This is a genomic window from Enterococcus sp. DIV0546 (genome assembly GCF_051712785.1).
In the GTDB taxonomy this organism is placed as follows: domain Bacteria; phylum Bacillota; class Bacilli; order Lactobacillales; family Enterococcaceae; genus Enterococcus; species Enterococcus faecalis.
The window spans coordinates 1-49,200 of the sequence record NZ_JBIOPO010000002.1; the positions used below are offsets into that span (position 1 = coordinate 1).

General features: G+C 31.2%; 60 protein-coding genes and 8 pseudogenes. 63 read left to right on the plus strand and 5 right to left on the minus strand.

What is annotated here, in order from left to right; translation table 11 throughout:
* Positions 1–26 precede the first annotated feature (26 nt).
* From IGJ24_RS13340 to IGJ24_RS13480, 29 genes and pseudogenes are all read left to right on the plus strand, one after another.
* On the plus strand, positions 27–845 hold the full coding sequence (locus tag IGJ24_RS13340; RefSeq protein ID WP_016622437.1) for a ParA family protein: 819 nt from the start codon (positions 27–29) through the stop codon (positions 843–845).
* Positions 842–1,315, plus strand: a complete 474-nt coding sequence (locus IGJ24_RS13345) for a hypothetical protein (protein ID WP_252650908.1) — start codon at positions 842–844, stop codon at positions 1,313–1,315. The genes IGJ24_RS13340 and IGJ24_RS13345 overlap by 4 nt, the downstream gene beginning before the upstream one ends.
* Positions 1,316–1,676: 361 nt before the next feature.
* Positions 1,677–2,678, plus strand: a complete 1,002-nt coding sequence (locus IGJ24_RS13350; RefSeq protein WP_289865887.1) for a replication initiator protein A — start codon at positions 1,677–1,679, stop codon at positions 2,676–2,678.
* A 646-nt stretch (positions 2,679–3,324) separates the two neighbouring features.
* Positions 3,325–3,669 (plus strand): type IV conjugative transfer system protein TraE, encoded by a 345-nt coding sequence (traE, locus tag IGJ24_RS13355; RefSeq protein ID WP_289865888.1) that lies wholly within the window; start codon positions 3,325–3,327, stop codon positions 3,667–3,669.
* Between the two features lie 955 nt (positions 3,670–4,624).
* Entirely contained in the window at positions 4,625–4,849 is a 225-nt protein-coding gene (locus IGJ24_RS13360) for a hypothetical protein (protein WP_289865889.1), read from the plus strand.
* A gap of 52 nt (positions 4,850–4,901) precedes the next feature.
* Entirely contained in the window at positions 4,902–5,141 is a 240-nt protein-coding gene (locus IGJ24_RS13365) for a hypothetical protein (RefSeq protein ID WP_242385130.1), read from the plus strand.
* Positions 5,142–5,369, plus strand: a pseudogene (locus tag IGJ24_RS13370) (hypothetical protein); the annotation flags it as partial.
* Between the two features lie 200 nt (positions 5,370–5,569).
* Positions 5,570–5,842 carry a hypothetical protein gene (locus tag IGJ24_RS13375; RefSeq protein WP_289865891.1) on the plus strand — a complete coding sequence of 91 codons (273 nt, stop codon included), beginning with the start codon at positions 5,570–5,572 and terminating at the stop codon, positions 5,840–5,842.
* A gap of 24 nt (positions 5,843–5,866) precedes the next feature.
* Complete coding sequence (locus IGJ24_RS13380) at positions 5,867–6,055, plus strand: hypothetical protein (protein WP_289865892.1); 189 nt, start codon at positions 5,867–5,869, stop codon at positions 6,053–6,055.
* A gap of 43 nt (positions 6,056–6,098) precedes the next feature.
* Positions 6,099–6,695 carry a GTP-binding protein gene (locus IGJ24_RS13385; protein WP_289865893.1) on the plus strand — a complete coding sequence of 199 codons (597 nt, stop codon included), beginning with the start codon at positions 6,099–6,101 and terminating at the stop codon, positions 6,693–6,695.
* A 157-nt stretch (positions 6,696–6,852) separates the two neighbouring features.
* Entirely contained in the window at positions 6,853–7,257 is a 405-nt protein-coding gene (gene tnpA / locus IGJ24_RS13390) for an IS200/IS605 family transposase (RefSeq protein WP_289865894.1), read from the plus strand.
* Positions 7,258–7,273: 16 nt separating this feature from the next.
* A pseudogene (locus IGJ24_RS13395) lies at positions 7,274–8,053 on the plus strand (RNA-guided endonuclease TnpB family protein); the annotation flags it as partial.
* A 40-nt stretch (positions 8,054–8,093) separates the two neighbouring features.
* Entirely contained in the window at positions 8,094–8,264 is a 171-nt protein-coding gene (locus IGJ24_RS13400) for a hypothetical protein (protein WP_289865895.1), read from the plus strand.
* On the plus strand, positions 8,218–8,658 hold the full coding sequence (locus IGJ24_RS13405) for a hypothetical protein (protein WP_289865896.1): 441 nt from the start codon (positions 8,218–8,220) through the stop codon (positions 8,656–8,658). The genes IGJ24_RS13400 and IGJ24_RS13405 overlap by 47 nt, the downstream gene beginning before the upstream one ends.
* Before the next feature lie 63 nt (positions 8,659–8,721).
* A complete protein-coding gene (locus IGJ24_RS13410; protein ID WP_289865897.1) occupies positions 8,722–10,872 on the plus strand; it encodes a type IA DNA topoisomerase in 2,151 nt (716 codons plus the stop codon).
* A gap of 24 nt (positions 10,873–10,896) precedes the next feature.
* The gene (locus IGJ24_RS13415; RefSeq protein ID WP_202569344.1) at positions 10,897–11,046 is read left to right on the plus strand and encodes a hypothetical protein; all 150 of its coding nucleotides are present in this window, start codon (positions 10,897–10,899) and stop codon (positions 11,044–11,046) included.
* A 68-nt stretch (positions 11,047–11,114) separates the two neighbouring features.
* On the plus strand, positions 11,115–11,708 hold the full coding sequence (locus tag IGJ24_RS13420) for a type IV toxin-antitoxin system AbiEi family antitoxin domain-containing protein (RefSeq protein WP_289865899.1): 594 nt from the start codon (positions 11,115–11,117) through the stop codon (positions 11,706–11,708).
* Positions 11,709–11,793: 85 nt separating this feature from the next.
* The gene (locus tag IGJ24_RS13425) at positions 11,794–12,690 is read left to right on the plus strand and encodes a nucleotidyl transferase AbiEii/AbiGii toxin family protein (protein ID WP_289865901.1); all 897 of its coding nucleotides are present in this window, start codon (positions 11,794–11,796) and stop codon (positions 12,688–12,690) included.
* Between the two features lie 81 nt (positions 12,691–12,771).
* Positions 12,772–13,227: a single-stranded DNA-binding protein gene (gene ssb, locus IGJ24_RS13430; RefSeq protein ID WP_289865902.1), complete on the plus strand. Its 456-nt coding sequence runs from the start codon at positions 12,772–12,774 to the stop codon at positions 13,225–13,227.
* A gap of 271 nt (positions 13,228–13,498) precedes the next feature.
* Entirely contained in the window at positions 13,499–14,266 is a 768-nt protein-coding gene (locus IGJ24_RS13435) for a Fic family protein (RefSeq protein ID WP_289865903.1), read from the plus strand.
* Between the two features lie 1,014 nt (positions 14,267–15,280).
* Positions 15,281–15,822, plus strand: a pseudogene (locus tag IGJ24_RS13440) (PBECR4 domain-containing protein).
* A gap of 296 nt (positions 15,823–16,118) precedes the next feature.
* Positions 16,119–16,739 (plus strand): recombinase family protein, encoded by a 621-nt coding sequence (locus IGJ24_RS13445; protein ID WP_192411344.1) that lies wholly within the window; start codon positions 16,119–16,121, stop codon positions 16,737–16,739.
* Positions 16,740–16,797: 58 nt separating this feature from the next.
* Complete coding sequence (locus IGJ24_RS13450) at positions 16,798–17,082, plus strand: hypothetical protein (protein WP_129263514.1); 285 nt, start codon at positions 16,798–16,800, stop codon at positions 17,080–17,082.
* A gap of 1 nt (position 17,083) precedes the next feature.
* On the plus strand, positions 17,084–17,290 hold the full coding sequence (locus tag IGJ24_RS13455) for a hypothetical protein (RefSeq protein ID WP_225624592.1): 207 nt from the start codon (positions 17,084–17,086) through the stop codon (positions 17,288–17,290).
* Positions 17,291–17,448: 158 nt separating this feature from the next.
* Positions 17,449–17,643, plus strand: coding sequence for a hypothetical protein (locus IGJ24_RS13460; protein ID WP_002367787.1), 195 nt, complete (start codon positions 17,449–17,451; stop codon positions 17,641–17,643).
* 11 nt (positions 17,644–17,654) lie between these two features.
* Positions 17,655–17,846 carry a hypothetical protein gene (locus IGJ24_RS13465; RefSeq protein ID WP_192411347.1) on the plus strand — a complete coding sequence of 64 codons (192 nt, stop codon included), beginning with the start codon at positions 17,655–17,657 and terminating at the stop codon, positions 17,844–17,846.
* Positions 17,847–18,054: 208 nt separating this feature from the next.
* Positions 18,055–18,234, plus strand: coding sequence for a class II bacteriocin (locus IGJ24_RS13470; RefSeq protein ID WP_192411349.1), 180 nt, complete (start codon positions 18,055–18,057; stop codon positions 18,232–18,234).
* 12 nt (positions 18,235–18,246) lie between these two features.
* A complete protein-coding gene (locus IGJ24_RS13475; RefSeq protein WP_289865906.1) occupies positions 18,247–18,519 on the plus strand; it encodes a bacteriocin immunity protein in 273 nt (90 codons plus the stop codon).
* A 543-nt stretch (positions 18,520–19,062) separates the two neighbouring features.
* On the plus strand, positions 19,063–19,650 hold the full coding sequence (locus tag IGJ24_RS13480; RefSeq protein WP_103301406.1) for a recombinase family protein: 588 nt from the start codon (positions 19,063–19,065) through the stop codon (positions 19,648–19,650).
* Positions 19,651–19,942: 292 nt separating this feature from the next.
* Here the strand turns inward: IGJ24_RS13480 and IGJ24_RS13485 are convergent.
* A pseudogene (locus IGJ24_RS13485) lies at positions 19,943–20,392 on the minus strand (DDE-type integrase/transposase/recombinase).
* Positions 20,393–21,071: 679 nt separating this feature from the next.
* Between IGJ24_RS13485 and IGJ24_RS13490 the strand changes: the two are divergent.
* The 3 genes from IGJ24_RS13490 (at position 21,072) to IGJ24_RS13500 (ending at position 23,633) form a co-directional block, all read left to right on the plus strand.
* Positions 21,072–21,869, plus strand: coding sequence for a hypothetical protein (locus tag IGJ24_RS13490; RefSeq protein ID WP_289854290.1), 798 nt, complete (start codon positions 21,072–21,074; stop codon positions 21,867–21,869).
* A gap of 258 nt (positions 21,870–22,127) precedes the next feature.
* Positions 22,128–22,517 (plus strand): NAD(P)H-binding protein, encoded by a 390-nt coding sequence (locus IGJ24_RS13495; RefSeq protein WP_289865926.1) that lies wholly within the window; start codon positions 22,128–22,130, stop codon positions 22,515–22,517.
* A gap of 873 nt (positions 22,518–23,390) precedes the next feature.
* Positions 23,391–23,633 carry a hypothetical protein gene (locus tag IGJ24_RS13500; RefSeq protein ID WP_289854285.1) on the plus strand — a complete coding sequence of 81 codons (243 nt, stop codon included), beginning with the start codon at positions 23,391–23,393 and terminating at the stop codon, positions 23,631–23,633.
* A 285-nt stretch (positions 23,634–23,918) separates the two neighbouring features.
* Here IGJ24_RS13500 and mazE read toward each other — a convergent pair.
* A pseudogene (gene mazE, locus IGJ24_RS13505) lies at positions 23,919–24,191 on the minus strand (type II toxin-antitoxin system PemI/MazE family antitoxin).
* A gap of 203 nt (positions 24,192–24,394) precedes the next feature.
* Between mazE and IGJ24_RS13510 the strand changes: the two are divergent.
* The 10 genes and pseudogenes from IGJ24_RS13510 (at position 24,395) to IGJ24_RS13555 (ending at position 34,361) form a co-directional block, all read left to right on the plus strand.
* Positions 24,395–25,015 carry a recombinase family protein gene (locus IGJ24_RS13510; protein ID WP_002375379.1) on the plus strand — a complete coding sequence of 207 codons (621 nt, stop codon included), beginning with the start codon at positions 24,395–24,397 and terminating at the stop codon, positions 25,013–25,015.
* A gap of 16 nt (positions 25,016–25,031) precedes the next feature.
* A pseudogene (locus IGJ24_RS13515) lies at positions 25,032–25,309 on the plus strand (hypothetical protein).
* Complete coding sequence (gene uvrC, locus IGJ24_RS13520) at positions 25,303–25,527, plus strand: ultraviolet resistance protein UvrA repressor UvrC (protein ID WP_142954909.1); 225 nt, start codon at positions 25,303–25,305, stop codon at positions 25,525–25,527. Before IGJ24_RS13515 ends, uvrC begins: the two are co-directional and overlap by 7 nt.
* Before the next feature lie 60 nt (positions 25,528–25,587).
* Positions 25,588–25,791: pseudogene (locus tag IGJ24_RS13525) on the plus strand (DNA helicase UvrB); the annotation flags it as partial.
* Between the two features lie 442 nt (positions 25,792–26,233).
* Complete coding sequence (locus tag IGJ24_RS13530; RefSeq protein WP_202584628.1) at positions 26,234–27,700, plus strand: helix-turn-helix domain-containing protein; 1,467 nt, start codon at positions 26,234–26,236, stop codon at positions 27,698–27,700.
* 279 nt (positions 27,701–27,979) lie between these two features.
* On the plus strand, positions 27,980–28,492 hold the full coding sequence (locus IGJ24_RS13535) for a hypothetical protein (protein WP_161323706.1): 513 nt from the start codon (positions 27,980–27,982) through the stop codon (positions 28,490–28,492).
* Between the two features lie 79 nt (positions 28,493–28,571).
* Positions 28,572–29,069, plus strand: coding sequence for a hypothetical protein (locus IGJ24_RS13540; RefSeq protein WP_202584629.1), 498 nt, complete (start codon positions 28,572–28,574; stop codon positions 29,067–29,069).
* 4 nt (positions 29,070–29,073) lie between these two features.
* Positions 29,074–29,409: a hypothetical protein gene (locus IGJ24_RS13545; RefSeq protein WP_289865923.1), complete on the plus strand. Its 336-nt coding sequence runs from the start codon at positions 29,074–29,076 to the stop codon at positions 29,407–29,409.
* Positions 29,402–32,983: a MucBP domain-containing protein gene (locus IGJ24_RS13550; protein ID WP_438775418.1), complete on the plus strand. Its 3,582-nt coding sequence runs from the start codon at positions 29,402–29,404 to the stop codon at positions 32,981–32,983. Before IGJ24_RS13545 ends, IGJ24_RS13550 begins: the two co-directional genes overlap by 8 nt.
* Before the next feature lie 112 nt (positions 32,984–33,095).
* The gene (locus IGJ24_RS13555) at positions 33,096–34,361 is read left to right on the plus strand and encodes a MucBP domain-containing protein (protein WP_438775419.1); all 1,266 of its coding nucleotides are present in this window, start codon (positions 33,096–33,098) and stop codon (positions 34,359–34,361) included.
* Positions 34,362–34,403: 42 nt separating this feature from the next.
* Here IGJ24_RS13555 and IGJ24_RS13560 read toward each other — a convergent pair whose 3' ends face one another.
* Complete coding sequence (locus IGJ24_RS13560; protein ID WP_202584633.1) at positions 34,404–35,471, minus strand: hypothetical protein; 1,068 nt, start codon at positions 35,469–35,471, stop codon at positions 34,404–34,406.
* 283 nt (positions 35,472–35,754) lie between these two features.
* Between IGJ24_RS13560 and IGJ24_RS13565 the strand changes: the two genes are divergently transcribed.
* Together IGJ24_RS13565 and IGJ24_RS13570 are read left to right on the plus strand one after the other, a co-directional pair.
* Entirely contained in the window at positions 35,755–36,054 is a 300-nt protein-coding gene (locus IGJ24_RS13565; protein ID WP_289865927.1) for a YxeA family protein, read from the plus strand.
* A gap of 856 nt (positions 36,055–36,910) precedes the next feature.
* Entirely contained in the window at positions 36,911–37,219 is a 309-nt protein-coding gene (locus IGJ24_RS13570; protein ID WP_242385085.1) for a hypothetical protein, read from the plus strand.
* Here IGJ24_RS13570 and IGJ24_RS13575 read toward each other — a convergent pair.
* Positions 37,211–37,798 (minus strand): recombinase family protein, encoded by a 588-nt coding sequence (locus IGJ24_RS13575; RefSeq protein WP_103301406.1) that lies wholly within the window; start codon positions 37,796–37,798, stop codon positions 37,211–37,213. The two genes, IGJ24_RS13570 and IGJ24_RS13575, sit on opposite strands and share 9 nt — an antisense overlap.
* A 181-nt stretch (positions 37,799–37,979) precedes the next feature.
* Here IGJ24_RS13575 and IGJ24_RS13580 point away from each other — a divergent pair, with 181 nt between their 5' ends.
* The 7 genes and pseudogenes from IGJ24_RS13580 to IGJ24_RS13610 all read left to right on the plus strand — a co-directional run bounded on the left by IGJ24_RS13580 (position 37,980) and on the right by IGJ24_RS13610 (position 43,250).
* Positions 37,980–38,393 carry a DUF4158 domain-containing protein gene (locus IGJ24_RS13580; RefSeq protein ID WP_289865877.1) on the plus strand — a complete coding sequence of 138 codons (414 nt, stop codon included), beginning with the start codon at positions 37,980–37,982 and terminating at the stop codon, positions 38,391–38,393.
* A pseudogene (locus IGJ24_RS13585) lies at positions 38,381–39,436 on the plus strand (transposase); the annotation flags it as partial. The gene IGJ24_RS13580 and the pseudogene IGJ24_RS13585, both read left to right, overlap by 13 nt.
* A 418-nt stretch (positions 39,437–39,854) precedes the next feature.
* Complete coding sequence (locus tag IGJ24_RS13590) at positions 39,855–40,070, plus strand: class II bacteriocin (protein WP_289865879.1); 216 nt, start codon at positions 39,855–39,857, stop codon at positions 40,068–40,070.
* A 16-nt stretch (positions 40,071–40,086) separates the two neighbouring features.
* A complete protein-coding gene (locus tag IGJ24_RS13595) occupies positions 40,087–40,371 on the plus strand; it encodes a bacteriocin immunity protein (RefSeq protein WP_057086847.1) in 285 nt (94 codons plus the stop codon).
* A 24-nt stretch (positions 40,372–40,395) separates the two neighbouring features.
* A complete protein-coding gene (locus IGJ24_RS13600; RefSeq protein WP_289865880.1) occupies positions 40,396–40,668 on the plus strand; it encodes a bacteriocin immunity protein in 273 nt (90 codons plus the stop codon).
* 930 nt (positions 40,669–41,598) lie between these two features.
* On the plus strand, positions 41,599–43,074 hold the full coding sequence (gene ltrA / locus IGJ24_RS13605) for a group II intron reverse transcriptase/maturase (RefSeq protein WP_438775344.1): 1,476 nt from the start codon (positions 41,599–41,601) through the stop codon (positions 43,072–43,074).
* Between the two features lie 89 nt (positions 43,075–43,163).
* Positions 43,164–43,250 (plus strand): type I toxin-antitoxin system Fst family toxin, encoded by an 87-nt coding sequence (locus IGJ24_RS13610; protein WP_289865908.1) that lies wholly within the window; start codon positions 43,164–43,166, stop codon positions 43,248–43,250.
* Positions 43,251–43,467: 217 nt separating this feature from the next.
* Here IGJ24_RS13610 and yajC read toward each other — a convergent pair whose 3' ends face one another.
* Positions 43,468–43,716, minus strand: coding sequence for a preprotein translocase subunit YajC (gene yajC / locus IGJ24_RS13615; RefSeq protein WP_289865881.1), 249 nt, complete (start codon positions 43,714–43,716; stop codon positions 43,468–43,470).
* A gap of 251 nt (positions 43,717–43,967) precedes the next feature.
* On the opposite strand from yajC, the gene IGJ24_RS13620 reads away from it, so the two are divergent.
* The 12 genes from IGJ24_RS13620 (at position 43,968) to IGJ24_RS13675 (ending at position 48,920) form a co-directional block, all read left to right on the plus strand.
* Complete coding sequence (locus IGJ24_RS13620; protein WP_010709166.1) at positions 43,968–44,183, plus strand: leucocin A/sakacin P family class II bacteriocin; 216 nt, start codon at positions 43,968–43,970, stop codon at positions 44,181–44,183.
* Positions 44,184–44,525, plus strand: a complete 342-nt coding sequence (locus IGJ24_RS13625; RefSeq protein ID WP_010709167.1) for a bacteriocin immunity protein — start codon at positions 44,184–44,186, stop codon at positions 44,523–44,525. It begins immediately after the preceding gene.
* 88 nt (positions 44,526–44,613) lie between these two features.
* Entirely contained in the window at positions 44,614–45,381 is a 768-nt protein-coding gene (locus IGJ24_RS13630; RefSeq protein WP_242384983.1) for a CPBP family intramembrane glutamic endopeptidase, read from the plus strand.
* 13 nt (positions 45,382–45,394) lie between these two features.
* Complete coding sequence (locus IGJ24_RS13635; protein WP_289865882.1) at positions 45,395–45,523, plus strand: leucocin A/sakacin P family class II bacteriocin; 129 nt, start codon at positions 45,395–45,397, stop codon at positions 45,521–45,523.
* Positions 45,510–45,821, plus strand: a complete 312-nt coding sequence (locus IGJ24_RS13640) for a hypothetical protein (RefSeq protein WP_289865883.1) — start codon at positions 45,510–45,512, stop codon at positions 45,819–45,821. Before IGJ24_RS13635 ends, IGJ24_RS13640 begins: the two co-directional genes overlap by 14 nt.
* A 98-nt stretch (positions 45,822–45,919) precedes the next feature.
* Entirely contained in the window at positions 45,920–46,138 is a 219-nt protein-coding gene (locus IGJ24_RS13645) for a leucocin A/sakacin P family class II bacteriocin (RefSeq protein WP_289865884.1), read from the plus strand.
* Positions 46,139–46,150: 12 nt separating this feature from the next.
* On the plus strand, positions 46,151–46,435 hold the full coding sequence (locus tag IGJ24_RS13650) for a bacteriocin immunity protein (RefSeq protein WP_101731859.1): 285 nt from the start codon (positions 46,151–46,153) through the stop codon (positions 46,433–46,435).
* Between the two features lie 183 nt (positions 46,436–46,618).
* Entirely contained in the window at positions 46,619–47,935 is a 1,317-nt protein-coding gene (locus IGJ24_RS13655; protein ID WP_289865885.1) for a Y-family DNA polymerase, read from the plus strand.
* Positions 47,919–48,044 (plus strand): hypothetical protein, encoded by a 126-nt coding sequence (locus tag IGJ24_RS13660; protein ID WP_289854007.1) that lies wholly within the window; start codon positions 47,919–47,921, stop codon positions 48,042–48,044. Before IGJ24_RS13655 ends, IGJ24_RS13660 begins: the two co-directional genes overlap by 17 nt.
* Positions 47,992–48,240 carry an excinuclease ABC subunit C gene (locus IGJ24_RS13665; RefSeq protein ID WP_289865886.1) on the plus strand — a complete coding sequence of 83 codons (249 nt, stop codon included), beginning with the start codon at positions 47,992–47,994 and terminating at the stop codon, positions 48,238–48,240. The genes IGJ24_RS13660 and IGJ24_RS13665 overlap by 53 nt, the downstream gene beginning before the upstream one ends.
* A gap of 37 nt (positions 48,241–48,277) precedes the next feature.
* On the plus strand, positions 48,278–48,373 hold the full coding sequence (locus IGJ24_RS13670) for a type I toxin-antitoxin system Fst family toxin (protein ID WP_142665832.1): 96 nt from the start codon (positions 48,278–48,280) through the stop codon (positions 48,371–48,373).
* Positions 48,374–48,623: 250 nt separating this feature from the next.
* Positions 48,624–48,920 carry a type III secretion system protein PrgN gene (locus IGJ24_RS13675; protein ID WP_236919468.1) on the plus strand — a complete coding sequence of 99 codons (297 nt, stop codon included), beginning with the start codon at positions 48,624–48,626 and terminating at the stop codon, positions 48,918–48,920.
* The last annotated feature ends 280 nt before the right edge of the window (positions 48,921–49,200 follow it).

Sequence of the window (49,200 nt, forward strand, 5' to 3'; positions counted from 1 at the left end):
AGAATAATTTTAAGGAGACGATTGATATGACATCCACATATGTTGTAGGAAACTTTAAAGGAGGCGTAGGTAAAACTAAAATTGTTACTATGCTTGCATTTGACAACGCACTGATTAAAAATAAAAAGACTCTTGTACTTGATATGGACCCCCAAGGTAACGCTTCTCAAACCTTAGCTAGAACAGCAAATATCGAACATATCGATAAAACTATAACTGATGGTATTCAAGAAATGTCACTAAAAAACTGTATTACACCTATTATGGAAAATTTAGATTTAATTGCTTGTGATACTAGTTTTCGTTCCTTTACTAAATTTGTAATCAAAAGTTATGAATCTGAATTAGAACAAGTATCTGTTATAAAAAAATTGTTAGAGCCTATAAAAGAACAATATGATACTATTTTTATAGATGTTCCCCCTACTATCTCTGAATACTCTGATAATGCAATGGTAGCAGCTGATTATAGTATTATTGCTTTTCAAACTCAAGAAGAATCCTTTGAAGGTGTAAGAAAATATATAGGTTATCAAAATTTTATGGTTGATAGATACAACATTGATTTACAAGTTGTTGGAATTATTGCTTGTATGTTAAAACCTGATTCAACCATTGATAATAAAATCATGAATGAAGCAAAAGAAGAATATGATAGCGCTGTATTAGACACTGTGATTACCTACCAAGAAAGATTAAAAGGATATTCAACTGATGGAATTCATTTATTTGTACACAAAAATGGAAATTATGATCAATGGGATTTCAAAGCTCATTCTGTATTCATAAACCTCTTAAATGAAATTGAAGCTAGAACAGATTTTTTATTAGAAGGGATTGAATGATGTTGTCAAATGATAGAAAAACTTTTAATACTTCAGCGTATTCTACTCCTAAACAATTCAACAAATTAATTAAAGAACCAAAAAAAAGAGTTAAAATGGATGGGGAAATGAATTTTAGCAGCGACACATTATTAAATAGTGCTTTAAAAAAAAATATATCTCCTTCTCAAACACATTTACCAAATACGACAATTACACCTACAACCAAAAAAAGAGGACGTCCTAAAAAAATAACTGATTCTCGTTATAAAGTATGTCGACCTAAAATGATTTCTCCCGCATTAGAAAGTAAACTAGAAACTTTAAAAGATTATGTGGAAGAATTTCAAGTTGAGACAGGTCGAATTACTTTTGAAAAGTATATAGACACTTTAGCCGAAGCATATATCAAAACAAAGTTAGGTGTTGCTAAAGAAGAACACTTGCGAGAAGAAATTGAAGAAGCTTTCGATAAATTAAATAATGAATAATTTTTCTACAAAAATAAAGTTATAAGTTATAAAAAAATAACCAAAAAATCTAAATAAGTTATAAGTTATAAGTTATGATTTATTTATAACTTATAACTTATTTATCTATATTCAACCATAATCCCCTATATCAAGAAAAAACGATAAAATAAAAAAGCATAAAATTATAAGTTATAAGTTTTTATTTTCTTATAACTTATAATTTTATGCTTTTTAAGTTATAAGTTATGTCTGTTTTTTTTACTTATAACTTATAACACAATAACTGACTTCTGTTGTGCATTAAATATACTTATGGTATATCTATAATTGACCTAAAAAATATTTATTCAAATTTAATTCCAGAAAAGAGGATAGAACTATGAATGAGTTTCAATTCATTTCAGCTAATGAAACCTATAGAAATTTGTATTACCAACTGCCTAAAGTACTTTTTACATCAGAATTTTATAAAAGTATGTCTAACGATAGTAAAATAGCTTACGCAATGCTACAAGACCGATGTGAATATTCAATTCAAAATAATTGGATAGATCAAGATGGACATATTTATTTTATCTTTACCCGAAATGAACTGATGGAAATTTTAGGATGTAAAGAAAATAAAATTGCAAAAATAAAAAAAGAATTAAAAAGTAAAAATTTACTTTATGAAAAACGTATTCCTCCTAAAAAACTTCCTACTGGTGAATTCAAAAATTATCCAAATCGTTTGTATTTAGGGAAGCTTGAAGTTACTGCAACAGATGTTTATGCCCTCAATAAAGCTAGCCATACTAATGAGTTTCCCGAAAGTGGGAAAAACCAACCTTCGGATAAACACGATAAATTCAACGTTTTTTTCGAAAGTGGGAAAAACCAACGTCCAGAAGAATCCACTAATACCAGTACTTTTTTCGAAAGTGGGAAAAACCAACCCAATCTATATATAAATAATTTAGATACAATAGATACAATAGATACTAAAAAAGAGGAGCTGCAACAACAATTATTGCTCGATCAGTTTCCAGAAGTTCAAGAGAACACCTTTCTTAACAAAGATAGCTTAAAATTTATTGCTGCGTTCTCTAATACTATTCAAGAAGCCTACGACCAAGTAGGGACCATTATTCGAGCTAAAACTAAAGCTGAAAAAGACTATAACGTTGTTTTGATTGGAGAAGATTATCATGAAGAAATTGACAAATGTTTACGAAGAGTGATGCATAAAATTAAAACTGATTCTACTGTTAAAAGTCCTAAAGGGTTATTTTATAAGTCTTTTTACAACTTATTTGTTGAATGCGCAATTGAGAAAAAGAACCAGTTAAATTCAAATAAAATTGAGAATCTGCCAGATATAACTACCCATAATTGGGTTTAAACTGCTTCAAGCAATCACGATTATATTGTATGCAAATTTGCATATTTGTTTATCAATATTGACACTAAATTTTGCTAATGGTATATTCTAAACAAACACAAAGGGAACGCGAGTTCGCTTTTTACTGTTGATTTTTGTGTTAATTACAATTTACTAGTAAATCTAAAAAATTATTTGCATTATTTTTAAGGGTATGCTATTCTTTTTTTGAAATTATTAGAATTAAAGAATACACCTTTAAATAAATGCAATGTTTGTTGAGTTTCCAGCTTAAAAGTAAGCATGAGAAGCTAGCAGGCAACAAAAAAAGAACCGTCTCCATAGGATTGGCAGTCCTAGCGGGAGATTAAGACAATTCATACAGCTTTGGCGGCTTGAATTGCCAACGGTCCTTTTGTTGCAACCTGCGTTACAACAAACTGTATTATATCAATTTATGCGCAAAAAGAAAAACATTTTTTCTTGATTTCCTTTGAATTCTTTTTCTCTTCTCATTTGAGAAACTGAATTTTGGGACGCTTATTTTGATATAATCTGTTTTTGCTGTACGTAGGATGTTTCAAAGGGGAGATTGTGTAATTTGGCGCAATCTCCCCTTTTTTTGTTGCGTGCTAACTTTTCATGATGATGTCGAGGAGGAATTTTTGTGATTAAAATCTTACGTAAAGAGGATATTGGGTATTATGGCGCAAGGGTGACGACATTTTCCTCAAGGGAAAAACGCCAGTTAAGAAATATACGTTCTGAAACGCATAAAAGCAGTAAAAACTATCGGATTGATGGGTTAGAAGCGATTGAAGTAGAACATTATTTCGAAGGAACCAAGAAAAAAGTACGAGAAAGGGCGAGAATTTTGTTAAAAGATGTCTATCCTGAAATTAAACATGTCTATGACCACAACGGTATTTTGATTGGCCGTAGAATTCAACGTGGCGCTCCCTTAAAACCTACGGGAAAAGGAATGAGCAAATTTTTACGTTATGAAAACTAAATAAAAAACGATTTGTCTTCTTGGACGTGCTTGAAAATGTTATGGAACTTTTGGTTGATTTCTGTGATGTGAAAAAGAGAAATGTTGGACACAAGAAGGTGACGTGAGCGGTCAGCGGGTAAAGTTAGGGCAAACGATTGCCAGTCCTTTTTAGAATGAACGAAGGTTGCTCTTAGTCTATGGACAACAAAAAATTGGTGCGTAGAAGTACACGCTTGTGAATAGCTTTTGTAAATGAACAAGAATGATGACGATTCTTGGTAAACAATTGGAGCACGTAGAAAGGATGCCAAAAGGAAAGTAACCTATAGCGCCTAGATTTATCAGAGCAGCTACTAAGGGATCTAGGCTTTGACACTTCTTTTGATAAAAAAGAAAAGGCTTCTCGTAATGGGGAAGCGCTTATCTGGAAAAGGTAGGTTGTGTGCTGCACTACATATAGGCACTTGTAATGAAAAACAGGACATTACATTTACCGTTGTCTATTAGGGTTTCTAGTTTCGGACGCCATAAACTAGTCGAAATTAATTTTTAAGTGGGTCCAAGAAGACAAAGCGTAAAATCAGTGCATGTTTTTGTCTGTTTTACGTTTCTTTATGGCTGGAAGGCTAAACCATAGAAGCAGTGCGACAGGGAAGAATAGCAAGAAAACGCCTAAACTGATTTTATGGAATAAAAAGGCAACAGCAAATACTAAAAAAGCAAGAAATAAAATAAAAACAGTTAGTTGCATGGTGTTTCGTCCTTTCGAGTTAGTCTGAGTTTCTAAGTTTATTTTAGAAGGTATACATGATTTTTACAAAAAAAATGTTTAGAAAAAGCATGAAAGAATTTGACAGGAGGAAAAAGTACAATGAAATATTCAAGTGTAAAGGAATTGTATGAAGTTTTTGGCCTTGAAAATATGAATTTTGAAAAATACTTATTGCTTGTTTAGAAAAAGGAGAGGAAGAAATTGATTTATATTAAAAATTTTGTACATGATTTTGATTCTTCAACAATTACCTTTGAAGTAGAACGTGAAGGAGCCACGAATCATGTAGAAACTAGAGATACTGGTTATGGAACGACTTCTACAGATATTAATGATTTTACTGAAGATTGGTCAGATTCTGAATACAATCAATTAGAAGAGTTTTTAAACGGTTGTCAAGAAATAGTGCATTCGTTTTATCGTTGAAAGATTATATCGTAGGTGTAGCAATTATTGATTTTGTAGAGGAGGAAACAGAATGAAATACAAAATTGCAGTAACTGAAACAATGAGTGCAACACGATATATTGAGGTCGAATACGACGAAGATATTGATGAATTGTTACATGATGTAGAAAATTCGCCTTATGAAGAAGATGTTGCAAGCACTTTGAAGGAATTAGGAGCAACTATTTTAAAAGAAGATCAGCCAATTGTAGGTAAAATAGGCGATTGGGAAACTGAAGCATTAGACTATAGTGTAATGGAGGAAAAATAAATGAAATTTTACGAAATGAAAGAACCTTATTTTGCATTAATCGCTGCTGAAGATGAAAAACAATGTTTAAAACTTTACAAGGATATTGTTTGCGATGTAGAGGACGAAAAAGAGTTTTTGGATGATATGAAAACAATTGATAAATACGAAGCGTTCAAAATGCTTGCTAAAAGTCGTATTGAAGATGGTGGAGAATTAGGCGCAGAAGAAGCTTTTAATCAGTTATAAAATCTTGAAGCAAACGGTGAAGTATTGCTGATTGATAGCGGTTTGCTTTAGGAGGAAAACAGTATCTTTGTTTTGGCAATGGCTTTAATCAGATGCAGTAAAAAGTTAGGCTTAACTGAAGCTTCATTGAATAAAAGTATGTCTTGTCTATGGAAGGATACTGATTAAGTATTGAATGTTATAAAAAGGAGAGATTTATCATGGTAGTGAAATGCGAAAAACAAGTTGGAATGGAAGTTGTATATGTTACTAAGAGGAAAAAAGCAGAAAGTGTAGAACAAAAGTTGGTTACTTTGTTAGAAAAAGAAAAGAATTATCAGCTTCTTCTATCTGAATGTGCGAAAAAAGTAAATAAATCACCCTTAGAGTTACTTAGTATGTTAAAACAATTTACTCATATAGAGCGCAGTTACGTACGTAAAAACGGTGAAATAAAAAATGTATTGCGATTAATGCCAGAAGTTAAGTTGTAATCTATTAATTAGGGGGGGAAACTGATGAAAACTTTAAAGTATGTAGGAATGTTGTTGTTAGCGTATGTTATTTATTCAGGTTTATATTCAGGTTTAACCTTTTCGATTCCTGTATTTTTAACTATCTTTTTAATGATTATTTTTTGGAAGATTAGTTTGAAAGCCTTGAAAGCAGTTCTATTCTTTGTGACATTTATGTTTTTTCAAAACTAACTTTTTAGAAACAGATTCAAGATTAAAAAAAGGAGAACAAATTATGGAAACTATATTTGTAGATCAATCAGATGAATTAATTAAAGAAATTTTGGCGTTAGAACCAAAAGAATATCAAGTGGAAATTACTAATTTTTTTGAACCCAACGTGGAGTTGACTATAAAGAAAACCGTTATTTCCAAAGTATGGTTTATTACAGGTTTTGCTGGGTCAGGAAAAACTACGGATATAAATAATTTATTAAGAAATAATCAAGATAAGAAACTGATATTTTCTTCTATCATTTCTACAGAAGACGAGTATAAGGAATTATCAAATAGCAGATACGTTAGGCTTTTTGATATAGGTGTTTTAGGAATTTTAGATATTCAAAAAGTTATTCAACAAATAGATGAAAATTTATCGAATGACGTAAAAGTAGTTGTAATTGATGCTCTATGCTTATTTGGTAATTCAGGATATGGTATTACTGAAAAAAATAAAATATTTCTGAAACAGTTACTAAAGTATGCACTCGGGCATTCAGAAGTACGATTTTATATTGTGTCATTTCCAATAAAAATAATTCCTAGGAAAGTATCTGTAAAAGTGAAGAATCTGTCAGAAAGAAAGCAAGAATTGCATGATTTTTTAACTTAATTTAGGCAGAAGTCGCCCATCCTCTATAGGTGGGTGATGAATGCCGTTCGGTATGAGGGTTACCGTTGGTAACTCTCATACCGACAATTAAGGCATATTGCCTTTTTATTTTGTTCTTTGTTATAATCAGTCTATATAAGAAATGAGTTGATATATCATGGAATTAGATACAAATAATCATTCAGTGTTTCTTCTTTATTATCATCTTGTTTTAGTAACGAAATATCGTAGACAAGTAATTGATGATGAAATATCTGATTATGCTAAAGCGACTTTTGAAAGAATTTCAGAATCGTATCACATTACTTTAGTTGAGTGGAATCATGATAACGACCATGTTCATATTATGTTCAAAGCTCAACCAAAAACGGAATTGACAAAATTTATCAATGCCTACAAAAGTGCCAGTTCACGTTTGATAAAACGTGATTATCCAAGAGTCAAACAATTTCTTTGGAAAGAAATGTTCTGGTCTAAAAGTTTTTGTCTTTTGACAACTGGTGGAGCACCAATTGACGTGATTAAGAAGTATATTCAAAATCAAGGCAACAATCATAAATAGAAAGCAGGTGAACCTTATGGAACGACTAAAAGCGTACAAATTCCGATTGTATCCAACAGAAGAGCAAGAACGATTCTTTGCCAAATCTTTTGGTTGTGTCCGTAAGGTCTATAATCTAATGCTGAATGACCGAATAAAGGCTTATAAAGAGACTAAGAACGATGCCTCTAAAAAAATGAATTTCCCAACACCTGCAAAATATAAAAAAGATTTTCCATTCTTGAAAGAGATAGATAGTCTTGCTCTGGCTAATGCACAGCTCAACTTAGATAAAGCATACAAGAATTTCTTTCGCGATAAATCTATTGGATTTCCACGTTTCAAAAGTAAGAAAAATCCTGTTCAGAGTTATACAACGAATAATCAAAATGGCACAGTTGCTTTGATTGATAATAAATTCATCAAAGTTCCTAAATTAAAATCCTTAGTTAGAATTAAACTTCATAGACAACCAAAGGGGATTATCAAATCTGCCACAATATCACGTCATTCTAGCGGGAAATATTATGTTTCTTTGTTATGCAAAGAAGAAGTTAGTGAATTACCAAAAACCAATTCTGCAATTGGCATTGACTTAGGAATTGCAGAATTTGCGATTCTTTCTGACGGTCAAAAAATTGATAATAATAAATTTACGTCCACAATGGAAAAGAAACTCAAACGTGAACAACGTAAGTTGTCAAGACGTGGTCTTTTAGCTAAAAAGAAAGGGATCAATCTATTCGAAGCCAAAAACTACCAAAAACAAAAACGTAAAGTAGCTCGTTTGCATGAAAAAGTAATGAATCAACGTACGACAGGTATTTCAGTAGAAAATTTAGGAAAGGGTGTGGAACATGATTCATAAGCATATCACCTATGAAGAAGAACATCAAAAAGTAATTGACGATATTATTTTAAATGTGCCAGGTGTTACCACACCTAGTCAAGCAATCCGTTATTTGTGTATGGAGTATGATGGTGAAAATAAAAAAATGCGTGAACGAAAATATTCGTCAGTTAGATAAAGATTCGCAAGAAAAAATCCGTCAAGAAGGAACAAAAGCTAATGTCGACTTAGAGCCAGTTATTAATGCTTATGTAGAAAATCAGTATGCGTCAATGAAAAATGGTACTTTTCAAAAGGCATTTACAGAATACATTGTTCGTCAACATTATGGTATGAATCAAGTGGAGGACTTTAGAACAAAATTTGATAATTGGGCAAAACGTGATTTGCCAGAAGGACGTGCAGAAGCATTTGAACGTAGAGACGAAATCAAACAACAAATTCAAGAAATTACTGAACCGATTATTCAGCAATCGTTAGAAAATTGCGACAATAATCGAACGAAGCCTGATCATACAAAAGAACAAAATGTTCAACGAAAATATGTGCAGCAAATGGCTATTGAAAGATAAATAATATTGTGGGCAGTAGGCTTTTGATTCCTATTGCCTTTTTTAGTTTAGGAGGATAGAAAAATGAAAACAGTCATTCTTGCAGAAAAGCCTAGTCAAGCATTGGCTTATGCGCAGTCATTCAAAGCGAGTAAGAAAAAAGAAGGATATTTTGAAATATCTGATCCACTTTTTTCAGGGGAAACATATATTACTTTTGGTTTTGGTCATTTAGTCGAATTAGCGGAACCTGGTTATTATGACGAACGTTGGAAAGCCTGGTCGCTTGATGCACTACCTATTTTCCCAAATCAATTTATGTTTAATGTACCGAAAGATAAGAAAAAACAATTTAACATCGTCGCAAAGCTTTTAAAACAAGCAGATACCATTGTTATAGCGACTGATAGTGATAGAGAAGGAGAAAATATTGGTTGGTCTATTATCAAAAAAGCAGGTGCTTTTTCTAAGACAAAAACGTACAAAAGATTGTGGATCAACTCATTAGAAAAAGACGTTATTTACCAAGGATTTAAGCAATTAAAACCTGCAGAGGACTATTATCCTTTTTACATTGAAGCGCAGACCAGACAAATTTCGGATTGGTTGTTAGGGATGAATGGCAGTGTACTTTACAGTTTAGAAATGCAGAAAAAAGGAATACGTGAAACTTTTTCATTAGGACGAGTGCAGACGCCTACTCTTTACATGATTTATCAACGACAAATAGCTATCGAAATGTTTAAAAAAGAACCGTATTTTGACGTTGAAGCAATGATTTTAACGAATCAAGGTCAATTTAAAGGACGGCTGAATCCTTTGCAAACTTTTAAAACGAAAGAAGCAGCTAACGCCTTTCTTTCACGCAATGGCCTATCTAGTAAAAAAGAACACGGAGTTATTTCTAATGTTGAAAAAGAAAAGAAGAATACAAAGAGTCCTCATTTGTTTTCTTTAAGTAGTTTGCAATCAAAAATAAACCAAATGTACCAAGCAACAGCGAATGAAACGTTGGAAGCTATGCAAGGACTGTATGAGGCAAAACTTTTATCTTATCCTCGGACAGACACCCCTTATATTACAGAATCGGAATTTCAGTATCTAAAAGAAAACTATCAAAACTATTGCTCGTTTCTTTCTATCGATGAACCTTTGGTTCAAGACAAACCAAGAAAACGATATGTCGATAGCAAGAAAGTACAAGAACATTATGCGATAATTCCAACAAAACAAGTACCTAGTAAAGAACAGTTCGAACATTTAGATTTGTTACAAAAGAATATTTATGAGTTAGTGTTGAAAACTACGCTAGCCATGTTCATGTCAGATTATGAATATGAAGAAACCACAATTGAAACCAACGTATCCAATCTTATCTTTAAAACAACAGGAAAAGTTCCAGTTAAGCTGGGGTGGAAGAAAGTATTTGAAAAAGAAAATAGTAGTAAAGAAGAGGAACAAGAAACCACCTCTATTTTACCTCAAGTATCAGTAGGTGAAACAGTAAGAGCAGATATTCAGATTTCAGAAAAAGAAACAAAGCCACCAAAACCGTTTACTGAAGGGACTTTATTGACAGCCATGAAAACCGCAAACAAGACGGTTGATAATGAAGAAGCAATAAAAATTCTAAAGGAAGTTGAAGGGATTGGAACTGAAGCGACACGTGCAAGCATTATCGAAACATTAAAGCAAAAAAAATATATTGTTTCACAGAAAAATAAATTAACAGTCACGGAAAAAGGAAAACTTCTTTGCAAATCTGTAGAAGCACAACCGTTGTTATCAAGTGCAGAAATGACAGCAAAGTGGGAAAGTTCTTTAAAACGCATTGGACAAAAACAAAGTACGCAGGAACATTTCTTAGCGAATATACAAAAATTTATTCTTCATTTGTTAGAAAATGTACCGAAAGATATAGCACGCGTTGATTTTTCAGCATTTGAACAGGAACAAAAACAAATTGAAGAAAAAGTAAACTTAGGTACTTGTCCTAAATGTAAACATGGGGAAGTAAAGAAGTTTAATAAATTAGCTAGTTGTCAAAATGAAGCATGTGATTTTAAGATTTGGACTACTTTAGCGCAGAAAAAGCTGTCTGATACAGTTCTAAAAGAACTTATAGAGCATGGGAAAACAACAAAGAAAGTGAAAGGATTTAAAGGAAAAAAAAGGAGCTTTGATGCCAATCTAAAATTGGAGAATTATTTAGTCGTTTTTGATTTTGATAAGTAGTAAGTAAAAGAGGAGAGAAAAACAATGAATCAGTATAGAAAAACGCAAAAACAACAAGAAATAGAAACAGTAGCAGCAAAAGAACGGAGAAAGAAAGAGCAGTTAAAAGCTTTGGAAAGACGCAGAAAGCAATTAAAATATGAACAACAGCAATCACAAGAATTAGATCGATAAAGAATTTTTGGAAATATAATACTAACGTGATACAATGTTGTTAGTATTATATTTTCGAGGTGATAAAAATGAAATCAGAGATTTCTAAATTATTTGAACAAAAAGGTGGGAATTTATCATTATCTGATGCAAAAAAAGAAAGAATTTCTGCTAGTACACTTGATCGTTATGTAGCGACACAAGAGTTAATCAAAGAAGCACCTGGATTCTATGTTTTACCAGAAAGTATGATAGATGAGTTGTACTTGGCACAAAGTGTGTATAAAAGAGGCATTTTTTCCCATGATACAGCTTTAGATTTGTATCAACTATCAACTAATCTTCCTAATGGCATTCACATGACTTTTCCCAAAGGGTACAATCCCAACACGCAAAATGTAAGAAAGTATGATATTTATCCCCATTACACAAGTAAATTGTATTACCCTCTAGGTATTTGCAAAGTATCTACTTTTTACGGAAACGAAGTATTGGCTTATGATAAGGAAAGGACACTGTGTGATATGTGGAACAGCTGGTACAAGGCAAATAGCGAAGTTAGAGAACAAGCATTAAGAGATTATATGGCTTCAGCTGAAAGAGATACTGTTAAACTGAGGAAGTACATGAACCTTTTGCCTGTATCAAAGGAAATGAAAATGTTTTTAAAAGCGTTATACTAAAAGAGGGGAAAGTAAATGAGAAATAAAAAAACTGGCTGATGGATTTTTAAATGTCATGTTAGAAAAGAATCAGAAGGAGCAATTTATGACACCGCAACAATTTAAAGATAAAACAAGAAACATAGCAAACGAAAAACATATACACCCACAAGTCATTCAACGTTACTTTATGATGGAAAAATTTCTTGAAAAAATTTCTGAATCCACATACAAAGATGACTTTGTGTTGAAAGGAGGATTTTTGATTGGTTCTAGATATGGAATTGATAAGAGATCAACAGTAGATATTGATACGACGTTCCGTAACTCAAAATTAACAGAAGAAAGAATACGAAATGTTTTTGATGAATTAATCAAAAATCCAACAGCTGAAGGAATTACCTTCACCTTGCTGAGTTTGAAAGAAACACGTGAAGCTGATTTTTATCCAGGTTTTCAAGCAAAATTTGTTGCAACTTTAGATAACGCAAAGATACCATTTAAACTAGATATTACGTCTGGAGATTCTATATATCCCAATCCACCATTACATTCTCACAAACTAATGTTTGAAGATAAAGAAATTAAGATTCCTTCATATCCTACAGAACAAATTGTCGCTGAAAAGTTGCACGCAACTTTTAATTTTGGAGAAGATAACTCTAGAATGAAAGATTTTTACGATTTACATGTAATACCCAAAATTGAAACTTTAGATGACAAAGTTCTATACAAAAGCATTAAGAGAACTTTTAAACAAAGAAACACCAACTACACGCTAAAGGAATTGCACACTCAAGAAATGCCTAACATAGTACAGAGTGATGTGCTAAAAAAACGATGGGAAAGCTATCAAAAAGAAAATAGGTACTCTGAAAATATTACTTATGATGAAGCTGTTACTTCTATAGGGGATTTGTTAGAGAAGATGATTATTCAAGAAAGCCAAGAACAAAAACGAGAACATTACAATATTAAACAGATAAGGGATTTTGAAAGATAAAAATCAACATTGATGCTACATCCTTACAGATAAACACGCAGATATGCGTATAAACTTTAAAAATAGAATGGAGCGATAACTATGATAAACAACTCGAATTTGGTAGGACGTTTGACAAAAGATATTGATTTACATTACACAAAAAGCGATAAAGCGGTCGCTTCTTTTACATTAGCATCACAAAGGAATTACACCAATGCTAACGGAGAATATGAAGCAGACTTTATTGACTGTGTTGTTTGGGGCAAACCTGCGGAATCGCTGAAGCGTAACACAAAAAAGGGAATGTTAATTGGTGTAACGGGTCCTTTAAGAAAACGATCTTACCAGAATAAAGAAGGTAACCAAGTTTACGTTACTGAGATTTTGGTTGAAACGTATCAACAAATGGAATTCTTACCAAAAGAACAAGTAGATGCAGAGGGTAAAGAGCAGCCTGTAAAGCAATCAGATTTGCAAAATCAATTACCAGAGGACGACCCTTTTGCTAGTATTTCACGGCCAATAAATTTCAATGATGAAGATCTACCATTTTGAGTGCTTTGTCAAGCCTCACTCATTCTAACAGGTGAGAGTCCTATCCTAACGATTAACCAGTTCGATTAGGTAGCTATGTATCACGTATGAGGAGTAGACAAAACGAAAAAGAATAAGTAAGAATATTTGCAAAAGGCTGACAAAATGGAAAAATTATTATAGATTTCCTCTTCAACATACGTTACTTTGTGTTTGATAAAGCAATGTGTGATAGGTGGGAGAATATTACTCAGAGAAAAGTATAATTAAACATAAAAAGTAGGTGAAAAGCATGGATAATACAGCGTTAGCAAAATTTATTACTTCTTTAGGTAGTTTAAACAACTACGGAAGTACCGTCCTTCAGACAAAAAAAGCGTTGGATCAGAAATCAGTAAAGCCTCTTCGTCAAAATCAAGATGATATTGCCATTTTTACTGATACTCTAAAAGGAATCGATGCAGTAAAAGAAATAGGATTTAGCACAGAAGGAATCATTGCAATTAATAAACAATTTGATTCAACTTCTAATGAACAGCCAAATATGCCAGGTCATTTGAGAAATGCGTATTACAATTCGGATGATCAGATTGCGATCATTATCGATGAAGCGAGTCAAGACGCTTATTTTCCACCTGAAGTTATTAGTCGCGCAGATTTAGATAACATTGTAAATGATTTTGAAGCTTCAGAGAAAACAGAAGAGGATGCGTGGCGTGTATTTGCACGTATTTCTAAGTTACAGCCTTTTCAAGATGGAAATAAACGAACGGCATTAATCGCTGCTAACGCAGCAATGAATGCTTTTGAAAATGAAAACTATTTAACTTTACCGTTCAATGATTTAGATCGTGTTGATTTTACTACTAATTTAATGCGGTATTATCAAGCTAAAACCCCTGAATCAGAAAATAAAGCATTTAAACGATTATTAAGTACGCTTCCTTCAAGAAAAGAAAGAGAACACTTGTTACGAGAGCCAATTGAAGAAAAGAAATTTGATCGTGTGAAAACATATAAAATTAAATCTCAACTTAGAAAAAAAGACATAGACAGATAAATAAGGATTTAGAGAATAGTTAAAAGGAAGAACATTGAGAAATTTATTCAATGTTCTTCCTTTTTTATATGAATAAGTTAGTTAACAAGTATTTAGTGGAGAAGAGGAGAAAATCAATTGAAACACAGAAGAGAGTATGATACACATGGAATTGAAATTGGACATTGGAACAAAGAAAATTTAGTATATACGATTGATTGTGATTGCGGAAATCAAGCATATAGAGTTATTGGCAAGCATCAGACGTTTGTTTGTAGTAACTGCCATACTATATATGAAAAAAGTAAAGGACGATACAAAAAGGTTGTTTACAACAATTAGAAAATTTGGATTTTCTTTTCTCTAAAGAAAAACAGCTAAGAAAGATTGAATTTGAAAAAGACATAGTATAAAATAATAGATGATTTTCGTTAAGAAGGTCATTAAATTTCTCAATTTTGACGAAGTTCTCTATTTGATAGAGAGCTTTTTTATGTATTATCCGAGAATATTTGTGATTTTACTGCTCATAATAGCTTACGTCAAGAAGATCATTTAAAAGTATAAAATAGTCAACTGACCACTCGTTGACTATTTTTTATATAAATAAGTACCAGATAAATGGTCAGCCGTTTTCCATCGACTGACCAAAGAGATAGATTTGTAAAGAAGTGATTTGTGCTTCTTACAACTCTTTTATATCATTAATTGAGTTAATAGACAACTGTATAGAATATTTATTTATGGATGAGGATGTAGGAAAAAGAGAAGATTATTGACAAAAAACAAAGTTAATGGTAAATTTAACATGTAAACAGGTAACTTGAGTACTCTGTTCGGCAACGATGAATATAGTGTGCTGGAATGCATTGTATTACTGAGCCATAGTAGGGTTGTGTGTGGACACCTCAAACCAGCAAAGAAAACACTCATTAATCATATCCATTTTGAAGGAATTCGTAAGAATTCCTTTTTTTTAGGGGAAACAATATGTGTGATCAATTATTTAATGCAGCACAAAAATTTAATATTTTAATGGAAAGAGAGTATCATTTTCTTTTGGGGCGTAAAGGGAAGTCTAAAAATGTGAAACTTAACTTTTGTGCAGAAAATTTTTTTCATTTAGTCGGTATACACAAACTGAATGATATAGACCAAAGTAAATTAAGTGCAAAAGCTTTTTTTCTAAAGCTTTAGCAAAAAAGATCACTTTAGAAGATTTAGGTAAATCTTCTAAAATTAATACTATCATGGATAGATTATATATTGTTGAAAATTTAGATTTAATTTTGGAGCAAAATAATGAATATTTTCAGTTTAGAGAAAAGGTAATATTAAATAGTAAAATTAATTGGGAGTTGTTAATAGAATTTTGCACAGATGAACTTGAAGGATATCTTTTTTTGGATGAGTATAGAAGAAATAAAGGAACTTTTTTTTGTTGTAGCTGCTTTTCTAAAGATAGAAATGATTATGCTTTTAAACAAATAAGGTGGACATTACTTAAAGTAGAATATATTCAAAACGGAATTGAAATTCCAATACAAGTTTACAAAAGTAAATCTTATAAAGAATAAAGATTAGTTTTTGTAGAATGTATTTTGGTTGAATTTGTCTCAGTTTTATAAATAAATAGTTATACTGGCAACTATTTATATAGATTTTCATATAAAGAGCCAACAGAGTATACCCTGTTGGCTCTTTTTTATATTCCAGTTGTTATTAGGTACGTAGTAGGACATTCAAATTGATTCTACGTCATTTGTGTAAATTTTGAGTGTACCCTATTTAGACAGATATAGGTATTTGATTTTGTTGTTTTTTGAGTGTATGATTAGGGTGTGTGATAATGAAGTAGAAAAGAGGTGGGATTTTGAAAGTTGCATATGCAAGAGTTTCATCCATAGATCAAAACTTAGATCGACAAATTCAAGAATTCAAAAAATTGGGAGCTGAAAAAATATTTGTCGAGAAAAAATCTGGCGCAACTATTGAGCAGCGTCCTGTTTTTACAGAAGCATTGGATTTTGTAAGAGAATCAGATATTTTTATGGTAGAAGCTATTGATCGATTAGGTAGAAATTACGATGAAATTATTCAAACGGTTAATTTATTGAAAAATAAAAATGTTCAGCTGATTATTACAAGTCTTCCTATTATGGCAGAAGCAATTGGAAATCCGTTGCTCGATCGTTTTATTAAAGATTTAATTGTCCAGATTTTAGCAATGATTGCAGAACAAGAAAGAACAGAATCTAAGCGAAGACAAGCACAAGGGATTGAAATTGCAAAAATGAACGGTATTTATCAAGGGCGGCCTAAATTATATAGTCCAACAGCAAAAGATCCCCAAAAAAGAGCTGTCTATAGAAATATTATCGAAGAGTTACAAAAAGGCACTGCTATTTCAAAGATTGCAAAAGAGTATGGAATCACTCGGCAAACAGTTTACAGGATAAAAAAAGACTATGAGTCAAATCAAGTAGATTCTTAATGAATCATAAAAGAATACGATGGATTGTTGCGTAAAAAATAGAAAAGGAGTAGTTATTATGGAAAATAGAGAGAAGATTATTCAGATGTTGGAAAATCCTTTGATTTCAGGATACGGAATAGAAAAAATGTCAAATGGTCGACTCTATTCTGCGAATTATCAAAGATACAAAAAACGCGTCGAAAAAGAAAATAAGCCAATGGTTATTTTTGATACGATGTCAGTAAAAGTAGAAAAACTATTATTAGAGTTGGCCGAAGAAGTATTGCGAGTTCGTCCTAAAACAAAAAAAGAATTTAGAGAAATGGTTGCAAGATATAGCTTTAGAAATGGAGAGAATTAAGATGGTTGTTCGAAAACAATATGATCATTGGGGAATAGAAATTACTACGTGGAATAAGACAAATGTAGTTGCTTATGTTGATTGTGATTGTGGCCAATTGGCTAGAAGAGAGTTGGGAAAATATAATCATTTTAAGTATAGTAATTGTAAAAAAGAATACAAATTAAGTAAGGGGATTTGCGTAGAAATAAGCCCAGAAAAAATTTGAAAAAAGGGGAAATCTTGATAAAATAGTAATAGGCAACAACTAATTCCTCAATGTTAATATAATAGTGTCAATTAAAGTGCATAAATTTATTCCTTAATTTTTAGTTGTTGCCTTCCTGATAAATAAATTGTGGTAGTTATTATTTAAGGTGACTAGTTATGAGAAAAGAGTATGATTATCAGAAAATAGAAGTAGCTAACAGAGCTGAAGGTGTTTTGGTTGAGTATATTTCTTGTGATTGTGGCATGTTAGCGGAACGTATTCGTTGGAAACGAACAGAATACAAATGTAAAAGTTGTGGTAAACAGTATAAGCTTGCATTTGGTGGACAATATATAGAAGTAAAAAATTGAGGTGATAGCTAGTGAAAGAGAAAGAAAGTCCTTCTTATCATACATATGAATTTTTGAAAAAAAGAAAACATGATCCTAAATGGAGAGAAGAGTATTTACAAAGAAAAGAAGAACATACTGTAGCATTTATGATTAAAATTTTTTGGTTTTTAGTAGGCTTGAATATTGTTATTTGGACATACGGCTTTTACAAGCATTTTTAGTTGAAGAGGCAAAAAAGGTAAGTAGGTAGATTCTTTTTAATTATATATACCTCCTTACAAAAATGTTAGAAAAAACCTTTTATTGTATCATTTACAAAACTATACCAATAGTTCTATAATTTCTATATAGAAGACGTTTTCTAATTTTTATTTTTCGAGGTGAACATTAATGAAAAAGAAATTAGTTAAAGGTTTAGTTATTTGTGGCATGATAGGGATTGGTTTTACAGCATTAGGAACAAATGCAGAAGCTGCAACTAGATCATATGGAAATGGTGTCTATTGCAATAAACAAAAATGTTGGGTGAATTGGAATGAAGCTAAGCAACAAATTGCAGGAATTGTTATTGGAGGATGGGCTTCAGGTTTAGCTAGCATGGGCAGATAGGAGAAGTAGCTGATGATTAATAAAAAAGAAGAAGTACTGGAAAAGATTATTCAATTAACAAATAATGCAATAGCGAATCCGCAAATTTCTTCAGATAAAAACTTAAATGACCTTTTATTAAGAATAAGAAAAGAAGCTTTATCAGGTAAAGTATTCTATGATTTAAAAAAAGAATTACAACCAACAATTAGTGGATTTACGTTAAGAAATAATTTCCAAACGCCTAGTGAACTGTTAGAATTATTAACTTTGATACAAACACCTAAAGGATGGTCAGGATTTTAATTAAATATAAGCTAGTATGTATTATACAAAAACTCACTGTTGATTAGAGCAGTGAGTTTTTTAGTTGTTTTTTGACTAGAATTTTAAGATATAGGTTGAATTTAACTATACGGTTAATTTGAGAGAGCAATTCTAAGCCATTTTCAAAAATATTGATTGGCAATTATACACTAAAGAGGTTTAACGTTCGTTATTACATGATTAAATGGTGAGCTAGGGGTCACTGGAACATCCGTACAGAAAATAGCGGTAGTGGTTAGTTCCAAATCCATAAAACGTTGATTTAAAGCGGTTTATAGAATTCTAAAGATGTAAGAACAAAAAATACTTCTGGAACATTCAAACAGAAATTAGCGGTAAGGAAAGTAGCATAAATTCTAAAAAACATTAGTTTTTTAGAATCTTATTTCTAGTTTTTGACTCCTTTGTCTATCAATGTTTTAAGTTTTCAAAAACTCATTATAAAAAAGTTTATAATAAACCATTGCCAAAAGAAAGAATATTCTTCATAATAAAGAAGAAATAAAACTGGAGGTTCTTGCAATGATTATTGGCTATGCTCGTGTATCAAAAGACGATCAAAATTTAGGTCGTCAAATTGATCAGTTAAAAAATTTTGGCGCAGAGAAGATTATTCAAGAAAAATATACAGGTACAAAAAGAAACCGCCCAGGAATTGAGCAGCTTCTTCAAACGATTCGAAAAGGAGACATTGTTGTAGTAGAAAGTATTTCTAGACTTGGAAGGAACACTTTGGACATTTTAAACTTAATTCAGGAATTGGATCAAAAGCAAATTCAATTTGTTTCTTTAAAAGAGAATATGAATACTTCAACACCCACGGGGAAGGCCATGTTACAAATGATGAGTGTAATCGCTGAGTTGGAACGCAACCTTTTAGCTGATCGAGTCCGCGAAGGAATCGAAGCTAGCAAAAAACGAGGTGTAGCGATTGGCCGTCCTAAAGTTCCGCAGGAGAAGTTAGATATTGCAGTTCGAATGTACAAAAGTGGCGATTATTCTGTCAAAGAAATCATTGAAACAAATCAGATATCTACAGGAACCTTTTATCGTGAAATTAATCGACTAAAATTGAGAAAGCTAAACAAAAGAACCGAACAACTAACTTAATTGCCCAGTAGTTGTTCGGTTTTCTACCGCTATTTTCTGTATGGATGTTCCAGTGACCCCATTTAATGTAACTGATGAACACATAAAATTAATTGCTTCTAGCAAATATATATCTTTAGATCAAACAATAAAGCAAATATTTAAAAATTATTTTCTTTAAAAATCTATTTTCGATAATTGTTAAAATTTAAGAATAAATTTTGGATTTTTTTATAAACTTTTAAATAGTATTAAACTGGGCCAATTTCTTATATAAAAACTATGCTAGTTTAGACAAATCTCCAATTTTTTACTACGGGGAAAAGTCGAAGAGAGGGATTTCTCTTCGACTTTCTTTATACGAAGCTGAAACTTTAATTGTTTTGAAAGAAAGAGCAATACTTATCCAGCGTAATCGAATGTGGTTACCATAACCACGAATGAATCACTAAACAAAGTTTTTGAAAGCTGTGTCGGGGTGATTGTGTAATCACATATCCGATGTGTTTCCATGGGCATCACAGGTATGTTATAGGTAACGGTCTTTGCCTTTTAATTTGATGTACTTTTCATCAATGCGTAAAGACTTAAATAGATTTCTACATCATTGAGTTTTTCACAAATGATAAGTCACTTTTTTATACAGCCTATTTCAACAATAAATCGTGGTGGGGCGTATAGGGTTAGTAAGCTCACAATTTGTGTATAATAAATTATAGTATATTGATAAGGATATGCAATGATATCCATGTTTAACTAGAATATTTTATTATAGTTATGTAAAATATTATTTAATTAAGAATTAAGGATTATCCTAAATAACAAACTATTATTCATTTGTTATCATCTTTTGGGTTGTGTAGTTGGTGATTAGTAGAGTTTCACCAGATGTATATTTTGTCTTATAAGATATATTTTATTCGGTTTCAAACCATCATACATAGTAGTTGATTTTAACTAAATATTACCGGTAATAGCCATTACCACGGTTAGTTAGGAATGTTTTTTCATATTTGAATTTTCCAGGTTAAATCTGTCAATAGCATAGTATAGTATATTTAGTTGGTTTGATTTCATCAGAAAATTTGTTTCATTTATCCAGTTTTAGTCAATATCTAGCAACAAAATGGTAGCAGCATCTGGATTTTATATTTGTAAGCCGTTCAATCTTTATCAAGAACGATAGAAGTCAAAAACTTATCTAGTATGTAAGAAATTATACATAATGATTGGTTTATATATTTTTTTCATAAGTTAGTTGTAAGGCATTATAAAAGAGTTTTTTCCACTATTTATTATTCAGGAATCTCTTTCCGTAAGTAGTTATTTAAAGCTGGGAACTTATAACAACTGGCAAAAGGACTATTGAAGGAATGAGGTTGCTTTTAAAATATATTATAGGTTGAATAATAACTATGATTAGAAAAGAGGAGAATGGAAATATGTTAAAAAAAGCGATATATGTTATTATTTTTGTTAATTTATGTACTCTATTTTTTTCAATGAAATTGGATACACATGCCGAAGAACTAGATAAAAATTATCAAGGTAATTCATCAAATGATATAGTCCAACCTACTGGAGACAAAAATGTTGGGTATCCACAAGTTTGTATCCGAACAAATGCTAAACCGCAACCTTTAGATTTTGAAGAACTTGCAAACAAATGTGATGAAGTGGCCGCTCAATTTAGCACTGATGAAGAGCGTGCTCGTGCAGTTATATCCTATTTAAATACTATAATAGGTAGTGGTAGCTTAGGACATGCATGGGTAATTATTTTTAATAGTGATAAACCAAATGATTATGCAAGCTATTCATTTGGTGCAGGGATTGGTTACGTATCTAATCATAACCCAAAAGTACAAGGTTATTATGATTTACCTGATCGACCTTTCATTGCACAAAAGGCCGTAAAGTTGCCAAGTAATATGGATACAAACCAAATTGAAAATAATATAATTCCTAAATTGATAGCAGAAAGTAATGAAATAGGAAACATAATTGGATCGAAAGAAGACATAGTTGGCAATGGGACATTCACACCCTTGACTACTTGTACATGGTTTTCAGGGAGTTTATGGAATAGAATCTTTGGTATCAAAGATCAAGTACAATTTACCTCTATTTTTCCAGATTCAGAAGTACACGCAAAAAGATGGGGAATTCCAGCTTTATCAGATATTCATGAAATTGCAAATCCTGGTGCGCTTTCTCAGTTTATATTACAAGGAATTTAATTATATACTAAAATATGGAGAGATCCTTCAGGTTTAACAAAATGTTTATCGATAGTTTTATTCTATAGAATATAGGCTATTAAAATCCAAAAGTAACATATTATTAACTATTAAAAAGTTCCATAAATGACCGTTTAATAATGCTTTTTGAGCATTATTAAATTATACGTTAAATCAGCTTGGAAAAGGTTATAAGTCATTCTTTCTGTACTTATTTGTTTCTACATTTACTAATTTTAGAACAAGCACCATAGCTTAATCCAAACTGATTTATATGGTGCTGTAAAATTAATGAATGCAGCTGAGCAGAAAGGTATTAGACGATACATTCAATTGAGTGGGATATTTTCTCTAAATCCTGAAAAGTGGAGTTCGGAGTTAACAGACTATTTTATCAGTAATTTTTTTTCAGATATGTGGTTAATTAATCATACACATTTAAATTATACTATTCTTCAACCAGGAACTTTAACCGAAACTACGGGGAGTGGGAAAGTTACATTGATGACTCAAGAGCAAAGAGAAAACTCCATAGATAATGTGGCTACAGTCCTTTCTGAATTATTGGACAAGAAAAATACTTTTAAAAAAGTTATTACTATGGCAGATGGGGAAGTACCCATTGGAGAAGCTTTAGAAAAATTGTAATAGTTTGTATATACGATTGAGTATGGAGATGTTAGGTCGAACAATCCAAATATACGTCTGAAAGACGTATCTGAATTTAACGTTGTTATCAAAGATATTTTAAATGACCATCTTAAACATTTTATATTCAAAACAGGAGACTTTAATATGCCTGGTGGAAAGAATATTTTACCAGAGTTAGCTTGGACTGGTTTACTCAAAGGATTTTATTTGCATTGGTTTGCAAAAGATATTCCGAAGATAGTTACTTCTTTATAAAAAATGCTGGAAGCACTAAAAACTTAAATTTTATTTTTATTCTTAATTAAGCTAGCATTTACAATAAATATTCAATTAAGTGCAGACTGAAAAGCCAAAAAGATTCTCACTTTTTTTGCTTTTCTTATACATTTTATGGATAGATTCCGTATCTTTACTAGAAATTTTGATTGCCCTAACGGTTTTTACAATTTTTTTAAATACATTAGTTTTTTATTTATATCTTTTCTAACGTAACTAAATATCAAATATCAGATCTATTCACATAGATATTCTAATAAATATAATATCAACTTTCCTTTGATTTCAATACAGGGGACATCCATTTCTAGGAATAGAATGACCGCCTATTTCTTTTCTTCCATGTTAAATAGAATACTTTTTTTAAATTGTTACTTTAAAATGAATGATACATCTTCGTTGCTTTAGGATTAGGTAGTCTTTCAGCCTAATAAATCTTAAAATTAATGGTTTCAAAGTCTTGTGACAGAGCTGTATTACAAAATATTTATATAATAAATACTCAAAAGGGATAAAGTGAACTGAAAGATACAAAGTAATGATATTTAGATATGAATCATGTAATTTATTTAAAAAATAAGGAGAATACTTGGCATGTTAATCTATGCACATGAAAGAGGAAATTCCTATGGTTCTACTTATTTTGTGAGCTTTTGTGAAGTAGAATTGGTAATAATGTTAGTGTGGAAGAATAACTCGTTTGTATATAACAAAGAAGAAATAGATGAAGTTATCAATACAACTGCTAGTGTAAACTCTGAATTAAAATTAGCAATCTATCAATTTATAGAAAAGACTAATTATTTGATGTATTTATCATATAAAGAATTACACTGAAAAGATAACTTGTAATATAGTGATGATTGCCTTCTTAGATAAAATATAACATTAAGAATTGTTTCCCAAACATTTAGAATGAGGCATTCGTCAAGAATTATCTTTAACTAACTATTTATTAGATTCAAAAGATATAGAGACTGTTTAACTTAAGAAACAGTTATTGAAAGAAGAATAAAAAAAGTAATTTTTTTATTAGTGAAAATGGTTGCAAGACTTTGATTTCAATCAACACTTAAAAAAACAGAAGTAATGGACTACAGTATGTATACTTACGACATTTTTTTATTTATAGCAATAGGAGTGTTGGGAAAATGCACCTTTCAATAGTAGACTATGTCCGAAAAAAGAAGGACTATTGAACCATTCGTCTTTTTCGTAGTACTCCCCTTCTGATCCACCACTAAATGGATCTTGTAATTTAGGGACTAGCGTAATTGTCCCATCATCAGAATACATCACTATATATTCTTGGTCTGCCTTTGGTTTCTGTCCGTTATTAGATGGTAATGTCAATACTACAGAACTTCCTTATTTTCTAGATTTTGTGGTTAACATACAATCATCTCTTGTCTTTTATTATACTAAATAATTAAATAGTTTCAAATGATTATATACTACATTTAGTTAACTTAGTGTGATTTAATTAAATAGTCAAAATTAGATATTTTAGAATTAATTTGTTAGGTTCAGAAACTTAAAAGTTTTTGACCTCTTTGTTTTTTCGTGCTATACTTGGAATTATCTAGTGTCAAAAACTTATGTTCAGAAAAGGTGAGGAAATTTTGCCCATTTATGGTTATTCACGAGTGAGTACTAGTAATCAAGATTACAAAACCCAGATTCAAAAACTAGAAAAAGCCGGAGCAGAAAAAATATTCAGTGAAAAATATACGGGAACAAAAAAAGAAGGAAGAAAAGAATTAGAAGAACTACTATCTATTGTAAAACCTGGCGATAAAGTTTTAGTGACGAAAATTGATCGGCTAGCTAGAAGTATCGTTGATTTAAATTCGATTATCTCTTCTTTAAACAATTCAGGAGTGACTATCACCTTCTTAGATAATGCCCTAACCTTTGAGCCAAATAAAAGTGATTCTATGCAAACATTAATGATGAACATGTTAGGGAGTTTTGCGCAATTTGAAAGAGATTTAATCGTGACAAGAACGCAAGAAGGAAAACAGTGGCACCGGGCAAATAATAAGAACTATCGAGAAGGACGTCCGAAAAGAGTTCTAAATGATAAATATAAACATGCACTAGAGTTAATGGAAACAAACAGCATGCGAGAAGTGGAAAGGAAAACAGGTATTTCTTTGTCTACTCTCAAACGAATCAAGAAACAAGCAAAGGAAGAACAGTTACTTAGTGAGAAATAATACAGGAGTAGTTATAATGGAAAATAGAGAGAAAATTATTCAGTTGTTGAAAAATCCTTTAGTAACAGGTTATGGGATTGAGATAATGTCAAATGGGCGACTCTATTCAGCAAACTTCCAAAGATATAAGAATCGAGTAAAGAAAGAAGACAACCCATTGATAATTTTTGAGAGCATGACAGAAAAGGTTGAGCAGGTATTTTTAGAATTAGCTGAAGAAGTCATACGAACGAACCCTAAAACAAAACAAGAATTCAAAGATATGATAGTTATAAGGAGGATAACAAATGGTAGTTCGAAAAACATATGATCATTGGGGGATCGAAATCAGCACATGGAACAAAAGTAATATAGTTACTTTTATTGATTGTGACTGCGGTCAATTAGCTAAAAGAGAACTAGGAAAGTATAATCAGTTTAAATGTGATAGCTGCAATAAAGAATACAAATTGTATCAAGGCAACTATATCGCAATTGAAGAAAAAATAAATGAAGTAGCTCAAAACGATTGAAAAAGTAAAAAAGATTTTTGATTGTGTACTTTCAATAATTTAAAAAAGGTGGAGAGTTTAATGAATTTTGGGTATTTAAATTTTGGAACAAAAGACGCCGTTTTAGTAATCGCAATATTTATTATCTTAATTTTGACGGTACTGTTTCGTTGGTTAGCTTTAGAATTTGTCTTTTCTTCAGGTGCAGTAGGAATTGCTTTTTTTGCTGGAAACATGACACAGGATAAAAGGATATTTGAAAATCAAAAGAAAAAAAGTGATAGGGAAAGAATAAATCTTGCTTATAAACATGAAAATAAAAAAATTGAGGTAGTTTCCCAATTAGCCTAGTATTATTGTACTAAGTTAGTAGTAACCATTTGGTCTTGGGGACTTCTCTGAAACTATATAACTATATATTTTTAATAATTTGAAACTACGTAATATTTATCTTGTAAAATATTGTAAACAGTTTTAAATTTTGTATAATATTCTTAGACTAATGTCTAACTTTAAAGGCGAAACTGGAAATGGCTCTATTAAATAGAGCCATTTCCAGTTTTGATTTTTTTAGGGAGTTTATAAATTTTAAGTAATAGAGGTATACTTATTAGTTGAAATAATTAATATTAATTATCTAAATTTCTGAGTAATATTTGTAGTAGCACATATATTGTAGTATGATGATTTATAATGACTGTTATTTTTTGTGAGGGAGGTGTTTTTAATGCATAAAGAAGATTTACTTGATAATTATGTAAAGAATGAATATTTACTATTAAAGTTACTATATCTATCATCAAGAGAGTTAAAAAAGTCTGAAATTTGTGAACGATTAAATATTACTCTGCCAACATTAGGAAAAATAGTTGAAAGTTTACAGGTAAAACTGTTAAATGATGATATAAGTTCAAATCAATTAGAACTTATTGTCACGCGAAACTCATTAGAATTAAAATTTATCAATGATGTTTCTATCGATATGTTAGCAGAAGTATTTTTAAAGGACTCAAACAAGTATAAGGTTTTTAGATATCTATTTTCTCGTAAAAAGATAAGCTATGTAAAACTTGAGAATTATCTACAAGTAAGTACAACTACACTAGGGAGAATTATTGGATCATGCAATGAATTGTTGACTGATTATAATTTGAAAATTAGTCACGGAAGAATAGTTGGGGACATAAAGCAACAAATATTTTTTTACTACAGTTTCTTTTGGGTAAGTTCGGTTGATGAAAAAAAAAGTAATTCGAATTTACTTAGTAATTTAGTAGAAGAAGTAAGTGTTAAATATAATCTTTCTGTAGTTCAAAGAGAGCAATTTTATTTATGGAGTTTAGTTACTTTGAAAAAGATTGGTGAAGTATCCATGAATTCATTGAGTATTGGCGAACAAAAAGATGTAGAACAATATAGCAAAACCCCTATAAATAAATTTTTTCAAAAAATATACATTAAACATAAATCAATTTACAATGAAAGCGAAGTACAATTATTTTCTTATTTCTTAAGTTTGTTTTTTATTTCTTTTGGGATGACTTCATATGAAATTATTCAATTAGGATTATTTAATAAAAGGAATCCCGCGTTTGAATTAACAAGTAAAATAATGGCTGCTATAAAGGCTATATTCATTTTGGATAAACAGGATGTAACAATTGAAACAAATGTTTTTTCTTTATTATCACAAATATATTATTTTAGAGGTAATAGTTATTCAACAGATAGTTTGACGTTCATGGATTATTTTAAATTATTCAATAGTTCTTTTAGTACTAGATTCGTTTCAGATGTTATTAAAGAAATTGTTGAGCCTAGTTCCTTGTTCGATTCTTTTAAATTAGATCAGATAGAAAAAAGACTCATTTTTTTATTATATACTTTATCTCCCAAAAAAAAATATTGTGTGAAAATAGGTGTTGTATTGACAACATCTCATTTAGTGTTAAATGCTACTATTCTTTTGTTAGAGACTGAATTAAATAATAGACGAAATATCACTATTACTCAGTATGTAAATGATGAAAATTTTGATTTAGTAATATCAAATATATCAAATTCTTTACTTGAAAATAACTATAAATATTTTTACCAATTAACTAATATTGGTCCATATCTTGATATTGAAAGACTAGATTTATTAATAGATAAAATAGCTTTAGAAAAATATCAATCATTTACATTTTGGTGAAATAAACATTTTTTTTAATAAACTAAAAAAAAAGGAAAGAATATTTTTTTAGTTTCTAGGCTAGAAATTTCTGCAATCGATAGATAATTTGAATAAAACCTGAGAATATATACTGCTAATATTAATGTTAGCAATATTAATTAACCAACGAAAAAGACCATTTATTTTTTTTTGAAAACAAAAAAATGAAGGTCTTTTTTTGTTTTCCTAATGTAAACTATAAATTGTTCGGAGGAACAACTATCATTTAATAACAATTATTGAAAGGAAGAGATAATATTGATTAACAAAAAAATGATGGCAGTAGCATTAGCTACTGGTTTAGTAGGATCTGGAGTACTCAATACTGTTTCTACATTTGCTGCTGAGCAGACGAAAGATGTCCCTGTTTCATATAATAGTATGACATCAATTCCTGATCCTGAAAATCCCAATAGCCCTGACTATGTAATTAATGTTCCTGCATCAATTACTTTTACTGATGAAAACAAAGATATTGATGCTACTGTAACTATGACAGAAGTTAGTGGTGCTAAATATCAAGGTTCAAAATCTGCAGATGTTTCAGTTGCTTCTCAAAATGGATATAAATTAAAAAATGGTGGTAACAAAGAAATTCGATATGAACTAAGATATAAAAATACTCTAATGACAGGAACAAATACTCCTCAGTTGCTTTCAACTATGAGTAAAGATAGTGATAAAGCAATGGGTAGTGCTAAAATGATTGGTAGTGCAACAGCGACAGGTAACTATGTAGATACACTTGTCTATACTGTAGCTTCAAAATAGAAATAAAAAAGGTGTAGACAGTAAAGGTATTTTTTAGTTGTCTACACCTTTTTACATTACTAAAAGGAGAGTGATAAGATTGAATAATGAAAATAACAGAAAAAAGAAAATAGGAGGCATATTAATTTTTTTACTAGTATTATTACTAGGAACAGGAGCATATTTTTATCAAAAAGGACTTGAATTACCAGCGTTCGATAAATCCGCAAAAGCATATAAAAGTAAAATAAAAAAACCAGAAGAGTGGGCAGAAGACCAAATTGCATTTCCAGCGTACAAAGATGTTAAAGTTATAAAAGGTTCAGATAAGATGTATATTGCTTTAGAGAATCCTAGTTTCAATGATGCTAATTTACAATTTAAGATAATTATTGATAATAATGAAAAAAATGCTTATCAAAGTGGGCTAGTTAAGCCCGGAGAAGCCATTACAGAAGTTCCAATTCCTGATAATTTAACTTTAGGTGAGCATAACATTCGCCTTGAAATGAGAGGGTTTGCACCGAATGATAGTAAAACTCAATTAAATGGAACTAATGTTGACTTTAAAATGCATGTTTTAGAAAATACGAGGTGATAAGATGCTAAAAAAAATTAAAATCATCAGTATTTCATTATTTATATGTTTTCTTGTGTGGTTTTGTGCGTGTATAAAAACTCAATCTGCTGAAGCAGAAACGTATCAAGTGCCAGTACAATATGAAGTTACATTTAATGGAGCTGAGAATATTCAAATTCCAAATGAGTATAAAAAAATATCTAAACAAAACTCTATTGAAAATAAAAAAGTACTACCTTCAACTGGAGAAATAAATAATTATAGATATACAGTTTATGGTTCTATATTCATAGGGATGTGTTTCATATACTTAATTTTGATAAGGTATATGAAAGGAGGAAAGTACCATCATGTATAAAAAGTTATTGAAAATATTTGTAATATTGATTCTAATATTTAATGCTTGTTCTATTGGTAAATTATCTAGCTATGCAATGTCTAAAAGTCAAGACTCTAGCCAATCTTTAAACTCAGACGTAATTAAAGAAACGATAAATCCTTCAGTAGATTTTATTGATAATTTACATTCTGAAGAAAGTAACAATAAGTCACTAATTCTTGATCCAGGCTTTTATGCAGGAGAAATTTTAGGGGCTGATGTTGATGATAGGGCTGTTGTGGGAAAACTAGAAGTATCTGGCGGTAAAACTCTAAATGTACGGTCGGTTCAAGTAAAAACTACAGATGGTTGTGAGTTATCAAAACCTTCTAAAGCGGCAGGAGTTTGGCAAGATTATGCATTTCTTGGTTCAACCACTAGCAGTAGTATACAATTCCAACCACATTTAGCTATGTATAATTTTAATTCTGTACCTATTACAAAAGATGATTTCTCTGGAGGAATGCACGTCAAAATAACTTCTGATTATTATGTGACTATAGAAATGTATTTTGACCAATATGGCGCTAACCCTATCGTTTTTGGACCATATAAAAACTTTTTTGGAGATCCTCAACAAGGAGTAGTACAAGTAAAATATGTAGACGAACAAGGACGAGAAGTAGCCCCAACAGAAACATTAACAGGAAATGTTGGAGAAAAATATGAAACACAAGCAAAAGAAATTCCTGGGTATGCATTGAAAGAAAAACCAAGTAATGCGACTGGAACGTATACAAAAGAGACTCAAACAGTAACGTATGTATATAAACGTCAACAAGGAGTAGTACAAGTAAAATATGTAGACGAACAAGGACGAGAAGTAGCGCCAACGGAAACATTAACAGGAAATGTTGGAGAGAAATATGAAACACAAGCAAAAGAAATTCCTGGATATACATTGAAAGAAAAACCAAGTAACGCAACAGGAACGTATACAAAAGAGACTCAAACAGTAACGTATGTATATAAACGTCAACAAGGAGTAGTACAAGTAAAATATGTAGACGAACAAGGACGAGAAGTAGCCCCAACAGAAACATTAACAGGAAATGTTGGAGAAAAATATGAAACACAAGCAAAAGAAATTCCTGGGTATGCATTGAAAGAAAAACCAAGTAATGCGACTGGAACGTATACAAAAGAGACTCAAACAGTAACGTATGTATATAAACGTCAACAAGGAGTAGTTCAAGTAAAATATGTAGACGAACAAGGACGAGAAGTAGCGCCAACGGAAACATTAACAGGAAATGTTGGAGAGAAATATGAAACACAAGCAAAAGAAATTCCTGGATATACATTGAAAGAAAAACCAAGTAACGCAACAGGAACGTATAAAGAAGAAACTCAAACAGTAACGTATGTATATAAACGTCAACAAGGAGTAGTACAAGTAAAATATGTAGACGAACAAGGACGAGAAGTAGCGCCAACGGAAACATTAACAGGAAATGTTGGAGAGAAATATGAAACACAAGCAAAAGAAATTCCTGGATATACATTGAAAGAAAAACCAAGTAACGCAACAGGAACGTATAAAGAAGAAACTCAAACAGTAACGTATGTATATAAACGTCAACAAGGAGTAGTACAAGTAAAATATGTAGACGAACAAGGACGAGAAGTAGCCCCAACAGAAACATTAACAGGAAATGTTGGAGAAAAATATGAAACACAAGCAAAAGAAATTCCTGGGTATGCATTGAAAGAAAAACCAAGTAATGCGACTGGAACGTATACAAAAGAGACTCAAACAGTAACGTATGTATATAAACGTCAACAAGGAGTAGTACAAGTAAAATATGTAGACGAACAAGGACGAGAAGTAGCCCCAACAGAAACATTAACAGGAAATGTTGGAGAAAAATATGAAACACAAGCAAAAGAAATTCCTGGGTATGCATTGAAAGAAAAACCAAGTAATGCGACTGGAACGTATACAAAAGAGACTCAAACAGTAACGTATGTATATAAACGTCAACAAGGAGTAGTACAAGTAAAATATGTAGACGAACAAGGACGAGAAGTAGCGCCAACGGAAACATTAACAGGAAATGTTGGAGAGAAATATGAAACACAAGCAAAAGAAATTCCTGGATATACATTGAAAGAAAAACCAAGTAACGCAACAGGAACGTATACAAAAGAGACTCAAACAGTAACGTATGTATATAAACGTCAACAAGGAGTAGTACAAGTAAAATATGTAGACGAACAAGGACGAGAAGTAGCGCCAATGAAAACATTAACAGGAAATGTTGGAGAGAAATATGAAACACAAGCAAAAGAAATTCCTGGATATACATTGAAAGAAAAACCAAGTAACGCAACAGGAACGTATAAAGAAGAAACTCAAACAGTAACGTATGTATATAAACGTCAACAAGGAGTAGTACAAGTAAAATATGTAGACGAACAAGGACGAGAAGTAGCCCCAACAGAAACATTAACAGGAAATGTTGGAGAAAAATATGAAACACAAGCAAAAGAAATTCCTGGGTATGCATTGAAAGAAAAACCAAGTAATGCGACTGGAACGTATACAAAAGAGACTCAAACAGTAACGTATGTATATAAAAAAAGTACAGATGGATTAGATATGGCGGTAGGAACATTTAAAAACAATATTGCTACAATTGCTTTTTCTAATAAAACCAATCATCCAGTTCCATTATATTTAGAAATTAATAATAATAAAAAATCTCTACCTACAATAATATCTATTGAAAGTGTGGGACTTGATTCAGATGTAGAGTTTGAAAAAAGTCAAACACCAGTACAAACAACCATTATTCCTACTAAAAATGGAAAGGTTGTTGAAATAGAACCAAATAGTTTTGTATTTTTACATGTAAAATATGATTCAAAAACATTACAAAATTTGCCATCTGAAAATTATACTACAAAATTTTCATGGGAAACGTCCAGTGGTGAAGAACTGTTGTCTAAAGAATTAGAAAATTATTTTGGATTAAAACAGCCTTCTAAAATGGGTCTTGTTAAAGTTAAATATGTAGACGAACAAGGACAAGAAATAGCACCAATAGAAACTTTAACAGGGAATATTGGAGAAAAATACGAAACACAAGCAAAAGAAATTCCTGGATATACATTAAAAAAACAACCAAATAATGCTATAGGAGTATACGAAGAAGCAACTCAAATTGTTACTTATGTGTATCAAAAAATACCCGATTATTATGTGACAGTTCCTAAATCTATTGATTTTACAGATAGTCAAATGAGTAGTGATGTAAGTGTTAAAATTTTAAATAAAGATGGTCAGAATTATACTGGTAATGATAGCGTACAAGTTAATGTAACTTCTGCAAACAATTTTAAACTCAAAGAAACACGTACAAATGCTTCTATACCGTATAACATAGCATATCAAAATAATTCACTAGATAATACAAATAATTTAGTAGGTATACTATCAAAAAGTAATGTTAGTATAAATGGAGTAGCGAAGCTTTCACGAAGAGATGAATCAGGTAAACATTATAAGTATACAGATACTTTAATTTACGAAATAGCTCCGAATAGTTAAGTTTTAAATAGATAAAGTAAAAAGTTGGTAACAACAGATTAATATCATTAAAAAATGATATTAATCTGTTATCTTTTATGAAATTTTATATAAAGTTGTGGGGAGAATTTAAATGAAGAAAAAAATAATGAAAATTTTTGCTTGTTCACAAATTATAATTTTTCTTTTACCCTTAAGTAGTGTGTATGGGAAGGAAGAAAACAATGTTACACCAAAAAAAGGTGATGTTATTGAAACTAACCCTATTAATTTAGTTAATGGTAACTTTGAGGAACCAATAATTTCTGATAATAGTTATGTTCAATTTACTGAAGATAAAGTTCCTGGTTGGCGAACTACAGCTTCTGATAAGTTGATTGAAATTCAATCAAATGGATTAGATAATATTACTGCATATTCGGGTAGGCAATGGGCAGAATTGATTGCTGCAGAGCCAAGTGCTTTATATCAAGATGTAGAAACAAAGCCTGGTTCTTATGTATATTGGGAAGTAGCACATAAAGCAAGATTAGATCATACAGACATTGCAGCTGTAAAATTTGGTGCACCAAATGGAACACTAGAAACTCAAGCTATTATGAGTACAGGTAATGAAAATTGGAAAGTGTATTCTGGATATTATAAAGTTCCCAAAGGACAGAATATAACACGGTTTCAGTTTGAATCATTATTAGGATCAACAAATCTGATAGGAAATCTTATAGACAACGTTAAATTCACCTCAGAATATTATGGTTCTAATATAATAGTAGATTACAAAGATATAGAAGGTAATAAATTGGTTGATACAGAAACTTTTAAAGGTCCAATAGGTAAGGAATATGATATTAGTCATAAAGATATTCCTTTTTATAGTTTAGTTAAAATTGAAGGTAATCCCAAAGGAACATATACTGAAGAAGATCAAAGAGTTACTTTTATTTATCAAAAAATCAAAGGGAAACCCGTTACGATAAGGTATGAAGATGAGCAAGGAAACAAATTAGCAGAATCAGAAGTATTAATTGGTAATTTGGGAGATAGGTATGCAACAAAAGCAAAAGAAATAAAAGGTTGGAAAGTAAAACAATCACCAGAGAATGCACAAGGTGTATATAGTGATCAAGCACAAGAAGTTGTGTATGTATATGAGCGAGCTGAAGGAAAGGGAGTAACTGTAAGGTATGAAGATGAGCAAGGAAATAAACTAGCAGATTCAGAGACATTAAAAGGAAAATATGGGATTCGATCTAAAAAAACAACGGATGCTGCAGAAAATAGAGAGAAGAAATATCCTCAAACTGGTGAGGATATTACAAATGGCTTCTTTGAAATTGGAATGTTTTTAGTAATGATATCAGGAGCTATATTATTTTTTAAAAGTAAAAAAGATATTTAAACAAGAAGAAAGCCTCTATAACTAAAGAGGCTTTCTTCTTGTTTAATATTGGGACTGCGAGCTCTGTTGATCAATAAATTTTTTTAGCAGACTATATAGAGTTACTGGATCTTTTGTTGTTTGTTTATTTAAAGTTTCTTGCCAATCAGCAACTTCGAAAAAATCCAGTAGGTTGCATAGTAATGCACCAGAACTATATACAATATCCGATCCAATAATAGATTGATTTACAATTTGTTTTTTTATATCAGGAATAACTTCAGAAAATGATATGGTTTTATTCAAGAAATACAAAATATCGTAATCATAATTAATAATTTTAGCAGCTTTTATTTGTACATATTGTGCGGTTCCTTCGATAGTTTCAGTCATCTGTTCTTCTATTAATTTTTCTAGAGAGAAATTATGACCGCGCTGTTCTATTATTGAAATATATTTTTGAGATAAATTTATTAAATTTTCTTTATTAGGAGTTGAACTATTCAATTCTTGTTTTATTTTATCTAGCAAAATATATTCCTTATTTAAAAAGTCTAATTCTTTATCTGAATAAGTTTGTCCACGTATTGAAACATTTTGCCAATCACGTTGCATGTAATAATGGAATGATTCATGAACTAAAAATGGAACAAAATGTTTACTAGAACGTTTTTGCTGAATTTTTTTCATATCATTGGGATACTTGACATAGAAGACATCATTTATATTTCCAACTCTATACTTCTTTCCAGTGGTACTAAAGTTTCCGCTTGTAAGTTTATATCGAATATACACTGGGCTCAATTTTGAAATCCTATATACTGTTATATTAAAGTTTTTAGGTAAATCAATTTTTTTAGTGTAAATATTGTTTACATTTTTTTTATTTGTTATTAGATACATATCTCCTAAAGGAGAGTCATTAATTGCTAAAATAGATCTTTTCTTTAAATTGAAGTTAACCCAGACATCATGTTTTGCAGAACAATAGAGATTATATTCTTTAAGTATTGATTTATCTGGATTAGATAAATCATTAAAATTACTATTTAAGTTTTTGTTAAATAGCAGTTCTGCACCAAATAGTAATAAAAGAATTGAGAAAAAAAAAACTAAAATTTTTACTTTCATAAAAAAACCTTCTTTAGCTAATTGTTGAATGTATTGAGTAAATACTGATTGGAATATGAAATATATGCATTTCTTTTTATAAATTACCACATATATATTTTTTTGAAGCCCATCTTTTTTTTTTTGATAAATAAAAAATGGCGTGTATTAATAGAAATTTGTTTTATCATAAAACTAAACGATAACGTTTAAGTAAATTAAATCTGATAAAGGAATGTTAGCCATAAAAAAGTTCATGTTGTCTTTAGGATTTTTTGGATTATTATATGGAGGAATTGCTTATATGGTTTATCCTCAAACGTATTATGTAAAAGTAACCCAAAATGGTGAGTTATGTAATTCAAGAATAGGTTATAAGTCATATTACTATAAAGTGAAAGGATATGATAGCAATGGAAATGAAAAAAAAATAGATTTTTCGATACACCCATATTTAAATAGACCAATAAAAAAAAATGCATATTTAAAAATAATCTACAATAATTTAAAGCAAGTTACTACATATAAAGAAGTAAAAAAAAAAGAAGTTCCACAAAAAGTGTTAAATAAGATAAAAACAAATTATAAGCCAGCCAATAATTGAATGGCGACCGATAGATTCAAAGTAATTTTCATTATTGTGGTAAAGATAATTATCTGACAGTTGAAAATTAATAGTATTGAAATTTGGGTAATTCGTTATTTTTTGTTTTTTTAGGAGGTGAAACTAGTTGAATTTAATAAATCTAATATTTATTTTTTTTAAATTTACAGCTTTTTTACTTTTAATGATACTTCTTTTTTTGCTGGTTTATGGACAGTTAAGGAAATAATTAAAAAAGAAGAGTTATAGGGAACATTTATTTGTATTGTTTCATATGGTACTTATTTAAAATAATCATATGGATAATTCTTTCACAATAATAAAAGAGTTAGCTTTAGATAGCTTAATAACTGATGTAGCTAATAGACGGAATAAACAATTTTTTTACCACGTAACTATTACTTTACTGAAAAGGTTTAGTACTTTATTTTGTTGATAAAGATAAACATTATTGAACGGTAAAATAAGAAGAGTATTTCGATATTTATCATCCATAAGATTTTAATTGTAAAGCTTTATTTTTGTAAATAATTTGTTAAAGAGGATGTGTTAGGATGGATCAAAAGAAGAAGACAGAGAAGCGTTAAGGCAGCGACTAACTAAAGTTGATTTACAATCGCAAATTGCTACTCAATGGTTACCTGAAAACTTTCAATCAAAAAGAATAAGTATATTTGGAAAAGGTAACTTTGAAGAAATAATTTCTTCAAGTTTAGAGCATCGCAGACAAAGTACACTAGAATATTTAGAAAATTTTGATTCTAATATTGTAAAAATTTTAGAGAATTGGGATATTGATGAATATACTTTACGTAAAAATTTTTATCAAGAAATTGAGATTGAAATTGGTGACAAATTGTATTCTCAAGAAATTGCTTTGAATAAAAAGCTAGCTGATCAAGTTTCTTTATTTGACTCAGAATATTTTTCTGCATTTTTAAAATTGTTAGAATTGAAACCCAATAATGACTTGAGAAGAATTATTATAGCTTTCTTAGAGTTACTTTTAGGTGCTTTAGGACAAAATCTTGTTTCTCAATTGAATGAGGAATTGTTTGAGAAAGCTCCAACTACAGTAAATATATTTGACGATATTGGGGTCACTGGAACATCCATACAGAAAATAGCGGTAGAAAACCGAACAACTACTGGGCAATTAAGTTAGTTGTTCGGTTCTTTTGTTTAGCTTTCTCAATTTTAGTCGATTAATTTCACGATAAAAGGTTCCTGTAGATATCTGATTTGTTTCAATGATTTCTTTGACAGAATAATCGCCACTTTTGTACATTCGAACTGCAATATCTAACTTCTCCTGCGGAACTTTAGGACGGCCAATCGCTACACCTCGTTTTTTGCTAGCTTCGATTCCTTCGCGGACTCGATCAGCTAAAAGGTTGCGTTCCAACTCAGCGATTACACTCATCATTTGTAACATGGCCTTCCCCGTGGGTGTTGAAGTATTCATATTCTCTTTTAAAGAAACAAATTGAATTTGCTTTTGATCCAATTCCTGAATTAAGTTTAAAATGTCCAAAGTGTTCCTTCCAAGTCTAGAAATACTTTCTACTACAACAATGTCCCCTTTTCGAATCGTTTGAAGAAGCTGCTCAATTCCTGGGCGGTTTCTTTTTGTACCTGTATATTTTTCTTGAATAATCTTCTCTGCGCCAAAATTTTTTAACTGATCAATTTGACGACCTAAATTTTGATCGTCTTTTGATACACGAGCATAGCCAATAATCATTGCAAGAACCTCCAGTTTTATTTCTTCTTTATTATGAAGAATGTTCTTTCTTTTGGCAATGGTTTATTATAAACTTTTTTATAATGAGTTTTTGAAAACTTAAAACATTGATAGACAAAGGAGTCAAAAACTAGAAATAAGATTCTAAAAACTATAGTTTTTGGAAAGTTTGGAGGCTTAAATGAAAAAAGAAAAAATTTTTGGTACGTTTGTGGGTGCTCCTTCGGAAGAACAATTGCAATTATACTTCCAGTTAACTGATTTTGATAAAGAAATTATTAATGAAATGAGATTACCTTCTGCTAAACTCGGGTTTGCTGTACAGCTAGGGACAGTACGATTTTTAGGAACTTTTTTTACTGATTTTTCAAAAATACCGTTAGAAGTAATAATATACCTGGCCAATCAATTATCTATTGATCCCCGTGAATTTGATTCTTATTCTAGAAAAATGACAATCAGTCAACATGCACAATTGATCAAAGAGCGCTATTCGTATAGAAATTTTCAAGACTCTGATTGCCAGAAATTTCTATATGATTGGCTTTTATCTCGTGCTTCACATACGACTGAAACAACTGATATGATCGGCTAATGTACGTCAATCACCAATATGTTCGATTGGATACACTGTCAGCAACAAACAAAAAAATTATTTCTGCATACAAAAAACTTCCTATTTCTCTTGTATGGGGAAATAATCAAATGGCTTCGGCCGACGGTATTCGTTATACCACACCACAACGTTCCCTATATTCTAGAAGTAATCCAAAATATTTTGGCCGCGGTCGTGGAATCACATTTTACAACTTTGTTTCTGATCAATATATTGGCTTTCATGGAATGGTTGTTCCAGGAACATTGCGTGATTCTTTGTACTTATTGGATGGTTTTTTAAATCAAACAAGTGGCTTAGAATCAAAACAAATCATGACAGATACAGCCGGGTATAGTGATTTGGTATTTGGACTTTTTGGATTGTTAGGCTTCCAATTTAGCCCACGAATTGCAAACAATCACGGAACAAAACTTTGGCGAATAGACTTAACTGCAGACTATAAAATGTTAAATGAAGTTTCTCAAAACAAAATCAACACTACTCGAATAGAAAAAAACTGGGACGAAATACTTCGAGTAGCAGGTTCTTTAAAGTCAGGAAAAGTGAATGCGACAGAGTTAACAAAAGCACTTCAACGAAATGGTCAACCAACAGAGCTAGGGAAAGCCATTATTGAATATGGAAAAGTATACAAAACAAAGCACCAATTGCGCTATATTTCTGATGAGATTTATGCAAGACAGATTTTAGAACAGCTGAATAAAGGAGAAGAAAGGCATACATTATGTCGCCACATATTTTATGGGAAAAAGGGCAAACTATATCAAACCTATATTGACGGAATGGAAGAGCAATTGACTGCTCTTAGTATTGTGACAAATGCAATTATTTATTGGAATATGCTCTATTTAGAAAGAGTAATTGACCAAATGCGTGTAGAAGGATTTGATTGTTCAGAAGAGAAAATCAATAAATTATCACCACTTCTCTTTGAGCATATTAACTTTGTTGGTAAATACTCTTTTCGATATGATCCTTCCTTGAAAAATGGACATTTGCGTCCTTTAAATACACAATAAAACTAAAATGTTCGTGTTTTAAATCCTACCGCTATTTTCTGCACGAATGTTCTAGTGACGCCATTATTCAAAAAATCTTGTCGTTCTTTTTGTTGCTTTTTTGTGTACGAAACAGATAAAAATACATAGCAACAATGACTAGCAGCATAATAAGCATCGGTTTCATTTCTCCTTGTTGATTTGAAAATTTTTATATAGACATCAAGGCTATTTTATAAAAAGAAAGTATTGATGGCAATATTTGTTTTGAATAAAATGGTACAATAATCAGGTAAAAAACAATTAAAAATGATGGATACCAACTTACAAAAATGTTAGAAAAATTCTTTTGTTTTAACATTTACAAAACTATACCAATAGTTCTATAATTTTTATATTGAAGACGTTTTCTAATTTTTATTTTTCGAGGTGAACATTCATGAAAAAGAAATTAGTTAAAGGCATAGTTATTTGTGGCATGATTGGGATTGGTTTTACAGCATTAGGAACAAATGTAGAAGCTGCTACGTATTACGGAAATGGTTTATATTGTAATAAGCAAAAATGTTGGGTAGACTGGAATAAAGCTTCAAGGGAAATTGGGAAAATTATTGTTAATGGTTGGGTACAACATGGACCTTGGGCTCCTAGATAGGAAGGATTAGTTTAAAATGGATAAACAACAAGAATTACTAGATTTACTTAGTAAAGCGTATAATGATCCTAAAATAAATGAATATGAGGGGTTAAAAGATAAGTTATTTGAATGTGCCAAAAGATTGACAACTAATGAAACAAATATCGGTGAAGTCTGTTATAAATTAAGTACAATTAATAGTGAGTATTTAGCAAGATATCATTTTGAAATGCCTAAATCAATTATTGAATTGCAAAAATTTGTGACTAAAGAGGGCCAAAAATATAGAGGCTGGGCGTCTATCGGTATTTGGAGTTAAACAATCGTTTTTTTAGGAGAGTTTATGGATATCAAGAAAAAAGAAGCGTTGGAAAAGATTATTCAATTAACAAATAATGCATTAGCGAATCCGCAAATTTCTTCATATAAAAACTTAAATGACCTTTTATTAAGAATAAGAAACGAAGCTTTATCAGGAGAAGTATTTTATGATTTAAAAAAAGAGTTACAACCGACAGTTAGCGGATTCACGCTAAGAAATAACTTTCAAACGCCTAGTGAATTATTAGAATTACTAACTTTGATACAAACATCTAAAGGATGGTCAGGATTTTAATTAATTATAAGCTAGCATGTATTACACAAAAACTCACTGTTGATTAGAGCAGTGAGTTTTTTAGTTGTTTTTTGACTAGAATCTTAAAATATAGGTTGAATTTAACTATACGGTTAATTTGAGAGAGCAATTCTAAGCCATTTTCACAAATATTGATTGATAGTTATGCAATGAAGATGTTTTAACGTTCGCTTTTACATGATTAAATGGTGATCTGCAGAATGTTCCTGGTGTAAGCGGATGTACACTCTTAGGTCAGTTAAATAAATTACTGAAGGTTTAACTACTGTGTAGGTGGAGTTCAAATTTATGTTATAATTATTGAGGCAACTGCCCCGAGAGGGGGTTTGCGACCTGAAAAGTCGTCTACAAAATTGCTCACAAGGAGCTATTACTTCCACTTGTAATATTCCTACCGGTACATGCGTGAAAAGTAATTTTTAGGTGTGATAGCTACCGGGACAATGTGGTAGAACAGTACTCACAACTGGTAATACTGCTAGGAAAAGTGCACATGGTTAACATAAGTGAACTACTGCTGGGCCGTGACGGGAACGGGTGAAAAGTGAGTGATACACCCCGGCCAAAATGGCATGAGACAAAGGCTACAAGGCAACCTCCACCTTGTTAGAAAGTGGACAGAGTCTCCGGTCTACGGGTAGAACCTAAATGCACACAATTATTTTGTAGTCTGAAACAGGGTAAGTCCTATGAACTCCCCAAGGGTAGGTATTTCGTAAGAAATATACAATGTTCAGAGGATAAGGGATTTCGGAAAAAGCGAAGGTTCAGCTGTAATCGCTGAAATAAGGATTCAAAATTTGTCCTATACTGAAAGGTAGCTGACTTCCGAAGAGCATTCTATTACATGAACTAGCTGATATCGTCTAACAAGCAAAGTTCAACGACACGAAAGTGAGGACAACTTGCATGGGCAATTCTACCGTTAACAAAACGTGGAAAACTATAAATTGGAAACAGGCAGAAGAGTACGTGAAACGATTGCAACTAAGAATTGTAAAGGCCACCCAACAAGGAAAATGGAGACTCGTTCGACGACTTCAATATTTGATTACACATTCGTTTTATGCAAAAGCATTAGCCGTAAAAAAGGTAATATCGAATAAAGGGAAAAATACTGCTGGAATTGATGGGGTAATCTGGAAAACAGATTATCAGAAGAAGCAAGCAATTGAACAACTAAATCCTAATCATTACTCACCAAAAGCTGTAAAAAGAATATATATTGCCAAATTTGGCAAGAAAGAAAAGAGGCCTTTGGGTATTCCATGTATGCTCGATCGAGCCATGCAGGCTCTTTATTTACTAGCATTGGAGCCAGTGTCCGAATGCACCTCGGACTCTAACTCTTATGGTTTTAGGAGATTTAAAAGTGCCAGAGACGCAGGAGAAAAAGTTTTCAAAGTGTTGTCCAGACAGTACTCAGCCCAATGGATACTAGAAGGCGACATAAAAGGATGTTTCGATAATATCAGCCATCAATGGTTAATTGATAACATTCCCTTAGAAAAGAACATGTTGAGAAAGTTTTTAAAAAGTGGATACATGGAAAAGAAAAAGCTATTCCCTACTACACTGGGAACAGCTCAAGGTGGAATTATATCCCCCACGCTGGCAAATATTACTCTAGACGGCTTAGAAAAAAGGATAAAATCTAAATATTGGTCTAATAAAAAAGGAACGATTGCGGTCAGATACAACAAACACAAAATAAATTTTGTGCGTTATGCAGATGACTTCATTGTTACTGGAGACTCTCCAGAAATACTCTTAGAAGTAAAAAACATGATCAATGAGTTTCTGAAAGAACGTGGGCTTTCATTATCAAATGAAAAAACTCTCATCACTCATATCAATCAAGGATTCGACTTCCTTGGGTGGAATTTCAGGAAATATAAGCGCTACAAGCTGATTGTTCAACCTTCGAAAAAGTCTATAAAGAAAATAAAACAAACATTGAAACAAGTTGTTAAAGTGCATTATTCTTCATCCCAAGACCTATTAATTCAAAATTTGAACCTCACATTGCGAGGTTGGGCTAACTATTACTCGTCAATGTGTTCAAGTGAGGCTTTCGGTGAAGTAAACAAACAATTATGGTTATATCTCCGACACTGGGCAAGACGTAGACATCCGCACAAATCATCCTCGTGGATGATGAAACGATATTGGTCAACGCTTTACGGGGTTAAAATATTTTGCTCTAAAACAGCAATATTGTATCCAATACACTTAACTCCTATTGTTCGCCATACAGTACCTTGTGAAAATGTCAATTGTTTTCTTGATGAAAAATATTTCCGTCTTAGGAAAAATAGATTACGGGCGGTCAATCAAAAAGCGCTACAAAATTCTAAGGCCGGGCAACTACTTAAGTTGCTTTAAGAATGCGCGAGCGGAGTGCGGTGAAAGTCGCACGCTCCGTTCTACGAAGGGGGAATCTCTGTAAGGAGGTTCCCCTATTCTGCGTTTTCATGTTCGATAAATTAATTTCGCTGGTTATCGCCCCACTTTTAGTGGGTCTTGTACTCTTACTTGTTGATCGATGGTTAGACGATTAGTAGATAACCAAAGCAGTTGCTTCTAATCCCAACGCTGAGTCGCAACAGCGAAAAAAATCCCTCCTATCGCACTAGGAGGGATTTTTGGTGTTTCATGTTCGATTAATTTCGCTTCGCATCTATAGTATAACATATTATTTAAGGAGGTCAAACAAAAAAAGAAGCAGGAATGTCCTTCCCTTATTGGGGTCACAAAAAAACAGTTGAAAGAGTTAGGCTATTTTTTCGCTCGTATAGATTGTTGATCGAAGTCGAAAAGTACGCCTTCACAGTCAAGAGTTACCTTCTTTTTATCTGAAGATATTTCAGAAATTACTCCATGTAACCCTCCAATAGTCACAACAGCGTCTCCTGGTTGTAAATTGTTAAAAAAATCTTGTCGTTCTTTTTGTTGTTTTTTTTGTGTACGAAACAGATAAAAATACATAGCAACAATAACTAGCAGCATGATAAGCATCGGTTTCATTTCTCCTTGTTAATTTGAAAATTTTTATATAGACATCAAGATTGTTTTATAAAAAGAAAGTATTGATGGCAATAGTTGTTTTGAATGAAATGGTACAATAATCAGGTGAAAAATAATTAAAATTGATGAATACCAACTTACAAAAATGTTAGGAAAATTCTTTTGTTTTAACATTTACAAAACTATACCAATAGTTCTATAATTTCTATATAGAAGACGTTTTCTAATTTTTATTTTTGAAGTGAACATTCATGAAAAAGAAATTAGTTAAAGGCTTAGTTATTTGTGGCATGATAGGAATTGGTTTTACAGCATTAGGAACAAATGTAGAAGCTGCCACGTATTACGGAAATGGTGTCTATTGTAATAAGCAAAAATGTTGGGTAAATTGGGGACAAGCATGGTCAGAAGGAGTTAAACGTTGGGGAGATAATTTGTTTGGTAGTTTTAGTGGAGGAAGGATTTAAATGATTGATATTGAGGAAACAAAAAAAATAATTCATGAACTATATAATAGTTTAATGAAGCGTGATAAGACCAAAGCTATATTAGATATTACAGATGTTTTACTGCAAGTCTATAAAAAAATAGATAGCGAAAAATATCCAGAAATATTAATAAATAAAATGGTGAATTATATCTATATTGTTGGATTTGACAATAAAATTCATTTTTTAGGAAATGATGAAAAGTTATTAATTGAATTGGGAGATATATCTAAAAAGGCTGGAATTAACAGTAAATATAAAGCTAATTTTACAGATAAGTCTCAATTCTATAGTTATTCTGAAAAAGTACCTATTAGATAGTGATAGTTCTACGTTTGACTGAACAACTACAAAATTTCGTTGTCTTAGATAACTCTGCAATTCTTATATAAAGGTATGATAAAAAGAAATGAAGAAATCGATATTTTTTAAAATTATTATGGTAGTAGTTATATATGCAATCTTTTTAATTAGCAACATAGTTATAGAATATATACCAATAGAAGATTCGTCTATTTTAAAATCTGTTCTACAGCTTGGATTCAATTGTATTTTAGCGTGGAGTTCATATTTAATAGTAAGAACTTTTAAATTAACCAATGATACATTGTTAACTAGTAGAATTACTAGTGTCTGGTTAACGATATTAGGAATAATTATAATACTATTTTTATTGATAGTAACAAATGTTCCGCAAAATATTAAAGATATCTTCAGTGGAGGATTAAATTTATTAGTAAATTCTTTTTTGGTAGCCGTTGCAGCAGCTATATTTGAAGAATTTTTAGTTAGATTATTAGCATTTTCGACATTTTTAGAAATATTTAAAAAAAATAAATATTCTTTGGTTTTTGCTTCAATAGCTTCTTCCTTTTTATTTGGAGTATTGCATATTTCTAATTTAACAATGCAATCTTTTGAAGCAACCATGCAACAAATTTTTTATGCAACAGTTTTAGGTATATGTTTTTCTGTAATTAGAATTCGATTTAATGGGTTACAGTATGTTATTTTCTTACATTTTTTAATTGATTTTCAACCAACAATAACTGATAACGGAACTGCGGCATCATCTTGGGAACAAGTATTTTTAGTGTTTATGCCGATAGCAATTGTTTCTATTATTTGTTTAATTCAATTAAATAAAGATAATAAGAATTTAAATTATTTATTTTAAAAAGTAGAAATATGTGTATTGTAATAAGCAAAAATGTTGGGTAGATTGGAGCAGAGCTCGTTTCGAAATTATAGATAGAGGCGTAAAAGCATATGTCAATGGATTTACGAAAGTGTTAGGTGGTATAGGTGGAAGAGAATAAAAATCAAAAGCTATTTACACTGTTATCAAGAGCATATAATACGTATACACTTGATAATATGGAAGTAAAAGATGGACTTTTAGAAGCAGCAAAAGTATTGCAACAAGAAGAATATACTAAATCTATTATTATCATTTACAAAAACCTTGCGAAGTTAAAAGCAGAGCAAAGAATAAAAATACCCGAAATTCGTGAGTTAATGGATTTTATAAAAAAGGATTATCAAAATTTAAGTAGAAAAGAATTGAGAGATAATGATATTGGATATGGATTTGAAGCAATACCGTATATTTTTTAATTAAATGGCTATAAAATCTTATGTAAATAATTTAATTTTAGTGTATACAAAATTTAGCCAACCAACGTTATAAATTCTTATTTTCGAGGTGAACACTAATGAAAAAGAAGTTAGTAAAAGCTTTAGATATTTGTGGGATGATTGGGATTGTTTTTACAGCATTAGGAACAAATGCAGAAGCTGCCACGTATTACGGAAATGGTTTATATTGTAATAAGCAAAAATGTTGGGTAGACTGGAGTAAAGCAATTACTATTATTGGAAATAATGCAGTTGCAAATTGGGCTACCCGTGGACATGCTGGTTGGAATTATTAAGGAGGTAGCAAAATGAAATGGTTTGCTGGAGGTCAGGATAGAGGAAAGCAAGTTTCTGTCTTAATCAATGAACTACTCAACGAGTTAAATGATTCTCGAAATATTCAGTTAAAACATATTTTGATTGACTATAAAGATAAATTAAATAAGCAACAAGCTTCTGTTCCATTTCTATTAAGTCAACTGAATATAGAAATGGCAAAAGCTATTCAGCATGATTCATCTGAATTATCACTTAAACAAAAAGATATAATAAAAAAAATAACAAGTTTATCCAATATTCGATATGGATATTAGAACATATTAATATGTTATTCTTTTTATTTAGGTCCCCACCCCACTGTCGACCAAGTCAGTGGGGTTCTTTTTTATGCTGCTTTGAGAAATATAATAAAAAAATTACTATTAAAGATAAACGCTGTTCGCTTGATTATGCGAACTCTAGTTCGTATAATTTTGAGTGGAAAGGTGGTTTTTTGTATGAAATTTGATTATTCCAAAGAACCTAGACGCGACATTCTGTGTATCGATGTAAAATCTTTTTATGCGAGCGTAGAATGTGTAGAATGTGGCTTAGATCCCCTCAAAACAATGCTTATAGTAATGAGTGGGGCTGATAATGCAGGTGGATTAGTACTTGCTGCTTCTCCAATGGCAAAAAAAGTTCTAGGAATTTCTAATGTGACTCGTAAAGACGAAGTCCCTGATCACCCTGATTTATTAGTTGTACCACCAAGAATGAATGTGTATATGAAAAAGAATCAAGAAATCAATAATTTATACAAAAGATTCGTTGCCGACGAAGATCATTCTGTCTTTAGTGTAGATGAAAGTTTTTTAGATATTACTGCTTCTCTCTCCTATTTTAATTGTGATTCAGCATTTAAGTTGGCCAAAATTATACAGCGTGTGATTTATAATCACATGGGATTGTACGTAACTATTGGAATTGGAGACAATCCTTTGCTAGCTAAATTAGCATTAGACAATGAAGCAAAAAATACAACTGGTTTTGTAGCGGAGTGGAGATATGAAGATGTTCAAGAAAAAGTTTGGTCTATCTCCCCTATTACGGAATTTTGTGGCATTGGTAAGCGAATGGCTGCTCGTTTGAAGATGTCAGGAATTCAATCCATTCATGATTTAGCTCATGCAGATCCCTATCTATTAAAACACCGCTTTGGTGTCATGGGATTACAACTGTTCGCACATGCTTGGGGCATTGATCGTAGTTTTTTAGGAGAAAAAAGGCAGGTGGCTAAAGAAAAATCATTCGGTAATAGTCAAGTATTACCTAGAGACTATGCTCGAAAGGATCAAATTGAATTAGTGCTGAAGGAACTTTCAGACCAGGTAGCAACCAGGTTGAGAAATTCAAACTGTCAAACGGAATGTGTATCTGTATTTGTAGGCTATTCTAAAGGACAAGTTGATGGACTAGGAAGGTCTGGTTGGCGAAAACAGCTTAAAATTGCTCGCAGCAACAACACAAAAGTGTTAACCGAGCATGTTTTAAAGCTTTTTCGAGAAAATTATGTTCCTGGAATAGACATTCGTAATTTAGGCGTTTCATTTGGAAAGTTGGTTTGGGATACTACTCTTCAGTTAGATCTCTTTTCTGTTCCTGAAGAACAAATTGTAGATACTCAGTTGGATTTTTTGATTGACAAAATACGTCAAAAATTTGGGTTTAAAGCATTGATACATGCTTCTTCTCTTTTAGATGGAGCAACAGCTGTAAATCGGGCAGGATTGGTTGGCGGTCATGCCGGAGGCAACGTTGGTTTGGGAAGATAAAAAGAGAAAATCAGAAATAGAGTTTACCGGATTAACAGAAGAAAACAGCGCCATCGATGTTTTTATCGATGAATATTACAGTGACGGAGATTTTTATGAAGACATATGATTACCAAGGCAAACTAATCAAAGAAGATAATAATACAACTAGTATTGCCTATGTGCAGTGTTCGTGTGGCTGCCTTGTAAGTAGAGTTACGAGTGATTCAGACAAGTATAAATGCTCGTTATGTAAACGAGTATACATACTAAAAAAGAAATCTAAAATTTTTTGTTTTTATATAGATTTTAAGATTATGTTATAATTAGTACGGCAACTTGCCGCTAAAGGTGGTGTTGTTCGTGTATGAGTTTTTATCATTGGTTATCGCACCTCTTTTTGTTGGTCTAGTTTTAGAACTAGTTTCTCACTGGTTAGAAGAGAAAGACGATAACTAAGCAAGTTGTCTCTAACCCACACGTTCGGAGTCGCAACGAACGAAAAAAAAAAGCCAATCCCTTTCGTCGCAGGTAGGGATTGGCTTTTGTGCTGTTCGCACGAGTTTTTATCATTTCGCACTTTCAGTATAACATATTATTAAAGTAGGTCAACCAAAAAGAAACAGATACACCATTCCCTTATTGCATGGATTTTAGTACAATATTACTGCAAACGCATTAATAACACAAGAAAGGAAAATTACCCACCATGCCTAGAAAAACCTTTGTGTATCCACACCCTATCAACACATACATTATCAAGCAACTAGGGATTACTGTAGAAGAATTTTGTGAATTACACGCTTTCTCTCAAGGAACTGTTTCTTCTTGGATTACTCGCAACAAAAAGATTGAAACACTTCCTATCTCATTTATTTATTCTCTTTCTCTATCTGCCAGCAAAACCATGGATCAAGTCTATTCAGACTTACTGAAGCTTCAAGATGATTATTTGCTACACTTAGAACGTCACAGACGTACTAAAAAAATTATTGATGAAAGATAGCTATATTATTTAGAAAATTTTACTGTCGTTAGTATATATGTGTACTTTTGTAAATGTGGGCATTTACAATTGTGTATTTTTGTAACTATTTTTTTTTTCATTTTCTTTCTCTCTAATATTGCTAACATTTCTTGCTGAATCAAACCTATTATTAAACTTATAACTTTTAAATTAAAAAGTATTCTACTAGGTATTTAATTAGTATTTGTCTCACCAAATTATTATTTTATAAGTTATAAGTTATTGACTTGTATTTAATTATAACTTATAATATTTATAC

Coding starts and splice junctions, on each gene's coding strand:
- IGJ24_RS13580 (WP_289865877.1), top strand. CDS start 37,980: ATGAAAAAAGAAAAAATTTTTGGTACGTTTGTGGGTGCTCCTTCGGAA.
- uvrC (WP_142954909.1), top strand. CDS start 25,303: ATGGTAGTTCGAAAAACATATGATCATTGGGGGATCGAAATCAGCACA.
- IGJ24_RS13410 (WP_289865897.1), top strand. CDS start 8,722: ATGAAAACAGTCATTCTTGCAGAAAAGCCTAGTCAAGCATTGGCTTAT.
- IGJ24_RS13560 (WP_202584633.1), bottom strand. CDS start 35,471: ATGAAAGTAAAAATTTTAGTTTTTTTTTTCTCAATTCTTTTATTACTA.
- IGJ24_RS13595 (WP_057086847.1), top strand. CDS start 40,087: ATGGATAAACAACAAGAATTACTAGATTTACTTAGTAAAGCGTATAAT.
- IGJ24_RS13500 (WP_289854285.1), top strand. CDS start 23,391: ATGTTAATCTATGCACATGAAAGAGGAAATTCCTATGGTTCTACTTAT.
- IGJ24_RS13510 (WP_002375379.1), top strand. CDS start 24,395: ATGTTCAGAAAAGGTGAGGAAATTTTGCCCATTTATGGTTATTCACGA.
- yajC (WP_289865881.1), bottom strand. CDS start 43,716: ATGAAACCGATGCTTATCATGCTGCTAGTTATTGTTGCTATGTATTTT.
- IGJ24_RS13425 (WP_289865901.1), top strand. CDS start 11,794: ATGACACCGCAACAATTTAAAGATAAAACAAGAAACATAGCAAACGAA.
- IGJ24_RS13480 (WP_103301406.1), top strand. CDS start 19,063: ATGATTATTGGCTATGCTCGTGTATCAAAAGACGATCAAAATTTAGGT.
- IGJ24_RS13375 (WP_289865891.1), top strand. CDS start 5,570: ATGGTAGTGAAATGCGAAAAACAAGTTGGAATGGAAGTTGTATATGTT.
- IGJ24_RS13655 (WP_289865885.1), top strand. CDS start 46,619: ATGAAATTTGATTATTCCAAAGAACCTAGACGCGACATTCTGTGTATC.
- IGJ24_RS13475 (WP_289865906.1), top strand. CDS start 18,247: ATGATTAATAAAAAAGAAGAAGTACTGGAAAAGATTATTCAATTAACA.
- IGJ24_RS13650 (WP_101731859.1), top strand. CDS start 46,151: ATGAAATGGTTTGCTGGAGGTCAGGATAGAGGAAAGCAAGTTTCTGTC.
- ltrA (WP_438775344.1), top strand. CDS start 41,599: ATGGGCAATTCTACCGTTAACAAAACGTGGAAAACTATAAATTGGAAA.
- IGJ24_RS13590 (WP_289865879.1), top strand. CDS start 39,855: ATGAAAAAGAAATTAGTTAAAGGCATAGTTATTTGTGGCATGATTGGG.
- IGJ24_RS13675 (WP_236919468.1), top strand. CDS start 48,624: ATGCCTAGAAAAACCTTTGTGTATCCACACCCTATCAACACATACATT.
- IGJ24_RS13415 (WP_202569344.1), top strand. CDS start 10,897: ATGAATCAGTATAGAAAAACGCAAAAACAACAAGAAATAGAAACAGTA.
- IGJ24_RS13610 (WP_289865908.1), top strand. CDS start 43,164: ATGTTCGATAAATTAATTTCGCTGGTTATCGCCCCACTTTTAGTGGGT.
- IGJ24_RS13555 (WP_438775419.1), top strand. CDS start 33,096: ATGAAGAAAAAAATAATGAAAATTTTTGCTTGTTCACAAATTATAATT.
- IGJ24_RS13345 (WP_252650908.1), top strand. CDS start 842: ATGATGTTGTCAAATGATAGAAAAACTTTTAATACTTCAGCGTATTCT.
- IGJ24_RS13340 (WP_016622437.1), top strand. CDS start 27: ATGACATCCACATATGTTGTAGGAAACTTTAAAGGAGGCGTAGGTAAA.
- IGJ24_RS13665 (WP_289865886.1), top strand. CDS start 47,992: ATGTTTTTATCGATGAATATTACAGTGACGGAGATTTTTATGAAGACA.
- IGJ24_RS13575 (WP_103301406.1), bottom strand. CDS start 37,798: ATGATTATTGGCTATGCTCGTGTATCAAAAGACGATCAAAATTTAGGT.
- IGJ24_RS13550 (WP_438775418.1), top strand. CDS start 29,402: ATGTATAAAAAGTTATTGAAAATATTTGTAATATTGATTCTAATATTT.
- IGJ24_RS13625 (WP_010709167.1), top strand. CDS start 44,184: ATGATTGATATTGAGGAAACAAAAAAAATAATTCATGAACTATATAAT.
- ssb (WP_289865902.1), top strand. CDS start 12,772: ATGATAAACAACTCGAATTTGGTAGGACGTTTGACAAAAGATATTGAT.
- IGJ24_RS13565 (WP_289865927.1), top strand. CDS start 35,755: ATGGTTTATCCTCAAACGTATTATGTAAAAGTAACCCAAAATGGTGAG.
- IGJ24_RS13435 (WP_289865903.1), top strand. CDS start 13,499: ATGGATAATACAGCGTTAGCAAAATTTATTACTTCTTTAGGTAGTTTA.
- IGJ24_RS13460 (WP_002367787.1), top strand. CDS start 17,449: ATGAGAAAAGAGTATGATTATCAGAAAATAGAAGTAGCTAACAGAGCT.
- IGJ24_RS13400 (WP_289865895.1), top strand. CDS start 8,094: ATGATTCATAAGCATATCACCTATGAAGAAGAACATCAAAAAGTAATT.
- IGJ24_RS13385 (WP_289865893.1), top strand. CDS start 6,099: ATGGAAACTATATTTGTAGATCAATCAGATGAATTAATTAAAGAAATT.
- IGJ24_RS13490 (WP_289854290.1), top strand. CDS start 21,072: ATGTTAAAAAAAGCGATATATGTTATTATTTTTGTTAATTTATGTACT.
- IGJ24_RS13600 (WP_289865880.1), top strand. CDS start 40,396: ATGGATATCAAGAAAAAAGAAGCGTTGGAAAAGATTATTCAATTAACA.
- IGJ24_RS13645 (WP_289865884.1), top strand. CDS start 45,920: ATGAAAAAGAAGTTAGTAAAAGCTTTAGATATTTGTGGGATGATTGGG.
- IGJ24_RS13545 (WP_289865923.1), top strand. CDS start 29,074: ATGCTAAAAAAAATTAAAATCATCAGTATTTCATTATTTATATGTTTT.
- IGJ24_RS13380 (WP_289865892.1), top strand. CDS start 5,867: ATGAAAACTTTAAAGTATGTAGGAATGTTGTTGTTAGCGTATGTTATT.
- IGJ24_RS13365 (WP_242385130.1), top strand. CDS start 4,902: ATGAAATACAAAATTGCAGTAACTGAAACAATGAGTGCAACACGATAT.
- IGJ24_RS13470 (WP_192411349.1), top strand. CDS start 18,055: ATGATAGGGATTGGTTTTACAGCATTAGGAACAAATGCAGAAGCTGCA.
- IGJ24_RS13620 (WP_010709166.1), top strand. CDS start 43,968: ATGAAAAAGAAATTAGTTAAAGGCTTAGTTATTTGTGGCATGATAGGA.
- IGJ24_RS13350 (WP_289865887.1), top strand. CDS start 1,677: ATGAATGAGTTTCAATTCATTTCAGCTAATGAAACCTATAGAAATTTG.
- IGJ24_RS13630 (WP_242384983.1), top strand. CDS start 44,614: ATGAAGAAATCGATATTTTTTAAAATTATTATGGTAGTAGTTATATAT.
- IGJ24_RS13455 (WP_225624592.1), top strand. CDS start 17,084: ATGGTTGTTCGAAAACAATATGATCATTGGGGAATAGAAATTACTACG.
- tnpA (WP_289865894.1), top strand. CDS start 6,853: ATGGAATTAGATACAAATAATCATTCAGTGTTTCTTCTTTATTATCAT.
- IGJ24_RS13420 (WP_289865899.1), top strand. CDS start 11,115: ATGAAATCAGAGATTTCTAAATTATTTGAACAAAAAGGTGGGAATTTA.
- IGJ24_RS13450 (WP_129263514.1), top strand. CDS start 16,798: ATGGAAAATAGAGAGAAGATTATTCAGATGTTGGAAAATCCTTTGATT.
- IGJ24_RS13530 (WP_202584628.1), top strand. CDS start 26,234: ATGCATAAAGAAGATTTACTTGATAATTATGTAAAGAATGAATATTTA.